The organism is Halomonas sp. B23F22_10 (assembly GCF_043496975.1).
In the GTDB taxonomy this organism is placed as follows: domain Bacteria; phylum Pseudomonadota; class Gammaproteobacteria; order Pseudomonadales; family Halomonadaceae; genus Halomonas; species Halomonas smyrnensis.
In genome coordinates this window covers 56290-111055 of the sequence record NZ_JBIEKF010000007.1, presented here as the reverse complement: position 1 = coordinate 111055, position 54766 = coordinate 56290, and the positions used below count along the sequence as shown (strand labels likewise).

At 67.3% G+C, this 54766-nt stretch carries 54 protein-coding genes (2 of these 54 running past the window's edge); 22 read left to right on the top strand and 32 right to left on the bottom strand.

Annotated elements, in window-relative coordinates; all coding sequences use genetic code 11:
* The 7 genes from ACGTNF_RS15020 to ACGTNF_RS14990 all read right to left on the bottom strand — a co-directional run.
* Positions 1 to 242 carry the 5' portion of a DsrE family protein gene (locus ACGTNF_RS15020; RefSeq protein WP_394602365.1) on the bottom strand. It extends 58 nt beyond the left edge of the window, so 242 of the gene's 300 nt are visible here — the first part of the coding sequence; the start codon lies at positions 240 to 242; its stop codon lies beyond the left edge, outside the window.
* A 14-nt stretch (positions 243 to 256) separates the two neighbouring features.
* Complete coding sequence (locus ACGTNF_RS15015) at positions 257 to 1048, bottom strand: ABC transporter ATP-binding protein (protein ID WP_394602364.1); 792 nt, start codon at positions 1046 to 1048, stop codon at positions 257 to 259.
* Positions 1045 to 1797: an ABC transporter permease gene (locus ACGTNF_RS15010; RefSeq protein WP_016854058.1), complete on the bottom strand. Its 753-nt coding sequence runs from the start codon at positions 1795 to 1797 to the stop codon at positions 1045 to 1047. Before ACGTNF_RS15010 ends, ACGTNF_RS15015 begins: the two co-directional genes overlap by 4 nt.
* The gene (locus ACGTNF_RS15005) at positions 1794 to 2822 is read right to left on the bottom strand and encodes an ABC transporter substrate-binding protein (protein ID WP_394602363.1); all 1029 of its coding nucleotides are present in this window, start codon (positions 2820 to 2822) and stop codon (positions 1794 to 1796) included. Before ACGTNF_RS15005 ends, ACGTNF_RS15010 begins: the two co-directional genes overlap by 4 nt.
* A gap of 201 nt (positions 2823 to 3023) precedes the next feature.
* Complete coding sequence (locus ACGTNF_RS15000) at positions 3024 to 3659, bottom strand: peroxiredoxin (protein ID WP_016854056.1); 636 nt, start codon at positions 3657 to 3659, stop codon at positions 3024 to 3026.
* Positions 3660 to 3757: 98 nt separating this feature from the next.
* The gene (locus ACGTNF_RS14995; protein ID WP_394602362.1) at positions 3758 to 4267 is read right to left on the bottom strand and encodes a C40 family peptidase; all 510 of its coding nucleotides are present in this window, start codon (positions 4265 to 4267) and stop codon (positions 3758 to 3760) included.
* Positions 4268 to 4340: 73 nt separating this feature from the next.
* The gene (locus ACGTNF_RS14990; protein ID WP_016854054.1) at positions 4341 to 4685 is read right to left on the bottom strand and encodes a hypothetical protein; all 345 of its coding nucleotides are present in this window, start codon (positions 4683 to 4685) and stop codon (positions 4341 to 4343) included.
* 267 nt (positions 4686 to 4952) lie between these two features.
* Here ACGTNF_RS14990 and gloA point away from each other — a divergent pair, with 267 nt between their 5' ends.
* Positions 4953 to 5486, top strand: a complete 534-nt coding sequence (gene gloA / locus ACGTNF_RS14985) for a lactoylglutathione lyase (RefSeq protein WP_394602361.1) — start codon at positions 4953 to 4955, stop codon at positions 5484 to 5486.
* 111 nt (positions 5487 to 5597) lie between these two features.
* Positions 5598 to 6554, top strand: a complete 957-nt coding sequence (locus ACGTNF_RS14980) for an ABC transporter substrate-binding protein (RefSeq protein ID WP_394602360.1) — start codon at positions 5598 to 5600, stop codon at positions 6552 to 6554.
* Between the two features lie 410 nt (positions 6555 to 6964).
* Here the strand turns inward: ACGTNF_RS14980 and ACGTNF_RS14975 are convergent, their stop codons facing one another.
* Genes ACGTNF_RS14975 through ACGTNF_RS14960 form a run of 4 tightly spaced genes read right to left on the bottom strand, consistent with a single transcriptional unit; the run spans position 6965 to position 9831 of the window.
* Entirely contained in the window at positions 6965 to 8032 is a 1068-nt protein-coding gene (locus ACGTNF_RS14975; protein WP_394602359.1) for a metal ABC transporter solute-binding protein, Zn/Mn family, read from the bottom strand.
* A gap of 38 nt (positions 8033 to 8070) precedes the next feature.
* Positions 8071 to 8964 (bottom strand): metal ABC transporter permease, encoded by an 894-nt coding sequence (locus ACGTNF_RS14970; RefSeq protein WP_394602358.1) that lies wholly within the window; start codon positions 8962 to 8964, stop codon positions 8071 to 8073.
* Complete coding sequence (locus ACGTNF_RS14965; protein ID WP_394602357.1) at positions 8948 to 9682, bottom strand: metal ABC transporter ATP-binding protein; 735 nt, start codon at positions 9680 to 9682, stop codon at positions 8948 to 8950. Before ACGTNF_RS14965 ends, ACGTNF_RS14970 begins: the two co-directional genes overlap by 17 nt.
* A complete protein-coding gene (locus tag ACGTNF_RS14960) occupies positions 9682 to 9831 on the bottom strand; it encodes a hypothetical protein (protein WP_016854046.1) in 150 nt (49 codons plus the stop codon). The genes ACGTNF_RS14965 and ACGTNF_RS14960 overlap by 1 nt, the downstream gene beginning before the upstream one ends.
* A gap of 244 nt (positions 9832 to 10075) precedes the next feature.
* On the opposite strand from ACGTNF_RS14960, the gene ACGTNF_RS14955 reads away from it, so the two are divergent.
* Complete coding sequence (locus tag ACGTNF_RS14955) at positions 10076 to 10627, top strand: outer membrane beta-barrel protein (RefSeq protein WP_394602356.1); 552 nt, start codon at positions 10076 to 10078, stop codon at positions 10625 to 10627.
* A gap of 87 nt (positions 10628 to 10714) precedes the next feature.
* Here the strand turns inward: ACGTNF_RS14955 and ACGTNF_RS14950 are convergent, their stop codons facing one another.
* Positions 10715 to 11719 (bottom strand): aldo/keto reductase, encoded by a 1005-nt coding sequence (locus tag ACGTNF_RS14950; protein WP_394602355.1) that lies wholly within the window; start codon positions 11717 to 11719, stop codon positions 10715 to 10717.
* Positions 11720 to 12140: 421 nt separating this feature from the next.
* On the opposite strand from ACGTNF_RS14950, the gene ACGTNF_RS14945 reads away from it, so the two are divergent.
* Positions 12141 to 12455, top strand: a complete 315-nt coding sequence (locus tag ACGTNF_RS14945) for a hypothetical protein (RefSeq protein ID WP_394602354.1) — start codon at positions 12141 to 12143, stop codon at positions 12453 to 12455.
* 129 nt (positions 12456 to 12584) lie between these two features.
* Positions 12585 to 13391 carry a hypothetical protein gene (locus ACGTNF_RS14940; RefSeq protein ID WP_394602353.1) on the top strand — a complete coding sequence of 269 codons (807 nt, stop codon included), beginning with the start codon at positions 12585 to 12587 and terminating at the stop codon, positions 13389 to 13391.
* Positions 13392 to 13972: 581 nt separating this feature from the next.
* On the opposite strand, the gene ACGTNF_RS14935 is transcribed toward ACGTNF_RS14940, so the two are convergent.
* Positions 13973 to 14899, bottom strand: a complete 927-nt coding sequence (locus tag ACGTNF_RS14935) for a glycerophosphodiester phosphodiesterase (protein WP_394602352.1) — start codon at positions 14897 to 14899, stop codon at positions 13973 to 13975.
* Between the two features lie 174 nt (positions 14900 to 15073).
* Here ACGTNF_RS14935 and ACGTNF_RS14930 point away from each other — a divergent pair, with 174 nt between their 5' ends.
* The gene (locus tag ACGTNF_RS14930) at positions 15074 to 15676 is read left to right on the top strand and encodes a DUF4202 domain-containing protein (protein ID WP_394602351.1); all 603 of its coding nucleotides are present in this window, start codon (positions 15074 to 15076) and stop codon (positions 15674 to 15676) included.
* A 65-nt stretch (positions 15677 to 15741) separates the two neighbouring features.
* Here the strand turns inward: ACGTNF_RS14930 and ACGTNF_RS14925 are convergent, their stop codons facing one another.
* Positions 15742 to 17283 carry an alkaline phosphatase D family protein gene (locus ACGTNF_RS14925; protein ID WP_394602350.1) on the bottom strand — a complete coding sequence of 514 codons (1542 nt, stop codon included), beginning with the start codon at positions 17281 to 17283 and terminating at the stop codon, positions 15742 to 15744.
* A gap of 192 nt (positions 17284 to 17475) precedes the next feature.
* On the opposite strand from ACGTNF_RS14925, the gene ACGTNF_RS14920 reads away from it, so the two are divergent.
* Complete coding sequence (locus ACGTNF_RS14920; RefSeq protein ID WP_394602349.1) at positions 17476 to 17727, top strand: hypothetical protein; 252 nt, start codon at positions 17476 to 17478, stop codon at positions 17725 to 17727.
* 20 nt (positions 17728 to 17747) lie between these two features.
* Here the strand turns inward: ACGTNF_RS14920 and ACGTNF_RS14915 are convergent, their stop codons facing one another.
* From ACGTNF_RS14915 to ACGTNF_RS14905, 3 genes are all read right to left on the bottom strand, one after another.
* The gene (locus ACGTNF_RS14915; RefSeq protein ID WP_394602348.1) at positions 17748 to 18800 is read right to left on the bottom strand and encodes a C45 family autoproteolytic acyltransferase/hydrolase; all 1053 of its coding nucleotides are present in this window, start codon (positions 18798 to 18800) and stop codon (positions 17748 to 17750) included.
* A 111-nt stretch (positions 18801 to 18911) separates the two neighbouring features.
* On the bottom strand, positions 18912 to 20168 hold the full coding sequence (locus tag ACGTNF_RS14910) for a dicarboxylate/amino acid:cation symporter (RefSeq protein WP_152477846.1): 1257 nt from the start codon (positions 20166 to 20168) through the stop codon (positions 18912 to 18914).
* A gap of 106 nt (positions 20169 to 20274) precedes the next feature.
* Positions 20275 to 21024: a dienelactone hydrolase family protein gene (locus ACGTNF_RS14905; protein ID WP_394602347.1), complete on the bottom strand. Its 750-nt coding sequence runs from the start codon at positions 21022 to 21024 to the stop codon at positions 20275 to 20277.
* A 240-nt stretch (positions 21025 to 21264) separates the two neighbouring features.
* Here ACGTNF_RS14905 and ACGTNF_RS14900 point away from each other — a divergent pair, with 240 nt between their 5' ends.
* Entirely contained in the window at positions 21265 to 22479 is a 1215-nt protein-coding gene (locus ACGTNF_RS14900; RefSeq protein ID WP_152480085.1) for an ABC transporter substrate-binding protein, read from the top strand.
* 147 nt (positions 22480 to 22626) lie between these two features.
* Here the strand turns inward: ACGTNF_RS14900 and ACGTNF_RS14895 are convergent, their stop codons facing one another.
* The 8 genes from ACGTNF_RS14895 to typA all read right to left on the bottom strand — a co-directional run bounded on the left by ACGTNF_RS14895 (position 22627) and on the right by typA (position 31606).
* Positions 22627 to 23469 carry an alpha/beta fold hydrolase gene (locus ACGTNF_RS14895; protein WP_394602346.1) on the bottom strand — a complete coding sequence of 281 codons (843 nt, stop codon included), beginning with the start codon at positions 23467 to 23469 and terminating at the stop codon, positions 22627 to 22629.
* 273 nt (positions 23470 to 23742) lie between these two features.
* Positions 23743 to 25044, bottom strand: coding sequence for a branched-chain amino acid ABC transporter permease (locus tag ACGTNF_RS14890; RefSeq protein WP_152477847.1), 1302 nt, complete (start codon positions 25042 to 25044; stop codon positions 23743 to 23745).
* A complete protein-coding gene (locus tag ACGTNF_RS14885) occupies positions 25044 to 26048 on the bottom strand; it encodes a branched-chain amino acid ABC transporter permease (protein WP_152477848.1) in 1005 nt (334 codons plus the stop codon). The genes ACGTNF_RS14890 and ACGTNF_RS14885 overlap by 1 nt, the downstream gene beginning before the upstream one ends.
* A 31-nt stretch (positions 26049 to 26079) precedes the next feature.
* Positions 26080 to 26784 (bottom strand): ABC transporter ATP-binding protein, encoded by a 705-nt coding sequence (locus tag ACGTNF_RS14880; protein WP_016856236.1) that lies wholly within the window; start codon positions 26782 to 26784, stop codon positions 26080 to 26082.
* Between the two features lie 78 nt (positions 26785 to 26862).
* Positions 26863 to 27633, bottom strand: coding sequence for an ABC transporter ATP-binding protein (locus ACGTNF_RS14875; RefSeq protein ID WP_394602345.1), 771 nt, complete (start codon positions 27631 to 27633; stop codon positions 26863 to 26865).
* Between the two features lie 48 nt (positions 27634 to 27681).
* Complete coding sequence (locus ACGTNF_RS14870) at positions 27682 to 29124, bottom strand: sodium-dependent transporter (protein ID WP_394602344.1); 1443 nt, start codon at positions 29122 to 29124, stop codon at positions 27682 to 27684.
* A 178-nt stretch (positions 29125 to 29302) separates the two neighbouring features.
* Positions 29303 to 29620 carry a hypothetical protein gene (locus ACGTNF_RS14865; RefSeq protein ID WP_152477850.1) on the bottom strand — a complete coding sequence of 106 codons (318 nt, stop codon included), beginning with the start codon at positions 29618 to 29620 and terminating at the stop codon, positions 29303 to 29305.
* 159 nt (positions 29621 to 29779) lie between these two features.
* Positions 29780 to 31606, bottom strand: a complete 1827-nt coding sequence (gene typA, locus ACGTNF_RS14860; protein ID WP_016856240.1) for a translational GTPase TypA — start codon at positions 31604 to 31606, stop codon at positions 29780 to 29782.
* Between the two features lie 519 nt (positions 31607 to 32125).
* Between typA and glnA the strand changes: the two genes are divergently transcribed.
* Complete coding sequence (gene glnA / locus ACGTNF_RS14855; protein ID WP_394602343.1) at positions 32126 to 33532, top strand: glutamate--ammonia ligase; 1407 nt, start codon at positions 32126 to 32128, stop codon at positions 33530 to 33532.
* 97 nt (positions 33533 to 33629) lie between these two features.
* Here the strand turns inward: glnA and ACGTNF_RS14850 are convergent, their stop codons facing one another.
* On the bottom strand, positions 33630 to 34343 hold the full coding sequence (locus tag ACGTNF_RS14850) for a ZIP family metal transporter (protein WP_016856242.1): 714 nt from the start codon (positions 34341 to 34343) through the stop codon (positions 33630 to 33632).
* Positions 34344 to 34508: 165 nt separating this feature from the next.
* Here ACGTNF_RS14850 and ACGTNF_RS14845 point away from each other — a divergent pair, with 165 nt between their 5' ends.
* From ACGTNF_RS14845 to glnG, 3 genes are all read left to right on the top strand, one after another.
* Complete coding sequence (locus ACGTNF_RS14845) at positions 34509 to 35090, top strand: DUF4124 domain-containing protein (RefSeq protein WP_394602342.1); 582 nt, start codon at positions 34509 to 34511, stop codon at positions 35088 to 35090.
* 424 nt (positions 35091 to 35514) lie between these two features.
* The gene (gene glnL, locus ACGTNF_RS14840; protein WP_394602341.1) at positions 35515 to 36561 is read left to right on the top strand and encodes a nitrogen regulation protein NR(II); all 1047 of its coding nucleotides are present in this window, start codon (positions 35515 to 35517) and stop codon (positions 36559 to 36561) included.
* Positions 36554 to 37960 (top strand): nitrogen regulation protein NR(I), encoded by a 1407-nt coding sequence (gene glnG / locus ACGTNF_RS14835; RefSeq protein WP_016856245.1) that lies wholly within the window; start codon positions 36554 to 36556, stop codon positions 37958 to 37960. Before glnL ends, glnG begins: the two co-directional genes overlap by 8 nt.
* Before the next feature lie 462 nt (positions 37961 to 38422).
* On the opposite strand, the gene ACGTNF_RS14830 is transcribed toward glnG, so the two are convergent.
* On the bottom strand, positions 38423 to 40240 hold the full coding sequence (locus tag ACGTNF_RS14830) for an aminopeptidase P family protein (protein WP_394602340.1): 1818 nt from the start codon (positions 40238 to 40240) through the stop codon (positions 38423 to 38425).
* A 2-nt stretch (positions 40241 to 40242) separates the two neighbouring features.
* A complete protein-coding gene (locus ACGTNF_RS14825) occupies positions 40243 to 41823 on the bottom strand; it encodes a peptide MFS transporter (protein WP_394602339.1) in 1581 nt (526 codons plus the stop codon).
* 268 nt (positions 41824 to 42091) lie between these two features.
* Here ACGTNF_RS14825 and ACGTNF_RS14820 point away from each other — a divergent pair, with 268 nt between their 5' ends.
* Positions 42092 to 43429 (top strand): deoxyguanosinetriphosphate triphosphohydrolase, encoded by a 1338-nt coding sequence (locus ACGTNF_RS14820; protein WP_394602338.1) that lies wholly within the window; start codon positions 42092 to 42094, stop codon positions 43427 to 43429.
* 21 nt (positions 43430 to 43450) lie between these two features.
* On the opposite strand, the gene ACGTNF_RS14815 is transcribed toward ACGTNF_RS14820, so the two are convergent.
* Positions 43451 to 44260, bottom strand: a complete 810-nt coding sequence (locus ACGTNF_RS14815) for an ATP-grasp domain-containing protein (RefSeq protein ID WP_394602337.1) — start codon at positions 44258 to 44260, stop codon at positions 43451 to 43453.
* Positions 44261 to 44381: 121 nt separating this feature from the next.
* Between ACGTNF_RS14815 and ACGTNF_RS14810 the strand changes: the two genes are divergently transcribed.
* On the top strand, positions 44382 to 45182 hold the full coding sequence (locus tag ACGTNF_RS14810) for a ribonuclease T2 family protein (protein WP_394602336.1): 801 nt from the start codon (positions 44382 to 44384) through the stop codon (positions 45180 to 45182).
* A gap of 21 nt (positions 45183 to 45203) precedes the next feature.
* Here the strand turns inward: ACGTNF_RS14810 and ACGTNF_RS14805 are convergent, their stop codons facing one another.
* Entirely contained in the window at positions 45204 to 46082 is an 879-nt protein-coding gene (locus ACGTNF_RS14805) for a nuclease-related domain-containing protein (protein ID WP_394602335.1), read from the bottom strand.
* Between the two features lie 95 nt (positions 46083 to 46177).
* Here ACGTNF_RS14805 and ACGTNF_RS14800 point away from each other — a divergent pair, with 95 nt between their 5' ends.
* Positions 46178 to 47044 (top strand): NAD-dependent protein deacetylase, encoded by an 867-nt coding sequence (locus ACGTNF_RS14800; protein WP_394602334.1) that lies wholly within the window; start codon positions 46178 to 46180, stop codon positions 47042 to 47044.
* On the opposite strand, the gene ACGTNF_RS14795 is transcribed toward ACGTNF_RS14800, so the two are convergent.
* The gene (locus ACGTNF_RS14795) at positions 47025 to 47399 is read right to left on the bottom strand and encodes a translation initiation factor Sui1 (protein ID WP_394602333.1); all 375 of its coding nucleotides are present in this window, start codon (positions 47397 to 47399) and stop codon (positions 47025 to 47027) included. The genes ACGTNF_RS14800 and ACGTNF_RS14795 overlap by 20 nt on opposite strands.
* 61 nt (positions 47400 to 47460) lie before the next feature.
* Positions 47461 to 48645: an alpha-hydroxy acid oxidase gene (locus tag ACGTNF_RS14790; RefSeq protein ID WP_394602332.1), complete on the bottom strand. Its 1185-nt coding sequence runs from the start codon at positions 48643 to 48645 to the stop codon at positions 47461 to 47463.
* Between the two features lie 133 nt (positions 48646 to 48778).
* Here ACGTNF_RS14790 and ACGTNF_RS14785 point away from each other — a divergent pair, with 133 nt between their 5' ends.
* The 7 genes from ACGTNF_RS14785 to ACGTNF_RS14755 all read left to right on the top strand — a co-directional run.
* Complete coding sequence (locus tag ACGTNF_RS14785) at positions 48779 to 49516, top strand: GntR family transcriptional regulator (RefSeq protein WP_394602331.1); 738 nt, start codon at positions 48779 to 48781, stop codon at positions 49514 to 49516.
* Entirely contained in the window at positions 49513 to 50724 is a 1212-nt protein-coding gene (gene manD, locus ACGTNF_RS14780) for a D-mannonate dehydratase ManD (RefSeq protein ID WP_394602330.1), read from the top strand. Before ACGTNF_RS14785 ends, manD begins: the two co-directional genes overlap by 4 nt.
* A gap of 12 nt (positions 50725 to 50736) precedes the next feature.
* Positions 50737 to 51759 (top strand): Zn-dependent oxidoreductase, encoded by a 1023-nt coding sequence (locus ACGTNF_RS14775; RefSeq protein WP_394602329.1) that lies wholly within the window; start codon positions 50737 to 50739, stop codon positions 51757 to 51759.
* Between the two features lie 60 nt (positions 51760 to 51819).
* The gene (locus ACGTNF_RS14770; protein WP_394602328.1) at positions 51820 to 52788 is read left to right on the top strand and encodes a TRAP transporter substrate-binding protein; all 969 of its coding nucleotides are present in this window, start codon (positions 51820 to 51822) and stop codon (positions 52786 to 52788) included.
* A gap of 81 nt (positions 52789 to 52869) precedes the next feature.
* Positions 52870 to 53442: a TRAP transporter small permease gene (locus ACGTNF_RS14765; protein WP_394602327.1), complete on the top strand. Its 573-nt coding sequence runs from the start codon at positions 52870 to 52872 to the stop codon at positions 53440 to 53442.
* On the top strand, positions 53442 to 54722 hold the full coding sequence (locus ACGTNF_RS14760) for a TRAP transporter large permease (RefSeq protein ID WP_394602326.1): 1281 nt from the start codon (positions 53442 to 53444) through the stop codon (positions 54720 to 54722). Before ACGTNF_RS14765 ends, ACGTNF_RS14760 begins: the two co-directional genes overlap by 1 nt.
* A gap of 28 nt (positions 54723 to 54750) precedes the next feature.
* Positions 54751 to 54766, top strand: the 5' end (the start) of a protein-coding gene (locus ACGTNF_RS14755) for a mannitol dehydrogenase family protein (protein WP_394602325.1). Its footprint extends 1457 nt past the window's final position; only the first 16 of its 1473 coding nucleotides appear in the window; it begins with the start codon at positions 54751 to 54753; its stop codon lies off the right edge, out of view.

Here is a 54766-nt window from a genome sequence, read left to right as displayed (position 1 = left end):
GCCTCGACCTCGGCGATGCCGTCGGGATTCTCGAGCCCCTGGGCCTTCAGCGAGTTGCGGCACAGCCGCAGCCGCGCGTCGGTGTCGTCGGGCTCGGCCAGGGCGGCGGCCACGGCGCCGCCGTTGGCGACGATCAGCACCTCGGCCCCGGGGCGGGCGTTCAGCAGGTTGCGGGCGTTGCGCCGGGCCCGGGCCAGGCCATCGGCGGTGGGGGCGTGGAGCAGGACGCGCAGGTCGCTCATCGGGGCTTCCTCGTTCAGTGCTCGCCGATGGCGGCCTCGACGGCCTGCACGGTGTCGGCGAAGTCGGGATGATCGCGGCGCTCGGTGGCGGGCAGCGTGATCTCGTGGCGCGCCACCACGCCGGCCGGGCGGTTCGCTGCCTCGCGGCCGAGCACCACCACCCGGTCGGCCAGCAGCACCGCTTCCTCGATGTCGTGGGTGACGAAGACGATCGCCGCCTCGGTGCGCTGGCGCAGGTCGATCAGCTCCTGCTGCAGGCGCCGGCGGGTGATAGCGTCCAGCGCCGAGAAGGGTTCGTCCATGAACAGCACCCGCGGGCGCACCGCCAGCGCGCGGGCGATGCCGACCCGCTGCTGCTGGCCGCCGGACAGCGTGTGCGGCCAGCGCTCGGCCATGTCCTCCAGCCCGACCAGGGCCAGCGGCTCCAGCGCGCGGCGGCGGCGCTCGTCGCGGGACAGCTCCAGCCCCTCGAGGCCCAGCTCCACGTTGGCACGCACCCGCCGCCAGGGGAACAGCCGCGGGGCCTGGAACACCATCGACCAGGCGCGGCTGTCGGCGTCGCGGCCGTGGGGGATGCTGACGCGGCCGGCCTGGGGCGTCAGCAGGCCGGTCAGGGCGCGCAGCAGGGTCGACTTGCCGACCCCGGAGGCGCCGACGATGGCGATGAACTCGCGCGGGCGCACGGCCAGGTCGACGCCGTCGAGCACCGTGGTGCCGGAAAAGCCGAGGCGGATGCCGCGGGCGGTCAGCACGGGGGCGTCATCGGTGCCGGCGTCGCGGCCCTGGGCGATATCGGGCTGGTTCATGGCTGCCACCTCAGCAGCCGACGCTGCAGCAGGACGAAGAGGAAGTCGAACAGCGCATAGAGGCCGGCGATGGTGAGCATGTAGACCACCACGATATCGGTGGCCAGCAGGCTCGAGGCCTCCATCATGCGCTGGCCGATGCCGGGGATGCCGAACAGCTCGGCGGCCACCACCGTCATCCAGCCCTGGCCGAGGCCGGCGCGCAGGCCGCTCAGGATGCCCGGCGCGGCGGCCGGCAGGCTGACCCGGGTCAGCCGCGACAGGAAACCGACATGGCCGAAGGCCCGGGCCACCTCGTCGTAGCCCGGGTCCACCGAGCGCACCGCGCTGTGGCTGGCGAAGTAATTGATCCAGAACACGCCGATGCTGATGATGAAGGCCGCCGCCGAGGGATTGATGCCGAACCAGATGATGGCGAAGGGAATCCAGGCCAGCGGCGGAATCGGGCGCAGCAGCCGCGCCAGCCAGGCGTGTACGGCGTTGAAGCGCGGCAGCAGCGCCGCCGCCACGCCCACGGCGATGCCCAAGAGCGAGCCGATCAGCACGCCCACGGCGTAGTGGGAGAGGCTGGCGGTGACCACCTCGAGCCAGATGCCGTCGGCGATCTCGGCCCACAGCACGCCGGGAATCACCGACGGCAGCGGCACCAGGCTGCCGGGCAGCAGGCCGCTGCGCAGCGCCAGCTCCCACAGCGCGATGAAGCCGGCCAGGCCGCCCAGGCTCAGCAGGGTGTGTCTGGAACGGCTCATGAGTCGTCGTTCTCGGCGACCACGGCGTCATACAGCGAGGTGTCGAACAGCGCGTCCAGGTCCACCGCCTGGCGCAGCGAGCCCTGCTCGAGCTGGAAGTCGTGCATGCGCCGGGTGCCCTCGCTGATGGCGTGCGGGTCGGCGACGTAGTTCGACGACGGCGAGGCCAGGGCCGTCTCGACGGTTTCCAGCGGAATCAGGCGCTTGCCGACGAACTCGCGCACCGACGGGGCGGCGCCCTCGGGATCCTCGGTGAGCATCTCGGTGGCGCGCAGGTGCAGGGCCATCAGCTGTTTCATCGCCTCGGGATGCTCGGCCAGCGTCTCCTCGCGGGCCGCCAGCACGGCGCCGGGCTGGCCGGGCAGCATCTCGTCGGCGCGGGCCACCACCTGGGCGCCGTCGTCGCGCTGCTGCACCGTGGTCAGGATCGGCTCGAGGATCGAGGCGGCGTCCACGGCGCCGGCCAGCAGCGCCTGCTGCACGCGGTCGGCGCCCATGGCGACGATGTTCACGTCGTCGGTGTCGATGCCCAGCTGCTCGGTCAGCCAGTAGCGCAGCACGGTGTCCGGCACCGAGCCCTGGGGGAAGGTGGCGATCTTAGGTGGGCGACCCTCGGCCTCGGTGAAGTCGGCGATGGCCCGGGCGGCGTCGTCGCTGTCGGCGAAACGCTCGGCCAGCGGGCCGCGGGCGACCACGCCGATCTGCTCGCGGATGCTCGAGGCCAGCACCTTGATCGGCACGCCGTTGGCGCGGGCGACCATGGCCGGGCCGATACCAAAGTACATGACGTCCAGCTCGCCGGAGGCCAGCGCCTGGACCATGGCCGGGCCGCTGGAGAAGCGGGTCAGCTCCAGGTCCAGGCCGGCGTCGTCGGTCCAGCCCTCGCCTTCCATCACGAACAGCTGGGCGACCGGCAGGATCGGCATGTAGCCGACCTCGAGGGTGGCGTCGTCGGCGTGGGACTGGCCGGCCATGCCCAGGGACAGGGCGGCCAGCAGGGCCAGGCGGCGGATGTGTCGGGACATGCGGGGCCTCTACCGGATGCGTAAAAGGATGATGCTACGCGGCATTAACTTATTCCATAAGCCTCTGTTAGGACGATTTGTTCATACTCATATGTTCTTTCTCCCATGTTCTTTCGGCACGGTTCGTCCGGCCGGACGCAGCGACGCCGGCCCTGGGGCCGGCGTCGAAGCGCTGAAGTGAGTGCTGGCTTACTGCCGGGCTTACTTGCCGGGCTGCTTGACCAGGCGCAGATAGGGTTTCTGCTCGTCCCAGCCCTCGGGGAACAGCTTGGCGGCTTCCTCGTTGCTGAGCGCCGGCACGATGATGCAGTCGTCACCCGGCTTCCAGTTCACCGGCGTGGCCAGCTTGTGCGAGTCGGTCAGCTGCAGGCTGTCGAGCACGCGCAGGATCTCGTCGAAGTGGCGGCCGGTGCTGGCCGGATAGGTCAGCATCAGGCGGACCTTCCTGTTCGGATCGATGATGAAGACGCTACGCACCGTCAGGGTGTCGTTGGCGTTGGGGTGGATCATGTCGTAGAGGTCGCTGACCTTGCGGTCGGCGTCGGCCAGCAGCGGGAAGTTCAGGGCGCAGCCCTGGGTCTCCTGGATGTCGCCGACCCAGGCCTTGTGGTCCTCCAGCGGGTCCACCGACAGGCCGATGGCCTTGGTGTTGCGCTTGTCGAACTCCGGCTTGAGCCGCGAGACCTCGCCGAGCTCGGTGGTGCACACCGGGGTGAAGTCCTTGGGGTGGGAGAACAGGATCACCCAGCTGTCGCCGGCCCACTCGTGGAAGTGGATCGGGCCTTCGGTGCTCTCCTGGGTGAAGTCCGGGGCGATATCGCCGAGTCGCAGTGCCATGGTGTCCTCCTGAATCGTGTTCGAAGTCCGCTGTGTCGGATGGCGTCAGCGGCATCGCGGCGCGATGCCGGCAATCGGAGAGGTCGGATGGACCCCGCTCAGGGCGCCGGTGCGGCGGCGCCCAGGAAACGCTCCTGCCAGTAGTCCAGCGACAGCGAGGTGACGCTGACCCGGCGGCCGCGCCCCGGGGCGTGGATCATCTCGCCGTCGCCCAGGTAGATGCCGACGTGGCTGGCATCGCCGCCGCCGGCGGTGTCGAAGAACAGCAGGTCGCCGGGGCGCGCCTCGTCGATCGGCGGCAGGCGCGCGAACTGGCGGCGCGAGGTGCGCGGCACCGAGATGCCGGCCCGGGAATAGACCCGCTGCACCAGGCCCGAGCAGTCCAGCCCGCTGGCGTCCGTGCCGCCGAAGCGGTAGGGCGTGCCCAGCGACTGGCGCGCCTCGGACAGGATCATCGCCCGGTCCATCGACAGCCCCTCGGCGTCGCGGGTGGCGAGCTGGGGGCCGGCGCAGCCGGCGAGCGTCAGCAGCATCGCCAGCGGCAGCAGCCGTGCGAGGCGCATCGCGGCGCAGGGCGCCGGGGCGGGTGAGGCTGGAGTCGTTGCCATGGGCATCTCGCGGGGCGTCCGTTTTTCCCTCTCATCGTTCCCAGCCTAGCCGTCCAGCCCGTGGCTGTGAACATCAGCGGAAGGCGATTCTGGTGCCGTGGGTCAGCATCTCGTCCGGGGTCATGGCATGGCCGGGCACGCCGATCATCTCGTCGCCGCACTGGTCCGCCCAGGTCAGCACGCCGTGGCTCAGGCCCAGGCCGCCCAGCAGGTCGCGGATCTCGCCGGTGCCGAGGTAGGTGCAGGTCTTGCCCTGCTTGTCGGAGAGGGTGGAGATGCCGTTGGCGTGGTGGAAGCGCACCGTGTAGATGCCGTCCATGGATTCCACTTCGACGATCGGCGAGAAGCCGTGGCCGAGGGCGTGGGAGAGTTCCTTGAGGGTGATGTGATCCCCCAGGCTCTGGTCGATGGTGGCCATCTCGTCCTCCTGATGCGTCGCGGGTTGTACAGAAAATGTAGAATCAGGTGGCGTCCCCCGCCAGTGACGAATGTGCATGACCTTGGGCGGCGTTCTCCGAAGCCTCCGCGGGGCGGGCGTCCGACGGGGTAACGGTGCTGTGTATAACCTGTGTATCGAAAATTCGCGAGGCACAAAAAACGCCGCGGGGTGGAAAAGTCGCCGGCGTGCCTCCATACCTGAGGCATCCCTCGGTTCGAGACCTCACCCATGGCATCAGGAGACACCATGAGCTTCAACGGCGAGCAACACCCCGGCGTGAAGACCGCGACCGGCGACACTGACGGCTTCCGCCTCAACCACACCATGCTGCGGGTCAAGGACCCGGAGGCCGCGCTGGCCTTCTACTCCCGGGTCTTCGGCATGAGCGTGCTGCGCCGCCTCGACTTCGAGGAAATGCAGTTCTCGCTCTACTTCCTCGCCAAGCTCGAGGACGGTGATCGGGTGCCGGAAGACACCGACGAGCGCACCGTCTGGACCTTCTCCCAGAAGGGCCTGCTGGAGCTGACCCACAACTGGGGCACCGAGGACCAGCCGGACTTCGCCTATCACGACGGCAACGCCGAGCCCCAGGGCTTCGGCCACATCTGCTTCACGGTGCCGGACCTGGACGCCGCGGTGGCCTGGTTCGACGCCAACGAGGTCGAATTCATCAAGCGCCCCGACCAGGGCAAGATGAAGGACGTGGTCTTCGTCAAGGACGTGGACGGCTACTGGATCGAGGTGGTCGAGGCCGCGAAGATGGTCGGCAAGGGCGACTGACTCGTGGCACGGGCCGTCGACGAGCGTTGACGGCCCGGCTTGTCGATATCGCCCGGGGCCACTAGGGTCTGTGACGTGTTACAGCACGGCGCAACCCGCCAAGGAGTCCCGATGTCCCTGTCCCGTCGTCCCCTCTCTCTCGTGCTGGCCGGCTCCCTGCTGGCCATGAGCGGCATGGCCCAGGCCGAGGAACCGGCCGAGGTTCGTTTCTCCTCACCGGCCTGGCCCGGTGTGACCGTCAAGACCGAGCTGGCCTCCACCCTGCTCGAGGCGCTGGGCTACGAGCCCCGTGCGGAAGAGCTCGGCTCCACCATCACCTACCAGGCATTGAATCAGGACGAGCTGGATGTCTTCCTCGCCGCCTGGCTGCCCGCCCAGCAAGGCATGTACGACACCGCCACCGACGAGGGCAGCCTGGTCGATCTTGGCAACAACGTCGAGGGGGCCCGCCTCGGCTTCGCGGTGCCGACCTATGTCTACGAAGCCGGCCTGACGTCGGCCGAGCAGCTGGACGATCCCGAGTTCGCCGACAAGCTCGAGCGCACCATCTACTCCATCGAGGTAGGCTCCGGGATGAGCGACACCCTCAATGGCGCGGTAGAGGCCGACACCTATGGCCTGGGCGACTGGACGCTCTCCGAGACCTCCACGCCGGGCATGCTCAGCGCGGTGGACAGCGCCATCGACCGCGAGGAATGGATCGTCTTCGCCGCCTGGACGCCGCACTGGATGAACATCGAGCATGACGTGCGCTACCTCGACGATACCCAGGACATGTGGGGCCCGGACGGTGGCCGCAGCGATGTGAAGACCCTGGTGACGACCCGGTTCGCCGAGGCGAACCCCAATGCCACCCGGCTGCTCGACCAGCTGAGCTTCACCGCCGACCAGCAGAGCGCGATGATTCGTGGCTTCAGCTTCGAGGAGCGCGAGCCCGACGCGGTCGCCCTGGAGTGGCTGCGTGAACACCCGGCGAAGGTCGAGGCCTTCCTCGAGGGCGTGACCACCCGCGACGGCGAGCCGGCCTGGCCGGCGGTGCAGCAGGCGCTGGAGATTCCCGACGCCTGAGGCACGATGCGCTAGCGCACGACGCGACGAGGCCGCCCTTCGGGGCGGCCTCGCTGCGTTCGGGGAGCCGATCGCCTCAGGCGAAGGCTAGAGGTCCATCGCCAGCACCTCGTGCTCGATGCTGTGGTGCAGCCGCTCTGCGGGCCCGCCGGTGCCCATGGCCAGCAGCAGCGGCTGGAAGTGCTCGGGCGAGGGAGGGGGCCAGCACCCGGGGCGCAGCCTGCCAGTCGAGCAGGTCCTCGCGGTCGCCGGCCTAGCTCGGCGACCCGCACGAAGGCGGTCATGGCATCCAGCAGGTTCATGGGGGCGCTCCCTGGCGTGGCCGAAGGGCTAACTTCGCACGGCCGCCCCCGAAACGACGACGGCGCCACCCGAGGGCGGCGCCGTGTGGAGCGAGCCTGGCAAGCGGCTCAGTGGTCGGCGTGGTCGTGATCGTGGTCGGCGTGGTCGTGGGCCGCGTCCTCGGTGGCCAGGGCGTCGTGCAGCAGCCAGGCGTCGTGGCGCACCATGCCCAGCCAGGTGCTGGCCTCGCCCTCGGACGCCAGGGCGCCGGAGTAGAGGGTGCCGGCGATCGGCAGGCCGGTCTCCTCGGCCAGCTGCTCGATGATCGCCGGGCTGGTCATGTTCTCCTGGAACAGCGCCTGAACGCCCTGGTCGTTGATCACCTCGATCAGCTCGGCCATGCGCGCGGCGCTGGGCTCGGCCTCGGTGGAGAGCCCGGCCGGCGACAGGAAGTCGACGCCGTAGGCGCGGGAGAAGTGGTTGAAGGACTGGTGGCCGGTGATCACCGCGGTGTGCTCGGGCAGCTCGTCCATCAGCGCGCGGACCTCGGCGTCCAGGGCGTCGATGCGCTGCTGGTAGTCCGCCGCGCGCTCGCGGTAGTCGGCCTCGTGGGCCGGGTCGACGGCGATCAGGCCGTCGCGGATGTTGTTCACGTAGAGCTCGCCGAGGCCCAGATCCAGCCAGACATGCGGGTTCATGCCCTCGTGAGCGTGGGCATGGCCGGCGTGGCCGGATGCTTCGTGGCTGGCTTCTTCGTGGCCGGATGCTTCGTGGCCATGCTCGTCGTGGCCATCTTCTTGGGCATGCGCGTCGTGGCCGTGCTCCGCCTCGTCCGCGTGGGCGGCCTCGCCGAGCGCCTGCTCGATGCCGTCGGTGGCCACCACGGTCGGCCCCGCGTAGTCGCTGGCCTCGACCAGACGCGACATCCAGCCCTCGAACTGCAGGCCGTTGAGCACCACCAGATCGGCCTCGGCCAGGGCGCGGGCGTCGGTGGGGCGCGGAGTGAAGACGTGGGCGTCGCTGTCGGCGCCGACCAGCGAGGTGACCTCGACGTGGTCGCCGCCGATCTGCTCGACCATGTCGGCGAGCACGCTGAAGCTGGCGAGCACCTGCACGCGCTCCTCGGCCTGGACGGCGGGCAGGGTCAGCAGGGCGGCGGCGCCGGCGGCGAGGGCAGAGGGCTTGGCGAAGGTCATCGGTAGGCTCCGTGGCAGGGAAAGAGACGGGCGAGGCGTCAGTGGTCGGCGGTCGGCGCGTTCAGCGGCGCGGCGCGCCGGCGGAAGCGGGCGGTGAGGCTATGCTGGCGGCCGAACAGGGCCGAGGCCACGTAGGCCACGCCGGCCATCAGGATGATCGCCGGGCCGGAGGGCAGGCTCAGGTGATACGACAGCAGCAGGCCGCCGGCGCTGGCCACCATGGCCACGCCGATGGCGATGACGATCAGGCCCTCCAGGCGATTGCTCCAGAAGCGCGCGGTGGTGGCCGGCAGCATCATCAGGCCCACCGCCATCAGGGTGCCCAGCGTCTGGAAGCCGGCGGTGAGGTTGAGCACCACCAGCCCCAGGAAGACGCCGTGCACCAGGCCGCCACGCACGCCCTGGCCGCGCAGGAACAGCGGGTCCAGGCATTCCACCACCAGGGCGCGGAAGATCACCGCCAGCGACACCACGATCAGGCTGGCGATGCCGGCGATCAGCAGCAGCGCGGTGGAGTCCACGGCCAGGATCGAGCCGAACAGCACGTGGGTCAGGTCGACGCTGCTGCCGCCCAGCGACACCATCATCACCCCCGCGGCCAGCGAGATCAGGAAGAAGCTGGCCATCGCCGAGTCCTCGCGGTGGCCGGTCATCTGCGACACGCTGCCGGCCATCACCGCCACCAGCAGCCCCGAGAGGATACCGCCGAGGCTCATCATCGGCAGCGAGAAGCCGGCGAACAAAAAGCCCAGCGCCACGCCGGGCAGGATGGCGTGGGACATGGCGTCGCCGATCAGGCTCATGCCCCGCAGCATCAGGAACACGCCCAGCGGCGGCGCGGCCAGCGACAGCGCCATGCCCGCCACCAGGGCGCGCTTCATGAAGCCGTAGTCGAAGGGAGCGGCGAGCCAGGCGTCAAGTAGAGCCAGCATGGGAGACCTCGGGGAAATCGAAGGGCAGGCGCGGGGCGCGGGCGGGCTGGCCGGCGTTGTACTCCAGCAGCGCCTCGGGGCTGACCCAGCGGCCGTGGCCGCCGGAGAGCATCAGCACGTCGTCGGCCAGGCGCGAGAGCTGTTCCATGTCGTGCAGCACCACGATCAGGGTGGCGCCCTTGGCCGCCATGTCGCGCAGCACGTCCATCAGCACCTCGACGGTCTCGGCGTCGACGTTGGCGAAGGGCTCGTCGAGCAGCAGCAGCTCGGCCTCCTGCATCAGGGTGCGGCCGATCAGCGCGCGCTGGCGCTGGCCGCCGGAGAGCTCGCCGAGCTGGCGGTGGGCCAGGTGCGAGATGCCCAGGCGGGCCATGATCTCGCGGCCGCGGCGATAGTGCGGGCCGCAGTAGCCCTTGAAGGCGCCGTGGCTGGGCCAGGTGCCGCTCATGATCAGTTCCTCCACGCTCATCGGGAAGGACAGATCGAGGGCCAGCTGCTGGGGCAGCCAGGCGCGGCGCTCCTTGGGCACCTGGCTCTCGACGCGGCCGGACACCGGCGTCAGCATGCCCATGATGGCGGCGATCAGGGTGCTCTTGCCGGCGCCGTTGGCGCCGATCAGCGCGGTCACCGCGCCGTCCTGGAAGCGGCCGTCGAGGTGCTCGAGCACCGTCTGGCCGCCGCGGGCGAGCTGAAGGTCGTGCAGTTGCAGGCGTGCCATCAGGCGAAGCCTCCCGTGGCCCAGGCCACCGCCAGCCACAGGAACGCCAGCGGGGCCGCGACCAGCAGCAGCCGGCGCGGGGCGGACAGCGACATCAGCGAGAAATGGCAGGGCCCTTCGGGGCGATGGCGATGGGAGCGATGCGCCATGGTGATACATCTCCGCGAAAGTGGCATGCGTTATAACATAACACTAGAGGGGCTCGCCAGCGCCGCATCCCGCGACTGGCGCGGCATCGACGCCTGCGCGGCGCCGGGCCCCTGAATCCTGGCAACCTGGCGCCGCCCCTGCCCCGCCATGGGCGGCGGACACCGCACCGCCCGCGACCTGACCCGCCGGCGGCCGGCGCGCTACACTACGCGCCCCATCCCGTGTCGAAAGGAATCGAGAGATATGTCCCGCAAGATGCCCCTGCGCTCCCTGCTCGCCGCCACCCTGGCCACCGGCCTGGCCGTGACCGCCGCGCCCGCCTTCGCCACCGGCGCCACCGGCCTCTACCTGGGCGGCGGCCTCGGCCAGATGCACGGCGATCACGACTTCGACGACGAAGCCGACATGGTCAAGCTGACCGCCGGCTACAACGTCGGCTGGCTGCCGTTCCTCGACCTGGGCGCCGAACTCGGCTACGTCAACGGCGACAGCCTGAACGGCGAGGTGGACGGCCGCTCCGGCACGCTGGACGTGGAGGCCTTCGAGGCCATGGGCGTGGCCGGGCTGAGCTTCGGCCCGCTGGGCGTCTACGCCAAGGCCGGCCTGGCCGACTGGGACGCCGAGCGTCGCGGCCGCGGCCTGACCCGCGACTATTCCGGCACCGACCCGGTCTACGGCCTGGGCGCGCGCTTCGAGCTGCTCGACCTCACCGGCCGCGTGGAGGTGGAACGCCTCGACGCCGACGAGATCGGCGATATCGACATGGTCACCGCCGGCGTCGTCTACACCTTCTGACCGCGCGCCGTTGCCGAATGACGCGGGGCACGCCGATGGCGTGCCCCGCGTCTTGGTGTCCGCTTGCTGTACCCGGGCCGGGCTCCGTCAGGCGCCGAATTCCTCGGTGTCGACGTCCGCCTGGGCGGCCTCGCCGTAGCGGCCGCCCTGCACTTGGTCGGGCGTCAGCAGGGTGTCCAGCCGGGCGACGGTCGCGGCGTCCAGGCGCAGCGATGCCGCCGCCAGGTTCTCGCGCATGTGCGCGACGGAGCGCGAGCCGGGAATGGGAAGGATGTCGTCGCCCTTGGCCAGCAGCCAGGCCAGGGCCAGCTGGCCGGAGGTGGTGTCCAGCTCCCGCGCCACGGCCTTGAGGTCGTCCAGCAGGCGCAGGTTGTGCGGAAAATGCTCGGCGCTGAAGCGCGGCATGCTGCGGCGCATGTCGCTCTCCTCCAGGCGGGTGGGGTCTTCCACCGCGCCGGACAGGAAGCCCCGGCCCAGCGGGCTGAACGCCACCATCGCGGTGTTCGACTCGCGGCACGCCGCGATCAGCCCGATCTCCGGGTTGCGCGTCCACAGCGAGTACTCCGACTGCACCGCGGCGATGGGATGCTCGGCCCGGGCCCGGCGCAGGGTCGCGGCGGACACCTCGGACAGGCCCACGCCGCCGATCTTGCCTTCCTCCACCAGGCGCCCCAGCTCGCCGACGCTCTCCTCGATCGGCACGCTCTTGTCCCAGCGATGCAGGTAGTAGAGGTCCAGATGGTCGGTGCCCAGTCGTCCCAGGCTCGCCTCGCACTGCCGGCGCAGCGTCGCCGGGCGGCCGTCGATCACCTTCTTGCCCTGCTCGGGATCGATGGCCATGCCGCACTTGCTGGCCAGCAGGATCTCGTCGCGCCGGCTCGCCAGCGCCTTGCCCACCAGCGACTCGTTGGCCGTGGCCCCGTAGAGGGTCGCGGTATCGACGTGGCGATAGCCCATGTCGACGGCCGCCTGCAGGGCGCGCACCGCCTCGGGCTCCGGCATCGGGCTGCCGTAACCGTGGGAGAGGTTCATGGCGCCCAGGCCGATGCGGGGCGAAGCGACGTCCTTGAGGCGAGCGAACACGGTCGACATGGAGACTCCTCGTGGGGGTATGGCTAAGAGAGAGGACAAAGCGGAAGAGGGCATCATGCCGGCTCAGGCCCGGTGGATCCAACCGGCGCGTCGGCGTCGGATCGCGTGAAGGCCCTGGAGCGTTGGCATCAAGGGGCGGGCGACGCTGGCGAAATTCGATTAAGTCTGCTTTGCTGGTTGCGTCGTTCCTTATGGGCTCGCCGGTATCCCGACAGGGAACGGTATCCTTGTTTTGAAGCCGACACGGTGGCGGGTGTCATGACGCCTAATGGTGGTTAATTTCATTGTTTTTCAATGGTTTGAGATGCAGGTGGTCGCGGTATAACCCGAATGAACGTGACGGCACGTTCAAGTGAACAAGCGAGCTGCCCACCTAATACCTGTTATGACGTGTATAGGCTGGCTTAGTGAGAAGAAATTTATGGCATATGTGATAGCTGATACTGGAACGGAAAAACAAAAGTTATATGCATTTGACTCTACGTCTAGCGATGGGAGTGTTCCTTGGGAATTGGTTAGAATTGAAAATACGAAATATGATCATGATGGCGCAATTCTGCTAAATGCTGAAATGTTAAGTGATCTTAAAGCTAAGAATGTAGCAGTATTTGAGTCTAAAAAGTCCGCCAAATCTGCATATCATAAGCTTGGGATATCTTCTTGTCGGTATGTTGAGCTGGTTTTGGAAATTTCTCATGAATATAAAGTGCGGAATCAATTTGGCTATTCTTCATGAGCAGGGTTTAATGAGGCGAAATAGTAATAATAAATAATTGTAGTCGCCCGCAAGCGGGCTGGAGCCTCCACTGCTACGCAGTCCCGGCCCCTAAGTTAGGTGTTGGTCATCAATTCGGAGTAAGTCTTAGTGCAGAGTTATAAAGAGGTTTTGGAACTTCTTGCAAAAGCAAAGAACATGCGGCTAAATATAGCCATATCAGTTGTTTCGCTAGCTATTTTGGCTTGTGCTTCTAAAGACTTAGTCACAATTGATTCAGTATCTGAAACTGTTCTAAGAGGTTTTGCGTTTATTACCTCCGTTCGCTTGGTCTATGGTGTCATAGGGCTCATATATTCTTACTTCCAGAGTCGGCAGGAAGAAAAAGAGAAACTGGCAAAGGCCGCAGAGGAAGCCAAGAACGCAGAGTCCAAGAGCCTAAAGAATCGAGAAAATATCCGCAGCGCATTTGAGACATTAGACATATTTCAGCTTCACATAATCCAAGAGCTAAAAAGGAAGAATCATGTTCAAGTAAAAAAAGGGGCTCCTTTATTCACCCTGAAGAACTTTAAAATTATTTATACTCCAGCCGTCGGTGAACGGTATGAATCTGCGTCTTTGACTGCTGTAGCAAAGGATGTTTTGGAGAATGAGTTATGGCGTCGATTCGATGAGCTTAAATTCAATGCACTAGTTAGATTTTTTGAAGGCATCCAGCCGGAAGATGCACGGCATTTTCAAGATTTTCTCTCCAAAGATTCTATAAATACAAAGAGATTCAATCGTTCTTCAACTGGTAGTCAATATTTTGACAATGAGCGGGTGTTCTCTAATTATTCAAGCAGTATAATATTTGCGCAGCCTCAAAGAAGTTGCGTCTATATAATTGATCCCATAGCTAAAGGTGCAATTGAAACGGTGTTTAAGGAAAAGGAAGAAGATGCGAATGGCTAACAAGGCGCTGCTGTCGGGAAAATTTTCCACTGCGCTCAAAATTTGCCGCAGAGCGCGGCGTTAAGTATTTGTCAAGCTAAGGATTTGATATGAGAAAAATGTGCGCTTACATTTTGCTTTTTCTTTTGGCGACTCCCGCTGTGGCTGAGGATTATCCGCTAGATGATACCGGGTTCTTGAGGGGCGCATACTGCTTTCATATGTCTAAGGCTCCGAGGCTTGGAGTCGATTTATCAAATGTAGAGAAGGAGGCAGGGCAGCAACGTTTTTTTGAATCCTTACGTTCCAGAGAGTTGGATTTCCCACAGGGTAGAGATTACGAGGCGATCCAAAGAAGGTTTATCGTCTGGGTGGTTTCTCGTTTTGAAAATGAATCTACAGAAGCTGCATTAACATGGTATGAGGAGAATTGCTTGTCCAATGGATAATGAATCGGAAAATGCCTAACAAGGCCGGGCGCGGCGACGTCTTTTACGTTTTGGCTTCGCCTACACTAAAAAGCCGCGCATGATGGCGGCGTTATACCGGAGAGAGCCATCACTTAAGGCCCTCTCCAGTCTTCCTCTTAAGCCTAGCCGTATTTACTCCACCACCTCACTCAACCGATCCGGGAAGTTGGTGAACATGCCGTCCACGCCCCAGTCGAGCAGCCGCTTCATCTGCTCGGGCTCGTTGATGGTGTAGGGGTGCACCAGCAGGCCGTTGTCGTGGGCCTGTTCGACGAAGCCGGCGTCGATCACGTCCTCGCCGTCGTAGACGACGTTGGGGCCGATGCCCACGGCGTAGTCGGCGATGGCCTGGAAGTCGGCGTCGGTGATCTCTGCGGGCGCCGGGGTCACGCCGGTCCATTCGGTCAGGCCGCCGCCGTCCTCGGCGGGGGAGTACCAAACGAGCTGCACCAGCGGGATGTCGGCGTTGAGCGCGTGGACCTGCTCGAGGCTGTCCTGGCTGAACGATTGGATCACCACCGAACCGGAGGCCACCAGCCCCTCGGCCTCGAGGGTCTCTACCAGGGCGCGCTGCAGTTCGGGGTAGCGCTCCGGCGACTTGGTCTCGATGTAGTAGCGCACGTCGCTGCCGTAGCGGTCGATCACCTCGTCGAGGGTCAGCAGCTCGGCGCCGGCGTAGGCGTCGTCGGCGCGCTCGGGATGGGCGGCATTGAACCAGCTGCCGGCGTCCAGCGCCTTGAGCTCGGCCAGGGTGTGGTCCTTCACCTTGCCGCTGCCGTCGGTGGTGCGGTCCAGGGTGTCGTCGTGGATCACCATCAGCTCGCCGTCGGCGCTCATGTGCAGGTCGAGCTCGAGGTAGTCGGCGCCCATCTCGAGGGCCGTCTCGTAGCTCGGCCAGGTGTGTTCCGGCGCGTACCCGCTGGCTCCGCGGTGGGCGATGATCTGGAAGCCATGCAGGTCGTCGAGCTGCTGCTGGAGGGCGTCGGCCTGGGCCGCGAGCGGGGCGGCGAGCCCGAGGGCCAGGGCGGTGGCGAGGGGAAGGCGGATGGCGATCGTCATGGGAGTCCTTTTGTTGAATGGTCGTGCAACAACCTAGCGTGCCCGGCGTCGGCGGGTAAACGGCCGTTCGAGGACGGGCTGTCAACGCGGCTCCAACATGCTTCCATGGGAAGATGACCGTTCGATGCCAGCCATCACGCTTTCATCCCCCTGCCATCACCACGAGGAGACACCATGAGCGATTCGTCCCCCTGTTCGTCGCCCTATGAGCGGACCCAGGCCGCGCTGGATGCCCTGCACGCCGAGGACCCGCGCCGGGTGGAGGTGGCGGGGGAAACGCTGCCGCTGGAGCTGTGGCACGCGGGGCGCATGAGCGACTGGCTGAACGTGCTCGACGAGGCGCCGGACGAGCTGGTGCGCCTGGCGGTGCACAACCAGCACCTGCAGCGCTGGCAGGTGCCGCGGGGCGACTATCCCGAGGGCCGGGTGGGCTACCTGACCTGGCGCCGCGACCAGGGCAAGCGCGCCGGCGAGACCACCGCCCGGGCGATGCGCGAGGCCGGCTACGCGGAGGAAGACGCCGAGCGGGTGGCGGCGATGATCCGAAAGCAGGGCCTGGGGCGCGACGCGGGCACCCAGGCGGTGGAGGACTGCGCCTGCCTGGTGTTCCTGGAGAACTACTTCGCCGATTTCTCGAAACAGGTCGATCACGACCACCTGATCCGCATCGTGCAGAAGACCTGGAAGAAGATGTCGCCCGGGGCCCACGAGCAGGCCCTGGCGCTGCCGATGAGCGACGAGGCGCGGCGGCTGGTGGAGGAGGCGCTGGCGGGCTGAGCGCCGGCCAGCCGACACGGGGGCGCCGCCGCCGGCATGTCGGCATGCCGGCGGCGGCGCAGGGCTCAGGCCCGCTGGGGCTCCAGCACCTGGCGATGCAGCGACTGGCCCGCCGCGTCCTTCAGGGTCACGGTCAGCGTCTCGCTCTCGCCGTCCAGGTCGACCTGGCCGAAGAACTGGTAGCCGTCGGAGGGCGGCAAGTTGGCCTGGCCTTCCGGCGGGGCCTTGTGGAACACCGCCTCGGGGCCGAAGGTGGCGTCGAGCTCGCCCGGCCCGAAGGTGCCGGCGTGCAGCGGGCCGCTGACGAACTCCCAGAACGGGGCGAAGTCCTGGAAGCTCGCGCGCTCGGGCGAGTAGTGGTGCGCCGCCGTGTAATGCACATCGGCGGTCAGCCACACCACGTTGTGGATATCTTCATCGCGGATCGCCTTGAGCAGCTTGGCGATCTCCTGCTCGCGGCCCAGCGGCTGGCCCGGCTCGTCGTTGGCCACGGCCTCGAAGCGATCGCCGTCGCGCACCACCAGGCCGATGGGCATGTCGGAGGCGATGATCTTCCAGGTGGCGGTGGAATCGCGCAGCGCATTCAGCAGCCAGCGTAGCTGCTCCGCGCCGAGCAGGTCGGCGCCGCGCGCCTGACGGTTGCGGTCGTTGGCGCCGCGGAAGGTGCGCATGTCGAGCATGAACACCTCCAGGCCCGGGCCGTAGGCGAAGCGGCGGTGGATGCGCCCGGGCGCCTCGGGGCGCTGGCGCAGCGGCATGTGCTCGAGGAAGGCCTGGCGGCCGCGGGCGGCCAGCAGCGAGGCGTTCTTCTCGGTGTAACGGTCGTCTTCCAGCAGCTCGCCGGGATACCAGTTGTTGGTGGTCTCGTGGTCGTCCCACTGGGCCAGCATCGGCACCTCGGCGTTGAAGCGCCGCACGTTGGCGTCCAGCAGGTTGTAGGCGTGCTGGCCGCGGAACTCCTGCAGGGTCTCGGCCACCTTGAGCTTCTCCGGCGTCACCCGGTTGCGCCACAGGCTGCCGTCGGCGAGCTCGACGCTCTCCTCGAGCGGGCCGTCGGCGTAGACGGTGTCGCCGGAGTGGATGAAGAAGTCGGGGCGCTGGTCGAGCATGGTGGCGTAGGTGGTCATGCCGCCGCGCGCCTCGTCGATGCCCCAGCCCTGGCCCACGGTGTCGCCGGACCACACGAAGCGCACGTCGCGGGGCGTCTGCGGCGGCAGGCGCAGGCGGCCGGTGACCGGCTCGCTGATCGCGCGGTGGTCGCCCAGGGCGGCGAAGCGCACCCGGTAGTGCACCTCGTCCATGCCGCCGAGCCCGGTGGCATCCAGCTTCGCGGTGAGGCCACCGGCCGGCAGCGCCTCGGGGCCGTGCAGCCGGCGGGCGGCGCGGAACTCGGGGTTGTCGGCGATCTCGAGCATCATCCGCGCCGGGCGGTCGACCCGCGACCACAGCATGGCGCGGTCGGCGAGCATGTCGCCGCTCATCACGCCACCATCGACCATCGGGCGCCGGCCCTCGGCCAGCACGATGCCGGGGGCGACCAGGCCGGTGCCCAGCGTGGCGCCACCGGCCAGGCCGAGCTTGAGTACGCCGCGTCGCGTCATGCGCATGATCCGTCTCTCCTCAGGGGGGGACCCCGAGGATGACGGCGGTCGATGACGCCGGCTTGGCAGTTGTGTGACACCGCGGCGACCCTGATCCGCGTCATGCCCTCGATGCCCACGCTTGACAGATCGCCCCCTCCTTCCTCATATTTGCATTTGATAATCATTATCATTAAATGGCTCTATCGGGAGGGTGACATGGCCTATCACATCCGAGCGGCGTCTCGCGGTACCACCCCCAGCCTGCAGATCTGCGATGTCAGCGCCTGCTCGGTGCGCATGGCCTGGCAGCCCTGCGTGTCGTCGGGCAAGGAAGAGGCCGAGCTGGACGCGCTGCGCCGCGATGAGGCCATCGCCGAACACCTGCGCCGTTTCCTGCGCACCACCGAGCGCTACCTCAAGGGCGAGTTGGATGGCATGCCTCGCCTGGGCGCCTGGCGGCGCGGCTGAGGGCGCGCTCGAGCCGGCGCTCAGGCGTCGCCGAGCGTCACCGTCAGCGTGTCCTTGCTCTCGCAGGGCTTGCCGTGGCGCAGCACCAGGCGCCGCTGGCGCAGGTTCATGACCACCGCGAACAGCGTCTCCATGCGCTCCTCGGCCGGCTGGTCGGGGTTGAAGTGGCGGCAGATCGAGAGCGGGGCGTTGTCGTGGTCGGCGAGCATGGCGAACAGCGCCTCGGCGTCGACCGCCGCGCCCAGCGGCAGCCGTTCGCGCAGTAGCTGGTCGATGCGGCTGAGCCGGGTGCCGGAGTCCGGCCGCGGGAAGTCCTCCACCTGGCAGGTGGCGGTCTCGGCGTAGAGGTGGTTGGTGTGGGTGACCGCGCCGCCGCGGGGCTCCAGCACGCCGGGCAGGCCGGGATGCACCTCGAAGCCGGCGGAGCGGCCGTCGCCGCTGGCGATCAGGAAGTGGGCCGGCGAGCAGACCCGGTCGTGGGTGACCACCCGGGTCGCCGCGTCGAACGACTCGGCCTCGAGGACCTTGCGCAGCGCCACGTGGATCGGCAGCCCCTCGCCCAGGGTCCGCGAGCGAATGGCGTTGAGGCACACGCCGACCCCGTGCTCGTTCAGGCCGATCTTGGCCACCATCCCCGCCTCGCCGACGCTGACCAGCCTCGGCGCGCCCGTCGGGCGCAGCTCCATCGCCACCACGTTGTGCAGCTGGTCGCTGCGCCAGTCCCAGTTCTGGGCCAGCCACTGGGTGCCGTCGCGGTTGATCGAGAGCGCGGTGCAGCCGCCGCTGGCCTGGGTCAGCGAGATCTCGCTGCGGCAGTTGAGGGTGAGGATGTCCTCGACATCGAGCCCGGCGCCGCGGGCGATGCCGGCCATCTCGTCGAGCATCTCGGGGAAGCCGCGTTCGATCATCGGCACGAAGCGCTCGGCGACGCGGCGGGCCTCGGCCCAGCGCAGGCCGACGAAGTCGTGGAACAGCCGGTCGTAGACCTCGAGGCTCGAGGTGATCAGGGCGGCATGGGTGCGGCCGTGGGCCTCGCCGATCTCGGCGCGGGAGCCGGAAAAGACGCTGAGCATGATGACCTCCAGAGCGAGAGAGGGAATGCGCTCAGCCTAGCAGGGACGAGAGGGGCGCCGGGCGGAAGCCTCGCCCGGCCGCCCCGTTTCATGATGGGCAGCGGGGCGGTATCAGCTCTTGCGCGTGGCGTTGTAGACGCTTTCGTCCAGCTCGCCTTCGCTCTTGCCGACCAGGGTGGTGACCATCAGGTCGCCGGCCACGTTGACGCTGGTGCGCGCCATGTCGAGCAGGCGGTCGATGCCGGCGATCACCGCGATGGCCTCCAGCGGCAGGCCGATCTGGGCCATGACGATGGACAGCATCACCAGGCCCGCGCCGGGCACGCCGGCGGTGCCGATCGAGGCCAGGGTGCCGGTGACGATGATCATGCCGTAGTCGGCCAGGCTCAGGTCGACACCGATCAGCTGGGCGATGAACACCGCGACCACGCCCTGATAGATGGCGGTGCCGTCCATGTTGATGGTGGCGCCCACCGGCAGCACGAAGCCGGACACGCCCTCGGAGACGCCGAGGTTGTTGCGCGCGCAGCGCAGCGAGACCGGCAGGGTGCCGGACGACGAGGCCGAGGAGTAGGCCACCACCAGGGCGTCGAGGATGCCCTGCAGGTAGCGCAGGGGGTTCAGCCGGCCGAGCAGCGCCAGGAGCCCGGAGTAGACCAGCAGCACGTGCAGGGCGCTGGCCAGGTAGGCCACGCCGATCACCTTGGCCAGGGGCAGCAGCACCTCGAGGCCGTAGCTGCCCGCGACGTGGGCGATCAGGCCGAACACGCCGATCGGCGCGAAGGCCATGACGATGTTGGTCAGCTTGACCATGGCCTCGGCGAAGCTCTCGAACACGCGCACCACCGGCTCGCCCTTGTCACCGATCAGGGTCAGCGAGATGCCGAGCCCGATGGCGAACACGATGATCTGCAGGATGTTGCCGCTGGCCAGCGCATCGATCGGGTTCTGGGGGACCAGGTTGACCAGGATCTCGCGCAGGCTGGGCGCTTCCTTGGCCTCGACGGCCGAGTCGAAGCTCATCTCCAGGCCGGTGCCGGGCTGGAACAGCCACGAGGCGAACAGGCCGATGGCGATGGCGAAGGCCGTGGTCAGCAGGTAGAGGGCGATGGTGCGGGCGCCGATGCGGCCCATCTTCTGCGGGTCGCGCATGGCGGTGATGCCGACCACCAGGGTCGAGAACACCAGCGGCACGATCAGCATCTTGATGGCGTTGATGAAGATATCTCCGAGCGGCTTGAACACGCTGGCGTCCTCGCCGAGCAGGGCGCCGGTGAGCACGCCGAGCGCCAGGCCGGCGAGGATCTTCTGCCACAGCGGGATGCGCCGCCAGAGGCCGCCGCCGGCGGACGTCGTGGAATCGGACAAGGGGATGGCTCCTTTCTGTTATATCGGCTCTTGGTAGCAGGAAATCATGCCGGAGCGCGATTCTACAGAAAGGAGAGATTAAAAACTTGCGTAAGTGCGGCAGTGACTACTGCCGTGGCAGCACCTCGTCGAGCAGCGACAGGAAGGCCGACCAGGAGCGCTCGTCGGCGCGCTGCTGGTAGCGGTCGCTGTCGAAGACGGTGAAGGCGTGGGGCGCGCCGGAGTAGATCTCGATCTCGTAGTCGACCCCGGCGTCCTCCAGCTGGCGCGACAGCGCGGTCACGTCTTCCAGCGGAATCGACGCATCGGCGCCGCCGTGGGCGACGAGGATCGGCGCGGTGTCGTCGGCATAGCCCTGCCCCTCGGGGGTGGCCAGGCCGCCGTGGAAGGTGGCGTAGCCGTGCACGTCCTCGGCCGCGGCGCTGCGTGCCAGTTCCAGCACCACGGCGCCGCCGAAGCAGTAGCCCATCACCACGGTCGGCACCGCCGCGCCCCGGTCGCGGGCCTCGGCCAGCCCGGCCAGGGTCAGCGCGCGCATGCGCTCGCGGTCCTGATAGAGCTTCGCCGTCTCGGCCTTCTTGGCCTCGGTTTCCACCGGGCGGTTGCCCTGGCCGTAGAGGTCGAGGGCGAAGGCGTCATAGCCCCGCTCGGCCAGCATCTCGGCGCGGCGGCGCTCGTAGTCGGTCAGGCCGTCCCAGTCGTGGATGATCAGCACCGTGCCGCGGGGTTCGTCGTCGGCCGGCGCGAAGTAGCCGGTGAAGGCCTCGTCGTTGATGCGATAGTCGATCTCGCGGCCGTCGGCCTGGGCGGTGCCGGCCAGCGCGGCCAGGGTGAGAAGCGTCAGCGGTCGTATCATGCGGTCCTCGGCGATGGTGGTGTGAGGGCCCTCAGTATAGGCGGCCGAGCGAGGTCAGCGTTGAAGCGCCCGTTCGAACGCCGATGTACCCGAAACGGCGCTTTGACATCAAAGGTTTGGAAGCCGCTCGGGGCCGCCCAGCGTTGGCAGCCGCGGGTTGTGTTTTGGGCGTCGGCCTTCCAGATTGGAAGGGTGTGATTCGCGCAGTGGATGATTCGAGCAACCAGAGCGAGACCAACAATCATGAAGAAACGCGTTCTAGCATCGGCGGTGGCCGCGACCACCCTGGCCCTCTCCGGCATGGCACAGGCCGAGGTCAAGATCGGCTTCCTCGGCGGCTTCACCGGCGGCATCGAGAGCCTGACGCCGCCGATCTTCGACGGCGCCAACCTGGCGGTGGAGCAGATCAACGCCCAGGGCGGGCTGCTGGACGGCGAGGACATCGTCATGCCGACCGGCGACACCACCTGCTCCGACGCCTCGGCGGCCTCCAACGCGGCCGACCGCATGGTCAACACCGAGCAGGTCACCGCCATCGTCGGCGCCCTGTGCACCGGCGCCACCGTGGCCGCGGCCAACAATGCCGCCATCCCGGGCGGCGTGACCATGGTCTCGCCGGCCTCCACCGCGCCGGCGGTCACGGAACTGGACGACAACGACCTGGTCTTCCGCACCGTGCCCTCCGACGCCTTCCAGGGCGAGATGCTGGCCAAGCTGCTGCTCGACAAGGGCATCCAGGAAGTGGCAGTCACCTACGTCAACAACGACTACGGCCGTGGCCTGGCGGACGCCTTCGTGGCCGGCTACGAGAACGGCGGCGGCATGGTGCTGGAGAACCTCGCCCACGAGGACAACCGCGCCGACTATCGCTCCGAGCTCGGCTCGCTGGCCGCCACCGGCGCCCAGACCCTGGTGGTGCTGGCCTACGCCGATACCTCCGGCCAGACCGTGGTCCGCCAGGCCTACGAGAGCGGCATGTTCACCCAGTACGTGGGCGGCGACGGCATGGTCGGCGACAGCCTGGTCGAGGCCATCGGCGCCGACGTGCTCAACGGCATGATCGCCACCCGTCCGGGCAGCCCGGAGCTGCCGGGCACGGCGATGTTCACCCAGCAGGCCAACGAGGCCGGCATCGACCCCAGTGCGGTGTTCGCCGCCCAGGCCTACGACGCCGCCTTCCTGCTCGGCCTGGCCATCGAGCAGAACGGCAGCGCCGACCGCGAGGGCCTGAACGAGGCGCTGCGCAGCGTCGCCAGCGCCCCGGGCGAGGTGGTCCTGCCCGGCGAGTGGGAGAAGGCCAAGGAGCTGATCGCCGCCGGCACCGAGATCAACTACGAGGGCGCCTCCGGCACCCACGAGTTCGACGACAACGGCGACGTGCCGGGCGTGGTGCAGGAGATGCTGGTCGAGGACGGCACCTTCACCATCCAGGGCTACGTCGACGCCGAGGAGTAGGCGCCTCGTAGACGGCGATAAAGAAGCCCCCGGCGGTGACCCGCCGGGGGCTTTTCATTGCGGCGATGCGGATGGCCGTTCAGGCCGGGCAGGGCGCCGCGGCGGCCGGCCCTCCGTGTTGGCTTCGCCGCTACGCGAGGCGGCGTCTCACGCGGCCAGGAACGCCAGGATCTGGCGCGAGGTCTCTTCGGGCTGCTCGTCGGTCACCCAGTGGCCGGCATCCTTGACCCAGACCAGCTCCGCACCGGGGATGGCATCCGCCAGCATCGGCGCATAGTCCGGCTTCTGGAAGTTGTCCTGATCGCCCCACAGCACCAGGGTCCGGTGCGGGATATGCTTGAGCTCACCGGCGATCGCTTCGGTATATTCCTTGTTGAGGCGGCGCATGTTGCGGAAGAAGGCCGCCTTGCCTTCGGCGCTGTTCCACGGCTTGACGTAGATCTCGCGCAGCTCCTCGGTCATCACCTCGGGGTCGTGCACGCCCTTGGGCATGAAGTCGCGCATGGTGCCGATGAAGGACTCGACGCTGGTCGCTTCCTCCACCCCCGGTTCCAGCAGGCGCTTGAACTCCGGAATCGGCCAGGAATCGAAGCACACGCTGTCGATCAGCACCTGGCGGCGCACCCGCTCCGGGTGGTTGACGGCGAGCAGCTGGCCGATGCCGCCGCCGATGTCATGCGACACGATGTCGGCGCTCGACACGCCGAGGGCATCCATCAGCTTGACGATGATGCGTGCCTGGGCGTTGATGGACACATCGGCATCCGGCGGCATGTCGGATTCGCCATAGTTGAGCATGTCCGGCGCGATGACGCGGTACTGCTCGGCGAGCCTGGGCATGACGTCGCGCCACATCAGCTTGTTGGTCGGAATGCCGTGAATCAGGATCAGGGGGCTGCCCTCGCCCATTTCCCGATACGCAATACGGTGGCCCTCGATCCTGGCGTGGCGAGTCTCGACGTTTTCCATTCGGGTGGTCACGTGGCTCATCTCAACCTCATTTTCTGCGCGATGGCATCGCTTTTCGGCAAGCCTTGTCACGGCTTGCGGCGTGTGACGACGGTCACCCTAAAAGTTTTTGAGTGATCGCTCAATATGTTTTTGAGCGATCACTCAAAATCGGCCTTGGCATTGGCGAGGAGGTAAGAAGATTAGAAGGTAAGGGAGTAGGGAAGTCAGGAGGTAAGGAGGTAAGGAGGTAAGGAGGTAAGGAGGCAAGTAGGCGAGGGGCGGAATTTATGCCCCTCACCCTTCACCGCCCCATCAATCCACGTGCTTGGTCTTCTCGGGCAGCAGGCCCTTGGGCGCGAAGCGCAGCACCAGGGTGATCAGCAGGCCGATCACGAACACCCGGGCCTGCAGCGCGCGGCTGTCGAGGCTGGCCGGGGCGTCCCAGCCGAAGGTGCTCTCGCCGAAGTTCACCGCCAGCTCCATCAAGAACAGCGCCAGCGGCTCCGACATCAGCCAGATGATGTACACCGCCACGGCGCCGAAGATGGTGCCCAGGTTGTTGCCGGGGCCGCCGAGGATGACCATCACCAGCACCAGGAAGGTGTGGTTCAGCGGCAGGTAGCCCTGGGGGTCGAACAGGCTGTTGAAGCTCGCCAGCACGGCGCCGCCGATGCCCATCAGGATGCAGCCCAGCACGAAGATCTCCAGCCGGCGCCGGTTGATGTTCTTGCCCATGGCCGCGGACGAGATCTCGTTGTCGCGGATGGCGCGGATCATCCGCCCCCAGGGGGCATGGTAGGCGCGGTGCAGCAGGAAGAAGATCGCCGCGATCAGCACCGCCGTCACCGACAGGTACAGCGCGCGGGCCAGGGTGAAGCCGACCTCGGCGGGGCCGGGCACCGGCCAGGGCAGCGGCGAGACGGTGGCGGTGCCGCGGGTCAGCCAGTCGGAGTTCTTGAGGAACGCCTTGATGATCTCGGCGATGCCGATGGTGGCGATGGCCAGGTAGTCGCTGCGCAGGCCCAGGCAGACGTGGCCGATGAAGTAGCCCACGCCGCCGGCCAGCACGCCGCCGACGATCCAGCCGACCCAGGACGGCAGGCCCAGGCCGCCGACGAAGCCGGCCTGGGACTCGATCTGCCCGGCCACGCCGCGGAAGGCGCTGATCACCACCAGGTAGAGCACCACGGCCAGCGCCACGGTGATGACGGTGCGCAGCTTCTTCGGCACGCCGAGGCGGTCGAGCCGCGAGGCGCCGAACACCACCAGCGCGGCGCCGACGATGTAGCCCAGCACCACGGCGAGCTCGCCGGGCAGCTCGGAGTCCCAGAAGGCCTCGTTGACCGGCACGCTGAAGAACATGGCGCAGAAGCCGCCCAGGGCGACGAAGCCCATGACGCCGGCGTTGAACTGGCCGGCGTAGCCCCACTGGATGGTCAGGCCCAGGGCCAGGATGGCGTAGCAGGCAGCCTCGACCAGCATGCGGGTGCTGTAGGCGGCGCCCATGATCCCGTAGACGCCGAGCACGGCGACCAGCAGGGCCACGAAGATGACCACCTCGCGCAGCGGGAAGCGGCGCGGGGCGGCGACGGTATCGGTGCGTGTCGTGCTCATCAGATCACCTTGCCCTTGAAGATGCCGGTGGGGCGCCACACCAGGATGGCGACGAGGATGAAGAAGGGCACCACGATCTTGTACTCGGTGCCGACGAAGGCCAGGTTGCCGGGCAGCGACAGCCACTCGGGCAGGCTGTCACGGAAGGGGCGGAGCAGGATGCCCCAGTTGAACACCGCCAGCGTCTCGGCGAAGCCGACCACGAAGCCGCCGGCGATGGCGCCGTAGGGGTGGCCCACGCCGCCGACGATGGCCGCGGCGAAGATCGGCAGCAGCAGGAAGAAGCTGAGGTCCGGCTTGAAGGTCACGTCCAGCGACAGCAGGGTCCCGGCGATGGCGGCCAGGCCCCCGGCGAGTACCCAGGTCACGGCGACGATGGTGTTGGTGTTGATGCCCGAGGCCCGCGCCAGGTCCGGGTTGTCGGACATGGCGCGCATGGCCTTGCCCAGCCGCGAGCGCGACAGGAAGAAGTGCAGCGCCACCACGCTGATCAGCGTCAGCGCGAACAGGTAGAGCTGCGGCTCGGTGATCACCACTGGCACCCGCACGCCCTCGATGGGCAGCGGGATGCGGAAGATCTCCTTGCGGTCGTCGACGTAGAGGCTCTCGCCGCCGGTGCCGGCGAACAGCCGGATCAGCCCCTGCAGCATCAGGGTCACGCCCAGCGAGGCGATGACCATGACGATCGGCTTCACGCCGTGGGCGCGCAGCGGCTTGTAGAAGGTGCGGTCGATGCCCACCGCCAGCAGGGCGGTCAGCGCCATCGCCAGCGGCAGCATGATCAGCGGCGTGGGCACGCCGAGGGCGGCGCCGGCCTGCGGGAAGAGGGTGGTCAGCAGCAGCACCATGAAGGCGCCGAAGGTCATCATGTCGCCGTGGGCGAAGTGGGCGAAGCGCATGATGCTGAAGATCAGCGTCACGCCCACCGCGCCGATGGCGTAGATCGAGCCGGCCACGCTGCCGGCGATCACCACGTTGTTGATGAAGAAGACGAGTTCGTTCACGGGGTCTCTCCGATGTGCCGTCGGGGCGGGCTCAGCCGCCGAGGAAGCTCTTGGCGACGTCCGGGTCGGCCAGCAGGGCCGCGCCGGTGTCGGTGAAGCGGTTCTGGCCGGCGGCCAGCACGAAGCCCTTGTCGGCGATGGCCAGCGCCTGCTTGGCGTTCTGCTCGACCATCAGGATGCCGACGCCGGCGGCGTTGACCTCCTTCACTCGCTCGAAGATCTCGTTCATGTACCGCGGCGAGAGCCCGGCGGTGGGCTCGTCGAGCAGCAGCACCTCGGGTTCGGCCATCAGCGCGCGGCCCATGGCGACCATCTGCCGCTGGCCGCCGGAGAGCTCGCCGGCGGGCTGGTGGCGCTTGTCCTTGAGCGGCGGAAAGAACTCGTAGACCCGGGACAGCATGCGCTTGACGTTGCCGGGCTTGAGGTAGGCGCCCATCTGCAGGTTTTCCTTCACCGAGAGGCTGGGGAAGACGTTGTACTCCTGGGGCACGAAGCCCATGCCCTTCTGCACGAGCCGGTTGGGCGGCAGGTTGTGGATGGGTTCGCCGCGCAGCAGGATCTCGCCCTGGCTGACGCGGAGCAGGCCGAAAACGGCCTTGAGCATGGTCGACTTGCCGGCCCCGTTGGGGCCGACGATGACGCCGATCTCATCTGCTTCGATGGCCATGTCCACCCCGTTGAGGATGTTCATGCCGCCGTAGCCGCCGTGCACGTCGCGTGCGTCGAGTAGTGGCATAGCTGGCTCTCTGCGTTGTCGTTATCGGGCGGGATCCGGCCGCCCATCGTTGTTGTCGTGTGCCGCTGCCGGCGACCCCTAGGCCGCCGGTGAACCGAAATAGGCCTCGATGACCTCGGGGTTGTTCTGGATCTCCTCGATGCTGCCCTCGACCATCACGCTGCCCTGGGCGAGCACGATCACCGGGTCGCAGAGCCGCGCGATCATGTCCATGTCGTGCTCGATGACCAGGAAGGTGTAGCCCATCTCGCGGTTGAGGCGCTCGATGTTGCCGATCAGATCGCCGAGCAGGGTGCGGTTGACCCCGGCGGCGATCTCGTCGAGCAGCACCACCTTGGCGTCGGTCATCATGGTGCGGCCGAGCTCTAGCAGCTTCTTCTGGCCGCCGGAGAGGTTGCCGGCCAGCTCGTTGCGCACGTGGTGCAGGCCGACGAAGTCGATCACCTCCAGCGCGCGGCGCCGCACCTCGGCCTCCTCGCGGTGCACCTGGCCCGGCTTGAACCAGGTGGCGAACAGGTTCTCGCCGGCCTGGGCGGGCGGCACCATCATCAGGTTCTCCAGCGCCGTCATGTTCGAGAACTCGTGGGCGATCTGGAAGGTGCGCAGCAGGCCCTGGTGGAACAGCGCGTCGGCGGGGCGGTTGGTGATGTCCTCGCCGTCGAAGACGATCTGGCCGGTGTCCAGCGGCAGGGCGCCGGCGATGATGTTGAACAGCGTCGACTTGCCGGCCCCGTTGGGGCCGATCAGGCCGGTGATCGAGCCCTCCTCGACCTGGAGGGAGCAGTCGTTGATGACCTGCAGGCCGCCGAAGGCCTTGTTGACGTGTCGGACGTCGATGATGGCTGACATGTCACACCTGTGAGCATTGGGTTGTTGTTATGGGTCGGGCGACGACGCTCATGAGGCGTGTCGCTCGCTCAGGAAGCTGCGACCGGCGGCGAAGGCGCCGACGATCACCACCGCTCCGATGGTGGGTATCCAGTAGCCCTGCACCTGAGGAAGGCTGCGCAGGAACACGAAGGCGACGGCGGCCGGGGCCACGAAGCGCACCAGCAGGCGCCAGACCCGGAACCAGCCCTCGCCGGTGCGCATTTCCTTCATCACCTCGCCGTGGGTCAGCACCCAGCCGGCGAACAGCGCGATCAGCAGGCCGCCCAGCGGCATGAAGATGTTGGTGGCCAGCTCCAGCAGCTCGAAGGGGCTGCGGCCGAACCAGCCGTGGAAGGGCGAGTTGCTGGCCCAGGCGTTGAAGCTGAACACCGTCAGCAGGCCCAGCGCCCAGCTGGCCACCACCATGGCGGAGACCGCCTGGGGGCGGCTGAGCGAGAAGCGCTCGACCAGGTAGGCGGCCACCGGCTCGATCAGCGAGATCGCCGAGCTCAGCGCCGCGCCCAGCACCAGCAGGAAGAAGATGGCGCCGAGCAGCGTGCCGCCCGGCATCTCGCCGAAGGCCAGCGGTAGGGTGACGAACATCAGCCCCGGGCCCTCGGCGGGATCCAGCCCGGCGCCGAACACCAGGGCGAAGATCGCCAGGCCGGCGATCAGCGCCACGGCGGTGTCGACGAGGGCCACGGTGAAGGCGGTGCCGGTCAGCGAGGCGTCGCCGGACATGTAGGCGCCGTAGGCCATGATCGCGCCCATGCCGAGGCTCAGGGTGAAGAACGACTGGCCCATGGCCTCCAGCCAGCCCTCGAGGCTCAGGTCGGCGACGTTGAAGGTGAACAGGAAGTCCGCGGCGCCGGCCAGGTCGCCGATCATGGCCGCGTAGGCCAGCACCACCATCAGGATCACGAACAGTGCCGGCATCAGGATGCGCAGGCCGTTCTCGATGCCGCGGTGGACGCCGAGCCCGACCATCAGCGCCGAGGCGCCGATGAACAGGCTGTGGTAGAGCGCCAGCAGCGGCGGCGAGGCCAGCAGGGCATCGAAGCTCGCGGCCACGGCCTCGGCGCCGGCGTGGCTGAGCCTTCCGGTGAGCATCAGCCCGGTGTAGTGGATCGCCCAGCCGGCGATCACCGAATAGAAGCTCAAGATGATGAAGGCCGAGGCGGCGCCCAGCCAGCCGATCGACTCCCAGCCGCGGGATGCCCGGTGGGTGCGGGTCAGGAAACGCATGCCCATGATCGGGCTGCGCCGGCTGTTGCGGCCGAGCATGGTCTCGGCGATCAGGATCGGGATGCCGACGGCGACGATGGTCAGGGCGTAGACCAGCAGGAAGGCGCCGCCGCCGTTCTCGCCGGCCAGGTAGGGAAAACGCCACAGGTTGCCGAGCCCCACCGCCGAGCCGACGGCGGCAAGCAGGAAGGTGCCCTTGTGCGTCCAGACGTTGTTCGTGCTCATCGTTACCCGGCGTTGGCGACCTGGTGACTCGGACCCAGGCCTCGCGAGCGGGCCATGGGTTGCTGCGCTGGGCGGTATGCCCCCATGGCCGTCACTGTGCGCCAGACGCGGGTCCCTTGACCAGATGGCTAGCGTTTAGGAGCCGTTGGCGATGGCGGATGGTAATCCGGGCGCCGGCTCAGTCCCGGTCGTCGTCCGCCTCGGGGTGACGCGGCTCGAGAGCACGCAGGGCATCGGGCAGGCGCACGGTGTCGCCGAGCGCCAGGTCGCCGACGTGCTGCTCGCGGCGGCCGTTGTCATCGGCGATCAGCGCTACCACCTCGCCGATGCTGGTGTCCTCGACGTGGGCGTCGACCCGCACCCGCACGGTGAAGCCGCGGAAATGGGCGCTGATGATGCTGCCCTCGTGAGGCTCCGGGTAGTCCTGGGGATGGTCCTGATAGTAGCGCAGCACGCTGGCGCTGCCGGGATCGTCCCATTCGACGTGCTTGTGCATCGGGCGGTCTCCTTGGTGAACGGAGGTCTCAGCATAGCCCCCGGCCGGGGCGCGAGGCCAACGTCGCAGTGGCCGACACGGATGCAGGGGGCGGAAACGAAAGAGCCCGCCATGATGGCGGGCTCTGGGGCGCAACGATTCGCGGTGCGTCGAAGCGGCTTACTTCTTCTTGGAACGCTTGCGCTCGTTCTCGGACAGCAGCTTCTTGCGCAGACGGATGTGGTTCGGGGTGATCTCGACCAGCTCGTCGTCGTCGAGGAACTCGATCGCCTGCTCCAGGGTGAAGCGGATCGGCGGCGTCAGCACCAGGTTCTCGTCGTTGCCGGACGCGCGCATGTTGTCGAGTTTCTTGGCCTTGGTCGGGTTGACGACCATGTCCTCGGCACGGCTGTTGATGCCGATCAGCATGCCTTCGTAGACCTCGGTGCCGTGCTCGATGATCAGCTTGCCGCGATCCTGCAGCGCGAACAGCGCGTAGGCCAGGGCCTTGCCGGAGACCATGGACACCAGCACGCCGTTGCGACGCTCGACCGAGGCGTCCGGCTTGAGGTCGCCGTAGTGGTCGAAGCGGCTGGTCAGGATGCCGGTGCCGGAGGTCAGGGTCAGGAACTGACCGCGGAAGCCGATCAGGCCGCGCGCCGGGATGATGAAGTCGAGACGCACCCGGCCCTTGCCGTCGGGATTCATGTTCTTGAGCTCGCCCTTGCGGTAGCCGAGCTCTTCCATGATGGCGCCCTGGTGCTGCTCCTCGCAGTCGATGATGACTTCTTCGTAGGGCTCCTGCTCCTGGCCGTCGATCTCGCGGATAATGACCTCGGGGCGGCCCACGGCCAGCTCGAAGCCTTCACGACGCATGCTCTCGATCAGCACCGAGAGGTGCAGCTCGCCGCGGCCGGAGACGATGAACTTCTCCGGGGAGTCGCCCTGCTCGACGCGCAGCGCCACGTTGTGGATCAGCTCCTGGTCGAGGCGATCCTTGATGTTGCGGCTGGTGACGAACTTGCCGTCCTTGCCGGCGAACGGCGAGTCGTTGACCTGGAAGGTCATGGACACGGTCGGCTCGTCGACGGTCAGCGCCGGCAGCGCCTCGACGGCGGCCGGGTCGCACAGCGTATCGGAGATCGCCAGATCCTCGATGCCGGTGATGCAGATGATGTCGCCGGCGGTGGCTTCGTCGGTCTGCACGCGCTCGAGGCCGAGGTGGGTCATCACCTGGCCGATCTTGCCGCGGCGGGTGTTGCCTTCCTTGGAGACGACGGTGACCTGCTGGTTCGGCTTGACGCTGCCGCGGGTGATGCGGCCCAGGCCGATGACGCCGACGTAGCTGTTGTAGTCCAGCGCGGAGACCTGCATCTGGAACGGGGCTTCCAGCTCGACCTTGGGCGGCTCGACGATGTCGACGATGGCCTCGAACATCGGGCGCATGTCGTCGCTCAGCTCTTCCGGCTCGGTGCCGGCGATGCCGTTGAGCGCGGAGCAGTAGACGATCGGGAAGTCGAGCTGCTCGTCGGAGGCGCCGAGGTTGTCGAACAGGTCGAAGATCTGGTCGATGACCCAGTCGGGGCGGGCGCCCGGGCGGTCGATCTTGTTGACCACGACGATCGGCTTGAGGCCCTGGTCGAAGGCCTTCTGGGTCACGAAGCGGGTCTGCGGCATCGGGCCGTCGACGGCGTCGACCATCAGCAGCACGGAGTCGACCATGGACATCACGCGCTCGACTTCGCCACCGAAGTCGGCGTGTCCCGGGGTGTCCACGATGTTGATGTGGTAGTCGCGGCCGTTGCCGTCATCCCAGCGGATCGCCGTGTTCTTGGCCAGGATGGTGATGCCGCGTTCCTTCTCCTGGTCGTTGGAGTCCATGATGCGCTCCTGGCCTTCGGCCTTGCGGTCCAGGGTGCCGGACTGCTGGAGGAGCTTGTCGACCAGGGTGGTCTTGCCGTGGTCGACGTGAGCGATGATGGCGATGTTGCGAAGATTCTCGATCACGACGGGATCCTGCTGGGAAAATTGGGGTGGCATTATAGGGTCAGGACCTCGACGCTACCAGCCTTGTGGCGTCCGGAATCCGGATCGTCGCGGTGTTTTTCGCCCGCGCGTCGCCGCGGGGCGCCTGACGCGGCGGCTGGGCGGCGGAAGCGTCGGGCTGGTGCGCAAGAAAAGAGGGCTGCACATATTTGGTGCATCAAGGGCGTGCGAGCGTCATCTTGGGGCGCATTACGGCGGACGAGACGGTGCCATGAGCGGGCATGATGCAGATTGGTGACTCTGCACTCTCATGAAGCAGGTTTTTTTCTTCTTTCTTCTCAGTCGTTTATGGAAATTATTTCGGCGAATTTCGCCATTTTGGCACGCCATCTGCATTATTTGGGGCAATGCCATGGTCGTGCATGGCGGCGTGGGCATCGCACCGACGTCATGCTACAACGTCGACTGGACACACCCGCGACCGACGACAGACAGATTCAGCGGAATATCATAACCAGCCACTGTACCCTGGAGGACCTCATGTCCGAGAAGACTCTCGCCCTGATCGAAGAACACGACGTGAAGTGGATCGACCTGCGCTTCACCGACACCAAAGGCAAGGAACAGCACGTCACCATTCCGGCCCGTGACGTCGATGAAGAGTTCTTCGAGAACGGCCAGATGTTCGATGGCTCCTCCATCTCCGGCTGGAAGGGCATCAACGAGTCCGACATGATTCTGCGCCCGGAAGACGGCACCGGCTTCCTCGACCCCTTCACCGAAGACGCCACCCTGATCCTGCGCTGCGACATCATCGAGCCGGCCACCATGCAGGGCTACGAGCGTGATCCGCGCTCCATCGCCAAGCGCGCCGAGGCCTACCTGCAGTCCACCGGCCTGGGCGACACCGCCTTCTTCGGTCCGGAGCCCGAGTTCTTCATCTTCGACGAGGTGCACTGGAAGGCCGACATCGAAGGCGCCATGTACAAGATCACCTCCGAGGAAGGCGCCTGGGCCACCGACCGTCAGGTCGAGGGCGGCAACCTGGCGCACCGTCCGCGCGTCAAGGGCGGCTACTTCCCGGTGCCCCCGGTCGACAGCTTCCACGACATCCGTGGCGCCATGTGCAACACCCTCGAGGCCATCGGCCAGTCCGTCGAGGTGCACCACCACGAGGTCGCCAACGCCGGCCAGAACGAGATTGGCGTCAAGTTCAACACCTTGGTGAAGAAGGCCGACGAACTTCAGGAAATGAAGTACGTGGTGCACAACGTCGCCCACGCCTACGGCAAGACCGCCACCTTCATGCCCAAGCCGCTGGTCGGTGACAACGGTTCCGGCATGCACGTCCACCAGTCCTTCTGGAAGGGCGGCGAGAACCAGTTCGCCGGTGACGAGTACGCCGGCCTGTCCGAAATGGCGCTCTACTACATCGGCGGCATCATCAAGCACGCCCGTGCCCTGAACGCCTTCACCAACGCCTCCACCAACTCCTACAAGCGTCTTGTGCCGGGCTTCGAGGCGCCGGTCATGCTGGCCTACAGCGCCCGCAACCGCTCCGCGTCCATCCGCATCCCCTACACCGCGAGCCCCAAGGGCAAGCGCGTCGAGGCTCGTTTCCCCGACCCGACCGCCAACCCGTACCTGTGCTTCGCGGCGATGCTGATGGCCGGTATCGATGGCATCAAGAACAAGATCCATCCCGGCGACGCCATGGACAAGAACCTCTATGACCTGCCGCCGGAAGAAGGCAAGTCCATCCCGACCGTCGCCGAGAGCCTGGACCAGGCCCTCGAGGCGCTGGCCGAGGACCGCGCCTTCCTGACCGAGGGTGGCGTGTTCACCGACGATATGATCGATGCCTACATCGAGCTGCTCGAGGAAGACGTGGAGCGCCTGCGCATGACCACGCATCCGGTCGAGTTCGACATGTACTACAGCTGCTGATGCCGCGCGGCGCCCGGCGCCGCGCTCCAGCACGCGAAAGGCACGCCCGTGGGCGTGCCTTTTTTGTGCGTCTTTCTCCCGGGGCCTCCGCCCGGGATCAGTAGATCAGCATATGGCCGCCGATGCCCATGGCGAAGCCGAACACCGCCCCCAGCGGCGGGCCCCAGTGGCGCTCGAGCCGGGCCTGGGGCGCCAGGTCCTGGAACACCGAGTAGAGGATGCCGCCGGCGGCGAACAGCATGATCGCGGCCACCGCGGACGGGTAGGCGGCCAGCCACCAGTAGCCGCTCAGGCCGGCTAGCGGCCCCAGCCAGGCCATGGCGAAGAACATCGTCAGCAGGCGTCGGGTCGAGTAGTGGGTGTTCTCGCGCAGCTCGCGATAGGCGTTGAAGCCCTCCGGCAGGTTCTGCAGCGTCATCAGCAGCGCCAGCAGCACGCCGCTGCCGCCGCCGTAGGCGAAGGCCGCGCCCAGGGCCAGGGCCTCGGGCAGGAAGTCGGCGAGCATGGCGGTGAGCTGGCTGGCGGGGGTGCCGTTGCGGTAGAGGGCGATATCGAGCGCCATGAAGGTCAGGCCGCCGGCGAGGAACCAGGCCATGGCCGGCGCCAGGTCCAGGGCCTCGAAGCTGTTCGGCACCAGCACCAGGGCCACCGCCGAGAGCAGCGCGCCGCCGCCGAAGGCGATGATGCCGTGGCGCAGCTCGTTCTCCAGCCAGTTCGGCCGGATGCGCTCCTCCTTGGCCACCCAGCCGCCCAGCGGCATCGCCATGCCGGCCATCAGGGTCAACGCTATCACCTTCTCCCACGCGTCCATGCCGCTCGCTCCTTGGCTTGTCGTGTCGCAGGATCATCCTACTCGCATTCGCCCGGCCCGCGAACGTGGATTCCGTTCCGGGGCCGGCCTGGTCTAGGCTTGGAGCATGATGACGGCAGGCGCAAGGCGCGCCATGGACGGCCGTCACGGACCCGGGAGAGACACATGCACAAGGTTGTCATGACACTGGCGCTGAGCCTGGCGCTGAGCCTGCCGGCGGCGGCACAGACCATCTATCGCACCACCGACGCCCAGGGCAACGTCGTCTTCACCGACGATCCAAAGCGCGGCGGCGAGGCGATGGAGCTCGATCCGCTCACCGTGGTGCCGTCGCGGCCGGTGCAGCCGCTGTCGAGTGCCTCGCCCGGGCGGGCCGACGGCACCACGCGCTATGGCGAGCCCGGCCAGCCCTTCATGCCCTACGACGTCTTCGCGATCGCCTCCCCCGAGCAGGAGACGACCCTGCCCACCGGCGCCGCGGGCAACGCCCAGGTGCGGCTCGCCATCCGCCCCGACCTGCGCGACGACCATCGCGTGCGGCTGCTGGTGGACGGCCAGGTCAGCCAGTCCGCCATGCACACCGACACCTTCCTGCTCTCCAACCTCAACCGCGGCGAGCACCGGGTGCAGGCCGAGCTGCTCGACGCCTCCGGCGCGGTGCGCCACCGCACCTCGCCGCTGACGCTCTTCGTCCAGCGGGCCAGCGTCAATCTGCCGAGCAATCCCAACAACCCCGCCAACAATTAGCTGCCCCCTCGCCGGCCACATCGACCGCTGTGTCCGGACGGCTCCCCGAGGCCCTGTGACCCGCCCCCGGCGCGTGACGACGGGCGCTTCGATGCCTTCGATCACGCCGACCGGGTGAGCGAGGGCAGCGCCTTCCGCCATGCCGAGGCGTTGCGCGGCGATCGTCCGCCCCGGGACGATCGCCGCCGGCGCGACCATGAGGCATGGCGAGCGCATCACGACCCGCGCGCGCCCCTTCGGAAGGCGCCCGAGCGGGAGTGAGCGCGACCTCGCAGTGCGTGCACCAGCTTGGTGCACTACCATGGTGCATGATCCCCATGTCGGATCAGCCGGTAGGCGACGCCATGTCGTCTTCCCCAAAGTGGCGCGCTTCTTGCAGAACTTGAGGGAGGCGCCTCTCCACTCCGCTGCCGGGAATGCACCCATGTATCAACGCCTGATGGAACACCTCACCACCGCCGTGCTGCTGCTGGACGGCCAGCTGCGGCTGCGCTGGATGAATCCGGCGGCGGAGGCCTTGCTGGCGTTGAGCCGCTCGCGGGTGATCGGCCAGCCGCTGCCGGGGCTGGTGAACTCGGAGGACGACATCGGCGCGCTGCTGGCCAAGGCCCGCGACGAGTTTCATCCCTATACCCAGCGCGAGGCGCGCCTGACCCTGCCCACCGGCGACGCGCTGACGGTGGACTACACCGTCACCCCGCTGTCGGCGGACGAGCTGCTGATGGAGCTGGAGCCCCGCGACCGGCTGCTGCGCATCTCCCGCGAGGAGGCGCTGCAGACCCGCCAGGAGACGATCAAGGTGCTGGCGCGCGGGCTCGCCCATGAGGTCAAGAATCCGCTGGGCGGGATCCGCGGCGCCGCCCAGCTGCTGGAGCGTGACCTGGGCGACTCCCGGCTCACCGAGTTCACCCATATCATCGTCGAGGAGGCCGACCGGCTGCGCGACCTGGTGGACGCCATGCTCGGCCCGCATCGCCTCAATCGACACGAGCCGCTCAACATCCACAAGGTGCTGGAGCGGGTCCGCGCCCTGGTGGCGGTGGAGCATCCCGAGGTGACGTTCACCCGCGACTACGACCCCAGCCTGCCCGATCTGATGGGCGACGAGTCCCAGCTGATCCAGGCCATCCTCAACGTGGCGCGCAACGCCGTGCAGGCGATGACCGAGGCCGGGATCGAGGGGCCCACCCTGGTGCTCAAGACCCGCGCGCGTCGCCAGTTCACCCTGGGCGCCGAGCGCCATCGCCTGGTCTGCCAGGTGAGCCTCATCGACAACGGTCCCGGCATCCCCGAGGAGCTCAAGGAGACGCTGTTCTACCCCATGGTGTCCGGCCGCGCCGAGGGCAGCGGCCTGGGGCTGTCGATCGCCCAGTCGGTCCTGCACCGTCACCAGGGGCTGATCGAGTGCGACTCCCGGCCGGGCCAGACCGAATTCCGACTGCTGATACCGCTGGAGACATCCCATGACTGAAGCCGCACGCGTCATGATCGTCGATGACGATCGCGCCATTCGCTGGGTGCTGGAGCGCGCTCTGGCCCAGCCCGACCTCGAGGTCGAGAGCGTCGAGCGTGCCGACCGGATCCTCGAGCGGCTGCTCGAGGATCCGCCCGACGTGCTGGTCACCGACATCCGCATGCCGGGCCTGGACGGCCTGGACCTGATGGCGAAGGTACGCGAGGCGCATCCGGAGCTGCCGGTGATCGTGATGACCGCCCACTCCGACCTCGACAGCGCGGTGGCCTCCTACCAGGGCGGCGCCTTCGAGTACCTGCCCAAGCCGTTCGACGTCGACGAGGCCCTGGCGCTGGTGCGCCGCGCCGTGGCCCACGCCCGCGAGCGCCAGCGCCCGGTCAGTGCGCCCGAGGGGCTGGACACCGAGATCATCGGCGAGGCGCCGGCCATGCAGGAGGTGTTCCGCGCCATCGGCCGGCTGTCGCAGTCGCACATCACGGTGCTGATCAACGGCGAGTCCGGCACCGGCAAGGAGCGCGTCGCCCAGGCGCTGCATCAGCACAGCCCGCGCGGCGGCAAGCCGTTCATTGCCCTGAACATGGCGGCGATTCCCCGCGACCTGATCGAATCCGAGCTCTTCGGCCACGAGAAGGGCGCCTTCACCGGCGCCACGGCCCAGCGCCAGGGCCGCTTCGAGCAGGCCGACGGCGGCACCCTGTTCCTCGACGAGATCGGCGACATGCCGGCCGAGACCCAGACCCGCCTGCTGCGGGTGCTGGCCGACGGCGAGTTCTACCGCGTCGGCGGCCACACCTCGGTGAAGGTCGACGTGCGCATCATCGCCGCCACCCACCAGAACCTGGAGGGCCTGGTCGAGGACGGCCGCTTCCGCGAGGACCTGTTCCACCGCCTCAACGTGATCCGCGTCCACCTGCCCAAGCTCGCCGACCGCCGCGAGGACATCCCGCGCCTGGCGCGCCACTTCCTGGCCGAGGCCGCCAAGGAGCTCGCCACCGACGTCAAGGTGCTGACGCCGGAGGCCGAGGCCCACCTGACGCGGCTGGCCTGGCCGGGCAACGTCCGCCAGCTGGAGAACACCTGCCGCTGGCTGACGGTGATGGCCTCGGGCCGTGAGGTGCTGGTCGAGGACCTGCCGCCGGAGCTGCGCGAGGCCGACGAGGGCGGCGCCGCCGGCGACTGGCGCCTGGCCTTCCGCGACTGGGCCGACCGGGCGCTCGCCGCCGGCCACACCCACCTGCTGGAAGAAGCCGTGCCGGACTTCGAGAAGATCCTGATCGAGACCGCGCTCAAGCACACCGGGGGGCGCAAGGGCGAGGCCGCCGAGCTCTTGGGCTGGGGGCGCAACACCCTGACCCGCAAGCTCAAGACGCTGCTGCCGGAGATGGCGGAGGACTGAGCCGCCGAGCCGCTGGGCTGGGGGCGCAATACGCGCTCTCTCGAGCGCCGGCAAGCTCAAGACGCTGCTGCCGGAGATGGCGGAGGACTGAGCCGCCGAGCCGCTGGGCTGGGGGCGCAATACGCGCTCTCTCAAGGGCCGGCAAGCTCAAGACGCTGCTGCCGGAGATGGCGGAGGACTGAGCCGCCGAGCCGCTGGGCTGGGGGCGCAATACGCGCTCTCTCGAGCGCCGGCAAGCTCAAGACGCTGCTGCCGGAGATGGTGTGGAGGACTGAGCCGCCGAGCCCTTGGGCTGGGGGCGCAATACGCGCTCTCTCGAGCGCCGACAAGCTCATGACGCTGCTGCCGGAGATGGCGGAGGATTAGGTGCGAGGAGTCAGAGGTAAAGAGTGAGGAATCACGAAGAAGGGCGCCCCGCGGGGCGCCCTTCTCCTGTTTCGGCTTCGGGAAAGCCGCTTCCGCTCAGCCGCGCTCGAGCGGTTGGGTGCGTTGCTCGAGCCAGGCCAGGGCCTCGCCCTCGAGCTTCGGCGCGAGCCGGCTGCGGACCTCGGCGTGATAGGCGTCGAGCCAATCGGCCTCGGCGGGGTCGAGCAGGCCGACGTCGATCGGCCGGGCGTCGATGGGGCACAGGGTCAGCGTCTCGAAGCGCAGGAAATCGCCGAACTCGCTCGCCTCGGCGGGGCGGTTGGCGGCCAGGTTCTCGATGCGGATGCCCCATTGGCCCGGGCGGTACACGCCGGGCTCGATGGAGGTGATCATCCCGGGCTGCATGGCGGTGTGCGGTGCGGCCGGAGCGTACCAGGCGATCACCTGCGGGCCCTCGTGGACGTTGAGGAAGTAGCCCACGCCGTGGCCGGTGCCGTGGCCGTAGTCGCGGCCGCTGGCCCACAGCGGGGCGCGGGCGATGGCGTCCAGGTGCGGCGAGGGGATGCCGCGCGGGAAGTGCGCCCGGGACAGGGCGATGGTGCCCTTGAGCACCCGGGTGTAGTCCTCGCGGTGGGCATCGGTGATGTTGCCCACCGGCACCACCCGGGTGATGTCGGTGGTGCCGCCGTGGTACTGCCCGCCGGAGTCGATCAGCAGCAGGCCGTCGCCTTCGATGGTGGCGTGGGCCTCCGGCGTGGCGTGGTAGTGCGGCAGCGCACCGTTGGCGTTGTAGGCGGCGATGGTGCCGAAGCTGCGGCTGACGAAGCCGGGGCGGCGGGCGCGGGCGGCGGTGAGCTTCTCGTCCACGGTCAGCTCGGTGACCGTCTCGCCGCGCTCGAGCGCGGCCTCGAGCCAGGCGAAGAACTCGCACAGGGCCGCGCCGTCTTCCTCCATGGCCTCGCGCACGTGGGCCAGGTCGGCGTCGCTCTTGCGGCCCTTGGCCAGGGTGCTGGGCTGGTAGGCCTCGGCCAGCGCCACGCCTTCCGGCAGCGCCTCGCGGGTGCCTAGGGTCAGCTTGGCCGGGTCGATCAGCACCCGGGCGTCGGCCGGCAGTTCGCCGAGCCGGCGTGGCCAGTCGGCGTAGTTGGCCACCGCGATGCCGTCCTCGGCCAGCGCCGCCGTGAGCTCGTCGTCGAGCTTGCCCGGGGCGACGAACAGCGTGGCGCTGTCGCGGCCCACCAGCAGGTGGGCGAGGAACACCGGGTTGAACTCGACGTCGGCGCCGCGCAGCTGGGTCAGCCAGGCGATGTCGTCCAGGGTCGAGACGGGATGCCAGTCGGCGTCGTGCTCGGCCATGGCCTCGCGTACCCGGGCCAGGCGCTGGCCGCGGGTCTCGTCGAGATAGGCCGCCGGATGGGCGTAGAGCGGCGCCTCGGGCAGCGCCGGACGCTCGGGCCAGATGGCGTCGAGCAGGTCGATGTCGCCGCGCAGGCGAACGCCCGCCGGGGTCAGATGATCCTCGAGCCGGCGCACGCTGGCCAGCGACATCACGTCGGCGTCGAAGCCGAGGGTGGCGCCCTCGTCGAGCCGCTCGGCCAGCCAGCGCATCGGCGCGTCGGCCTGGCCGGGGGTGAGCTTCATCAGCGCGATGCCGCTGCCGGCCAGCTGCTCCTCGGCCTGCACCCAGTAGCGGCTGTCGACCCACACGCCGGCGGCGTGCTGGGTCACCACCAGGGTGCCCACCGAGCCGTCGAAGCCGGACAGCCAGGCGCGGCCGGCCCAGTGCTCGGGCAGGTATTCGGAGTTGTGCGGGTCGGAGGAGGGCAGCCACCAGGCATCGATGGCGTGCTCGCGCATGACCTCGCGCAGGGCGTCGAGACGTTGGCGTGCGGTGGCGGCACTGGAAGAGGTCATGCTCAGGCTCCTTGCGGGTCGGTGGCGTCCGCGCGATGGGCGGCGGTCGGGTCGATGAGGCGGTGGTGTCCGAGCATGCGCTTGAACACCGGCACGAGCAACAGCAGCACCGCGGCGAAGATCACCAGGGCGATGGCCGAGCGGCCGAACAGCTCGGGCAGCTGCTGGACCTCCTCGGGATTGACGTGGCCGCCGATCAGGCCGGCCACCAGGTTGCCGAGCGCCGAGCCGGTGAACCACAGCCCCATCAGCTGGCCCTGGGTGCGCCGCGGCGACAGGCCGGACATGGTGGAGAGGCCCACCGGGCTCAGGCACAGCTCGCCCAGCGTCAGCATCAGCATGCTGGCGATGATCCACAGCGGCGAGACCAGCCCGGGGCCGCTCAGTACCCGCTGGGCGGCCAGCACCATCAGGCCGAAGCCGGCGGCGGCCAGCAGCAGGCCGAGCACGAACTTCATCGGGCTGCCGGGCTCCAGGCGGCGGCGCCCCAGCGCCGGCCACAGCCAGCCGAACAGCGGGCCGAGCAGCACGATGAAGATGGGGTTCAGCGACTGGAACCAGACGGTGGGAATCTCCCAGCCGAACAGCCCGCGGTCGGTGTAGTTCTGGGCGAACAGGTTGTAGGAGGTGGGCTGCTGCTCGAAGGCGGCCCAGAAGAAGGCCGCGGCCACGATCAGCACGAAGCACACCGTGACCCGGGCGCGTTCGTCGCCGTTCAGGCCGTTGAACAGCATCAGGTAGGCATAGAAGCCGATCGCCACCACGATCAGCACCGAGGTCATGGCCTCGGCCAGGGCGCGGGCGTCGATGTGGATGACGCCGGTGGCGCTCAGGGCCACCAGCCCGGCGATCAGCGCCATGAAGCCGGCGACCCAGCTGCCGACGTGGCGGCGGCTTTGGGCCGGGGCGTCCCAGCTCGCCTCGCGGCCGCGCTCGCGGTCGGCGCGCCGCATGGACGGCACCGCCCACAGGCGGAAGATCAGCAGCGCCGCCAGCATGCCGAGCCCGCCGATGCCGAAGCCCCAGTGCCAGCCCCCGTGTTCCAGCATCACGCCGCTGATCAGCGGCGCCAGCAGCGCCCCCAGGTTGATGCCCATGTAGAAGATGGCGAAGCCGCCGTCGCGGCGCACGTCGCCGTCGTCATAGAGGCCGCCGACCATCACCGAGATGCAGGTCTTGAACAGCCCCGAGCCGAGCACGATCAGGATCAGGCCGACGAAGAAGGCCGGCGCCCCGAGCAGCGCCGACAGCGCGATGGCCAGGTGGCCCAGGGCGATCAGCACCGAGCCGTACCACACCGCCCGGCGCTGGCCGAGCCAGTTGTCGGCCAGCCAGCCGCCGGGCAGGGCGGCCAGATAGATGGCACCGGCGTAGAGGCCGACGATGGCCGAGGCGGTCTTCTCGTCGAAGCCCAGACCGCCGTCGAGCAGGCTGGCGGCCATGAACAGCACCAGCAGCGGGCGGATGCCGTAGTAGGAGAAGCGCTCCCACATCTCGGTGAAGAACAGCGGCCCCAGCGGGCGCGGATGGCCGAAGAAGCCGCGATCCCGTCGGGAGGTCGTGGCGTCGGAGGTGGAGGTCATGAAGCGTCTGCCTTATTGCTTGTGCATTGCCGACCGCGCCCGGCGGGAGTCCACGACGCCATATGCTGGCGTTTACTGCTGAATGAGAGGCGGCGTGGGTGGTCTTTTTTCTGTCTGACGCGGTTCAGGCGGGGGATTCTATGGTGTTTTGTTAGCCAACGAAATACGACGGAAGCGGTAGGGCGCGGTGCCAGGCCTCCCGCATCGCCCCGCGATGGCAAAGCGGCGCGCGGCGGTGCCAGAATGGAACCCTCAAGGAGGAACGCCCATGACGCAGATGACCTGGGAGCGGCTGCTCGACCCCGCCCGGCTCCACGACCGGCGCGGCACGCCCCGCGACGAGATCGGCCGCAGCCCCTTCCACAAGGACCACGACCGCATCGTCTTCGCCGGCTCCTTCCGCCGCCTGGGGCGCAAGACCCAGGTGCACCCGCTGACCGACAACGATCATATCCACACCCGCCTGACCCACTCGCTGGAGGTCGGCTGCGTCGGCCGCTCGCTGGGCATGAGCGTCGGCGAGGGGCTGCGCCACCGGCTGCCCGAGGACATCACGCCGGCCGATCTCGGGGTGATCGTCCAGGCCGCCTGCCTGGGCCACGACATCGGCAACCCGCCCTTCGGTCACGCCGGCGAGTACGCCATCCGCGACTGGTTCAAGCGCGCCGAGAGCGACGGCAGCGGCCTGCTGGAGGGGCTGTCCGACGCCGAACGCGCCGACCTGCTGACCTACGAAGGCAATGCCCAGGGCTTCCGCATCGTCACCCAGATCGAATACAACCAGTTCCGCGGCGGCATGCGCCTGACCGCGGCGACGCTGGGCACCCTGCTCAAGTACCCCTGGACCGTCGAACACGGCGGCAGTGCCGGCAAGTTCGGCTGCTACCAGAGCGAGGCGCATCTGCTGACCGAGGTGGCCGATCGGCTGGGGCTCCTGCCCCAGGGCGAGAACCGCTGGAGCCGGCATCCGCTGGCCTGGCTGGTCGAGGCCGCCGATGACATCTGCTACGCGCTGCTCGACCTGGAGGATGGCCTGGAGATGGGCATCCTCGGCTTCGACGAGGTGGCCGGCATCCTGACCCAGATCGCCGGCGGTGAGCCCGGCGACTTCGCGACCATGCGCGAGGAGGGCGTGTCCCAGCGGCGGCGGATCGCCGCGCTGCGCGGGGCGGCCATGGAGCGCGCGGTGACCGAGGTGGCCGGGGCGTTCGTCCAGCACGAGGCCGAGCTGCTCGGCGGCCGGCTGCGCCACGATCTGCTCGAGCTGTGTCACCCGGACCTGGACTGGGGCGTGAAGACGGCCAAGCAGCTGGCGCGGGAGCGCATCTTCCGCAACGAGCGCAAGGCCAAGCTGGAGATCGGCGCGTATACGACCCTGGGGATTCTTTTGGAGGCCTTTATCGGCGCCGCCCACGAGCTGCATCACACCGGTTCCTCGACCTTCAAGCACCAGCGGGTGCTGGCGCTGATCGGCGAGAACACCCCGCGGCCTTCCTGGTCGCTCTACGACAGCTACCGGCGCATGCTCGACTTCATCGGCGGCATGACCGACCACTACGCGGTGGATCTGGCCCAGGAGATGGGCGGGCGGCTGAGGGGCGACTGAGCGGCGCCTGGTCGTGGCCGACTAGGCCGTCAGCTGCAGCGGCGGCTCGCCGTCCGGGTCGCGATCATCGTCGTCGAGGCCGATGACCCGGCGGATGGCGGCGCCGATGCGCCGGCTGCTGTCGGCGATGCCCTGGTTGCCGAACAGGCGGTTGAACTCGAAGACGTAGGGTTGGCCGTCGACCATGGCGATGTCGAAGCCGGCGTGGTCGATGTCGAGCTCGCGGGCCAGGCGGCGGGCCAGGTCGATGGCCGCCTCGGGAATCGCCGCGTGGTCGATGCGCCCGCCCTGGCTGACGTTGGCGCGGTAGCCCTCGAGCGGGGTGACCCGCCAGTAGGCGTCGATCACCTCGCCGCCGACCAGCACGATGCGCAGATCGCGGTCGATCGGCAGCCGCGCCTGGGCATACAGCACCGGCTCCTCGGCGACGTGGTCGTCGAGATCCCGGCGGGAGGCGATCAGCCGCACGCCCTCGCCCATGGCGCTCTTGATGCGCTTGGCGATGAAGGGGTAGCCGAAGCGCGCCTCGACCCGGTCCAGGACGGCGCGGGAGGTGCCGCGGATCTCGGTGGGCGGCACGTGCTCCGGGCACAGCGCCAGGAAGGCCCGGGTCTGCTGGACCTTGTCGTGGCCCAGGTGATAGCTGGCGAGACTCGGGAAGATGCGCGCGCCGAGGCCGTAGACCAGGGCATTGACCTGCCAGTACTCGGGAAACAGCAGCCAGTCCGCCTGGCGGATCTCCTCCAGGTGGTCGTACATGCGTTCCGGCTTGATATAGCGCACGCCGGGAATGCCCAGGGTGCGAAAAACATCGAACGTGATGATTTTCATGGTGGTGAAAAGGGTATCTCCTGCGAAGGCGGCGAATTATTATCCGCCTTCATGGTTCTGGCAAGCGTTATTGGCCCCCGGGCGTCCCCGAGGGAGGCATGACGATGAGGAGCGCGCGACGGTGAAGCGATCGAGATCGTATTGGCGCCCGAAGAGGGCGCTGCTGCTGGGGCTGGTGGGCGGCTGGCTGGCCGTGGCCTCGGCCCTGCCGGCCTTGGCGTCATCGCCACTGGCGCGGGAAGGGGTCGAACATTACACCCTGGCGCTGACCTGGCACCCCGGCTTCTGCGCCAGCCGTTCGCGGCCGCCGCGGGAGTGCCGGGAGGCCCGGCTGCGACGCGGGGCCGAGGACGGCTTCGTGCTGCACGGGCTGTGGGCCTCGCTGCCCGATGATCTCCGCGAGCGCGGCGTGACGCGCCGCGACTGGTGGCGGCAGGGCTGCTTCCTGGAAACGCCGCGGCCGGAAGGCGGCTTCTGCCGCGCCCACGCGCCGCTGGCGCTGCCCGAGCCCCTGGCGAGCCGGCTGGACCGCGCCATGCCGGGGCGCGCGAGCTGCCTGGATCGCTACCAGTACGCCAAGCACGCGGCCTGTCTGGCGCTGCCCGCCGAGGCGCTGTTTTCCACTTCCCTCGAGCTGCTCGAGGCGGTCAACGACAGCGCCTTCGGCGACTTCGTGGCGCTGCATCGCGGCGGCGTGGTGGGGCGCAACGCCCTGATCGACGCCTTCGAGGCGGCCTTCGGCGAGGGCACGGGGCGGGCGCTGCGGCTGGAGTGCCGCGGACGCGGCAACCGGCTGCTGACCGAGGTGAGGATCGGCATCGACGCCGAGGCGCTCGAGCGCTTTCCGGCCGCCGACAGCCTGGTGCGGCTCGGCCGCGGGCGCTGTGCGACGCGGGTCAGCATCGCCGACGTCGACGGATAGCCCGGAAGCCTCGGCCGGCGATCAGTGCGGGGCGCGGCGATGGATGGCGGCGATCACCGCCTCGTGGGCGGCCTCGTCGAGTGCGTCCAGGCGCCGCTCGGGCAGTCGGTCGGCCAGGGCGTCACCGCTGACCACCAGCAGGTCGTCGGCGGCCTCGGGATGCTCGATCCGCCAGCCGGGCAGGGCCAGCACGCCCTGCACCGGCACCGGATGGCCCAGTTCGCCCTCCAGCCAGTCGGACAGCCAGCGTGCCGCGCGGCGGGTGTCGCGCAGCGGGCGCCGCTCGATCCAGCCCGGGAAGCGCAGGCGGGCGCGCTCGACCGTGACGCGGTTGTCCTCCTCGCCGGAGGGCTTCACCGCCGGGCTGCGCGCCCAGGTCTCGATGGCGAACACGCCGTGAGGCGTGACCGCCACGTGATCGAGGGTATCGCCCTCGCCGGGCACGTCGTGGAACACGAAGTAGGGATGCGACTCGGGGCGGATCAGCCGCTCGAGCTCCTGGCCCACCGCCAGCTCGCAGGCCAGCCCCAGCTTGAGGCGGCGGATGCGCTGGAAGTCGCGGATCAGCCGGAAGCAGAACACCAGCACCAGCAGCGTGGAGAGGGCGCCATAGAGGGTCCACTCGAGCCAGTTCTGCTCGCTCGCCAGCAGCATGCGGCCCATGCCGTAGACCAGCGGCGCCATGATCACGATCGGCCCCAGCGCGCCGTTGAGGAACAGCCCGGCGAAGGCGCGGTCGAGGCGGTCGCGCAGCGACTGGCCCGGTTCGCGCAGCGGATGGGCGTCGAACGGCGAGCTGACCCGGGCGTCATGCAGGTTGCGCAGCCCGACCACGATCACCGCGGTCGCCGCCAGGGGAAACAGGAAGATGAGGGGAATCAGGTATTCCAGCCAGGCCATCGGGATTCCTTGCCCGTGGGAGATCCTGGCCATTGTAGACAGCGTGACGCCCGGGGGCCATGCTCGGCGCGATACGCCGAGAAGCGAGGAGTGACATGAGCGATCATCCGGCGCCGTCGGGGGCCGATCTCGATGCCCTGGCGGCCTTCGTGGCGAACACGCCGCGCCTGGCGGTGCTGACCGGCGCCGGGATCAGCACCGCCAGCGGCATCCCCGACTACCGTGACGACAGCGGCGACTGGAAGCGCTCGCCGCCGATGCAGCACGGCGTGTTCATGGGCAGCCGGGCGGCGCGCCAGCGCTACTGGGCGCGGGCGCTGATCGGCTTTCGCACCCTGCAGGAGGCGCGCCCCAACGAGGCCCATCGCGCCCTGGCCCGGCTCGAGGCCGAGGGGCGGGTGGCCGGCATCATCACCCAGAACGTCGACGGCCTGCATCGCCGCGCCGGATCGCGGCGGGTGATCGAGCTGCACGGTCGCGCCAACCTGGTGCGCTGCATGGGCTGCGGGGCGACGCGCATGCGCCATGACCTGCACGCCGAGCTGGCCAGCCGCAATCCCGACTGGCTAGACACCGGCGCCAGGGCCGGCCCGGACGGCGACGCCGATCTGGAGGCGGATTTCACGGATTTCCGGGTGCCGGACTGCACGCGCTGCGGTGACGGCATCTGGAAGCCGGACGTGGTGTTCTTCGGCGATAGCGTGCCGCGCGCCCGGGTCGACGAGGCCTTCGCGCTGCTGGACGACGCCGACGGGCTGCTGGTGGTGGGCTCGTCGCTGATGGTCTATTCGGGCTTTCGCTTCGCCCGAGAGGCCGCTCGGGCCGGCAAGCCGCTGGCCTGCCTCAACCTCGGGCGGACTCGCGCCGACGACCTCTACACGCTCAAGGTGGCGGCCGGCGCCGAAGCCGGGCTGAGCGCGCTGATCGAGCGGCTGGACGACGCTAGCCGCCGGCCAGCTTGACCTTGAAGCCTCTCTTTTCCAGCTCGCCCTTGAGCACGTCGCGCTGGTCGCCCTGGATCTCGATCACGCCGTCCTTCAATGCGCCGCCGGTGCCGCAGCGCTTCTTGAGCTCCTTGGCCAGGGTCTTGAGCTCGTCGGCCTTGAGCGGCACGCCCTCGATCAGGGTCACGCCCTTGCCCTTGCGGCCCTTGGTTTCGCGCCGCAGGCGCACGATGCCATCCAGGCCGGCGAGGCGCGCGTCCTCGGCGAGTTCGTCGCAGCGGCAGTCGTCGACGGGCTGGCGGCACTCGGGGCAGGTGTCGCCGTGTTCGGTGGAGTAGACCAGGCCACGCAGCTGGTCCTGAAGGGATGCCATGGGGCCTCCTCGGCAATGCAAGCGGGCCTCAGATGATACGAGGCCCGGCGGCGGCGGTCGATCATGCCTGCCGATGGCTGAGTCTGAGAATGTCCGGGCTCAGTTCGGAGACGTGGTCGAATCCCAGCAGGCCCATGGCTCTGTCCATTTCTCCTCGCAGTAGTTTTAGAGCGTGTTCGACGCCAGCCTGACCACCTGCGGCCAGGCCATACAGGGTCGTGCGCCCCAGCCAGACTGCATCGGCTCCCATCGCGAGTGCTTTGACGATATCGGTGCCGCGCCGGAAGCCGCTGTCGATGAACAGCTGACAACGGTCTCCGACGGCTTCTCTGGCTTCGGGTAGCACATCGAGTGGCGAGCAGGCGTTATCCAGCTGGCGCCCCCCGTGATTGGAGAGCACCACGCCGTCGACACCCAGTTCAGCAGCCTGTTTGGCCTCTTTAGGAGCCAGGACGCCTTTGATGATCAGCTTGCCCGGCCAGCGGTCGCGCAGCCAGGCGATGTCGTCCCAGTTCAGGGTCGGATCCAACTGCTGCCCGATCACCGCCGAGGCGCCCTGCACGCTCTGCTTGCCGGGCGGCAGCAAGTCGCCCAGGTTCTTGAAGGTCGGCATGCCGTCGGGAATCAGTACATCGGCGATCCAGCGCGGGCGCACCAGCAGGTGGGTGAGGTTGCGCAGGGTCGGCCGCATGGGCTTGCGGAAGTTGCGCAGATCCCACTCCCGGTTGCCGTAGATGGCGCTGTCGGTGGTGACTACCAGGGTCTCGTATCGCGCCGCTCGGCAGCGCTCTACCAGTTTCCTGACGTAGTCGCGGTCGCGATAGAAGTAGATCTGCATCCAGGCCCTGAGCCCCTCGACGTCGGCGATATCTTCCAGCGATGTGGTAGCCACGTTGCTGAGCACGAAGGGGATGTTCGCAGCGGATGCCGCCTCGGCCAGCTTCAGGTCGCCGTTCTTCGTCAGCATGCCGTTGTAGCCGGTCGGTCCGATCACTAGGGGCAATGCTTGGCGTTTTCCCAGCAGTGTGGTCGAGAGATTCCTCGGACCGACGCGCGTCAGAGTGCGTGGCTCGAACAAGACATCGTCGAATGCCTTGCGGTTGCGGTGAAGCGTGCGTTCATCGTCGGCACCGCCTTCGAGATATTCATAGACGAAATGGGGAAGTCTGCGGCGAGCAATGTGCGCTAGATCATGGATGTTGAGCGCCTTTCGGTAGTCTTTTCCTGAATAACTCGCGCGTTTCATGATGGGTATCCTTTGCTTCTTGTGTGGTACCAAAGTCTAAGCCGAAGGCGCTTTTCGTTTCTTTGCCATACTACCATACTAGTCATAACAGGCACGCAGTGCTTCGGTCACGCCGATACAACAGGATGAGTTAATGAAAGTGACACTGCAGGCGCTTTGGCGTGAGACGCGTGAAGAAGATCCGGTACGGCATCGGCTCTATCAGGTGCTGCGCCAGTCGATCATCCGGATGGTGCTGGCTCCAGGGCAGGCGCTGTCAGAGAAGGAACTGGCCGACACCTTTTCGGTGAGTCGTCAACCGGTTCGCGAGGCCTTTATTCGGCTGTCCGAGGCTGGGCTGGTCGAAGTGCGACCACAGCGCGGCACCTTTGTGGTCAAGATTTCGCAGCAGGCGGTGTTAGAGGCCCGTTTCGTACGCGAGGTGGTTGAGGTCGCCGTGGCACGTGAAGCGGCTAGTAAGGGGCTGAGTGTTCGTACTCTTTCGGATCTTCACGAATTGATCGATCGCCAGCGTCGCTGTATTGATCCGGCCGACTACGATCGCTTCTTTCTACTCGATGAGGATTTCCACCGGACCCTGTCTCTGGGGATAGGGCATAACACTGCCTGGAAAGTGACCGAAGAGGTCAAGGCACAACTCGATCGTGTTCGCTATCTCAGCGTTCCCGAGAGTACGCCGCTCGACAAGTTGATTGCACAGCACGCGGATATCGTCGCGGCGATCGAGAAGCGCGATGCCGAGGCAGCCGCCGAGGCAATGCGCGTTCACCAGTGCGAGATTCTGCAGTCGCTGCCAGATCTCGTGGGCCGTTTCCCTGACATGTTCCAGTCTGCCCAGATACCAACGGTTGCCGAGGAGAATCGGGCATGAAGATCGAAAGGGCCTATACCATTGTCACCGCGCCGGGCCGCAACTTCGTCACCCTCAAGATCGTCACCGACGAGGGGGTATACGGTATCGGTGATGCCACACTCAACGGCCGTGAGCAGGCGGTGGTTGCTTACCTCGAGGAGCACGTGATTCCGGCCTTGATAGGTCGTGACCCGCAGCGTATCGAGGACATCTGGCACTACCTATACCGCGGTGCCTATTGGCGTCGGGGGCCTGTGACGATGACGGCCATCGCCGCTGTCGACATGGCGCTGTGGGACATCAAGGCCAAGGTCGCCGGCATGCCGCTGTACCAGCTGCTGGGCGGCAAGAGCCGTGAACGGGTGATGGTCTATGGCCATGCCACGGGCAAGGACATCGAGGCCTGCCTCGATGAAGTCGCGCGCCACGTCGAGCAGGGCTACCGCGCGGTACGGGTGCAGGCTGGCGTACCGGGAATTGCCAGCATCTACGGCGTGGCCAAGCGCCCTGGCGAGCGCTACGAGCCCGCCGATGCCGAGTTGCCGGCCGAGCATGTCTGGAATACCGCCAAGTACCTCAACCACGCCCCCAAGCTGTTCGCCGCAGTCCGGGAACGCTTCGGTGATGATCTGTATGTGCTGCACGATGTTCATCATCGCTTGACGCCCATCGAGGCGGCGAGGCTGGGCAAGGAAGTCGAGCCCTATAACCTGTTCTGGCTGGAAGACTGCGTGCCGGCAGAGAACCAGGAGAGCTTCGGCCTGATTCGCCAGCACACTACCACGCCTCTGGCAGTGGGCGAGGTCTTCAATAGTCTCTTTGATGCTAAGGCGCTGATCGAGAATCAGTGGATCGACTACATCCGCGCCACGTTGACTCATGCCGGCGGTATCACCCACATGCGGCGGCTGGCCGACCTCGCCGGACTCTATCACGTGCGTACCGGCTTCCACGGTCCGACCGATCTGTCTCCGGTGTGTCTGGGCGCGGCGATCCACTTCGACACCTGGGTGCCTAACTTTGGCATTCAGGAATATATGCCACACGAAGACGTCACCAACGAGGTCTTCCCTCATGACTATCGTTTCGAAGATGGCCATTTCCTGGTCGGCGAGTCGCCGGGACACGGCGTCGATATCGACGAAACAGCGGCGGCAAGATATCCCTATCGTCGTGCCAGCCTGCCGGTCAATCGGCTCGAAGATGGCACCCTGTGGCACTGGTAAAGAGGTAAATCAATGAAAGCTTTTCAGGTAAATGCACCTCAGGATTACCGAATCGTCGAGGCCGAGTCACCAGCTGTTGCTCAGGGTGAAGTTAAGGTGAAGGTGGCCTTCGCCGGGATCTGCGGCTCCGATATGCACATCATCCATGGCGATAATGCCTTCGTGCGCTTTCCGCGGATCACTGGCCATGAATTTGCCGGGCTGGTCGAGGCGGTGGGGGACGGTGTTGCGGACGTTTCCGTCGGTGATCGGGTGTGCATCGATCCGGTGATCAGCTGCGGCGAGTGCTACCCCTGCCGCATCGGCCGTCCCAACGTGTGTACCGCACTGGAAGTGATCGGCGTGCACCGCAACGGCGGCTTCGAGGAAAGCGTCAACGTGCCGGCCGGCAATGTACACCGCCTGCCCGAGGGACTCGGGCTGGATGCCGCGGCTCTGGTCGAGCCCTACACCATCGCCGCCAACGTGCTGAGTCGGATGCAGCCTCATGCTGGTGATCGCCTCCTGATTCTGGGCGCCGGCGTGATCGGTCTGACGATTCTGCAGGTGGCTCGTGCACAGGGCATCGAAGACATCACCGTCAGCGACGTCATCGATGCCCGGTTGGAGACGGCGCTCGAGCTGGGCGCGACCCGTGTCCTCAACGGCGCCGAGCAGGACGTCGAGGCCGAGGTCGAGACGCTGACCGGCGGTGAAGGCATACCGCTGATCGCCGATGCGGCCTGCGTACCCGCCCTGTTGCCACAGATGCTGCGCATGGCCTCGCCGGCTGGCCGCATCGGACTGCTCGGGTTCAATCCGACGCCCAGCGACCTGGTGCAGCTGGAAGTGATCAAGAAAGAGCTGACCCTGGTCGGCTCGCGGCTCAACAATCGCAAGTTTCCGGAAGTGATCGAGCTGATGGCATCCGGGCGACTCGACCCGCTGGCATTGGTGAGCCATCGCCTGCCCTTCGACGACATGCCCGGGGCCATCGAGATGATCGATCATCATCCCGAAAGCGCCCGCAAGGTACTGATCGAGATCGGTGCCTGAGGGCTTCACTCGCGCTATCCAGCCAACAACACACAACAGCAAGTGCCAGGAGAACACGCCATGTTCAAGCGACTCGTCACCAGCGCCGTCCTCGGTGCCGCCCTGCTCGGCAGCCAGGCCAGCCTCGCCGCCGACTACACCCTGAAGTTCGGCCATCTGGCCAACGAGCAGCACATCTGGAACCAGGCCGCCCTGAAGTTCAAGGAGCTGGTCGAAGAGAACTCCGACGGGCAGGTCGAGGTGCAGGTCTATCCCAACGAGCAGCTCGGCGCCGAGATGGATGTGATCAACAGCATCCAGCTAGGGACGGCCGACATGACCATCACCGGCGAGAGCCTGCAGAACTGGGCGCCCAAGGCGGCGATGATGGCGGTCCCCTATGCCTTCCGCGATTCCGAGCATCTTGAGCAGGCCGTGGAGGGAGACGTCGGCGATCAGATTGAAGCGCAAATCACAGAACGTGCCAATCTGGTGCCTCTGGCCTGGTTCGAGCGCGGTCCCCGCGAGCTTACCAGCAACCGACCGGTCACCTCTCCTGAGGATCTGGACGGTATCCGTCTGCGAGTGCCCAACGTGCCATTGTTCGTCGATACCTGGGAAGCCTTGGGAGCACGCCCCACGCCGATGGCTTTCAGTGAAGTCTTTACCTCACTCCAACAGAGCACTATCCAAGCCCAGGAGAATCCGCTCAGCTTAATCGAGAGTGCCAGTTTCTACGAGGTGCAGGACCACGTGAACCTCACTGGTCATGTGCGCAGCTGGATCTACGTGGTGATCGGCAAGAATCAGCTCGAGGCCATGCCTGAAGACCTTCAGGAGATTGTTCGCGATGCCGCTCAGGAGATGCAGTCCTACGAAGCCGAGCTCTTTGCATCGGACCAGGAACGTCTGCGCCAGAGTCTGGAGGAGCGCGGCATGGAGTTTGTCGATGTCGACACCGAAGCCTTCGCCGACAAGGCGCGTCCGGCGGTGCTTGAGGCGCTGACCGACGAGCAGCGTGCACTCTACGACGCCATTCAGGACCTCTAACGATCGTGGCGGGTGCTCGCGGTGCCCGCCGCTTCTTTCTGCTGCCATCGGGGTGGTCAATCACCCCCGTGAGGTGTACCCATGGATGCTTCTGAGCAGCGGGCCGTCGAGGAGTTCGACACCCTCCCGGCGGTGCCACGTCTGCCGGGGCTGGCCGGTCGCATGATCGGCAGGCTCGATACCCTGTTTACCTTCCTTGCGACGCTGGCCTTGGTGGGCATCGCTGCCACCGTACTGCTGCAGGTCGTCGGGCGCTTGGCGCTGCCTTCCTCGCCGGCCTGGACCGAAGAGCTGTCGCGCTATCTCTTCATCTACATGGTCGCGCTTTCCTCGGGCGTAGTGATACGCCGGCGCCGTAATGTCAACGTGGAGCTGTTCCATCACTGGATGGGCGTGCGAGGCCGGGCGATCTATCAGGTGCTGGTATGCCTGATGGTGGGAGCCTTTGCGCTGATCGTACTGCCTTACGCCTGGTTATATGCCGAGAATGGCGCCTGGCAGACCTCGCCGACACTCCAGGTCCCCATGCTATATATCTTCTTCTCCACCGTGGTGCTGTTTGGCTTGGTCCTGTTGTACAGCGCAGTTGGAGTCATCGAGGGCCTTTGGGGCGCTTGGCGTCCGGCCTCTCAAGCCGATCCGGAGACCCCGTGATGGAAGTGATCGCACTGTTTGTCGTCTTCCTGGTGCTGCTGTTGATCGGAATACCGATCGCCTTCTCGCTGGGCATTGCCTCGCTGAGCTATCTGCTGCTGGAGGGAATTCCGCTGACCATCGTGCCGCAGCGCCTCTACTCGGGTATCGACACCTTCGTGCTGCTATGCATTCCCGGCTTCGTGCTGGCTGGGAACCTGATGAACGTCGGTAACATCACCGAACACATCGTGCGTTTCTCCAATGCTCTCGTCGGGCACATCCGTGGCGGCCTGGGCCTGGCCAACGTGGGCGGCTCGATGATCTTCGGTGGCATCTCGGGTACCGCCGTGGCGGATGCCGCGAGCATCGGTTCGGTGATGATTCCCGGTATGGCCAAGTCCGGCTATGACAAGCCATTCTCGGCTGCCGTCACCGCCGCCTCCTCGACGATTGGGCCGATCATTCCCCCCAGCGTGCCGATGATCATCGCCGGCTCGCTGACCGGCGTATCGGTGGGCAGGATGTTCTTGGCCGGTGCCATCCCCGGCCTCTTGCTGGGCCTGGCAATGATGGTCACCGTTTATCTTCTGGCCATTCGCCGCGGCTATCCCAAGGAGCAGCGGGTGTCGTTCCTTCAGCTGGTGAAAGAGGGGCGTACCGCCTTCTGGGCGCTGCTGATGACCGCGATCATCCTCTACGGCATCATCGGTGGCTTCTTCACGCCTACCGAGGCCTCCATCGTCGCCAGCCTCTATGCGTTGGTCGTCGGCATGTACGTCTACAAGGGGCTTTCCTGGCGCAAGTTGCCGGCCATCCTGACCGACACTGTGCTGACATCTTCCGCTCTGCTGCTGCTGGTGGGGCTGGCCAACCTGTTCGGCTGGATCCTGACCAGCGAGCAGATTCCTCAGATGGTCGCGGCCGGCATCCTGTCGATCAGTGAGAACCCGCTGGTGGTGATCCTGATCCTGAACCTGATCATGCTGTGCGTCGGCGCCTTCATGGAGACCATCGCCGCCTTGATCATTCTCTTCCCGGCACTGCTGGGAGTGGCGACCGGGGTGGGCATGGACCCGGTGCACTTCGCGGTGATGGCGGTGCTCAATCTGATGATCGGTCTCACCACCCCGCCGGTGGGTGTCTGTCTGTTCGTGGTCTCGGGTATCGGCAACCTGCAGGTGCTTACCGTGGCCCGGGCGATCCTTCCGTTCCTGATCTGCAACCTGGTCGTGCTGCTGTTGGTGGCCTATGTGCCGGCCATCTCGATGTGGTTGCCCAACCTGATCCTCGGCCAGTGAGGCCGTCCCCCCTGACATGGAGAGCATGATGCAGAGTGTCAAAC

Excerpts from the sequence above, each read along its gene's own strand:
- ACGTNF_RS15015 (WP_394602364.1), bottom strand. The coding sequence starts at position 1,048 with ATGAACCAGCCCGATATCGCCCAGGGCCGCGACGCCGGCACCGATGAC.
- ACGTNF_RS15010 (WP_016854058.1), bottom strand. The coding sequence starts at position 1,797 with ATGAGCCGTTCCAGACACACCCTGCTGAGCCTGGGCGGCCTGGCCGGC.
- ACGTNF_RS15005 (WP_394602363.1), bottom strand. The coding sequence starts at position 2,822 with ATGTCCCGACACATCCGCCGCCTGGCCCTGCTGGCCGCCCTGTCCCTG.
- ACGTNF_RS15000 (WP_016854056.1), bottom strand. The coding sequence starts at position 3,659 with ATGGCACTGCGACTCGGCGATATCGCCCCGGACTTCACCCAGGAGAGC.
- ACGTNF_RS14995 (WP_394602362.1), bottom strand. The coding sequence starts at position 4,267 with ATGGCAACGACTCCAGCCTCACCCGCCCCGGCGCCCTGCGCCGCGATG.
- ACGTNF_RS14990 (WP_016854054.1), bottom strand. The coding sequence starts at position 4,685 with ATGGCCACCATCGACCAGAGCCTGGGGGATCACATCACCCTCAAGGAA.
- gloA (WP_394602361.1), top strand. The coding sequence starts at position 4,953 with ATGAGCTTCAACGGCGAGCAACACCCCGGCGTGAAGACCGCGACCGGC.
- ACGTNF_RS14980 (WP_394602360.1), top strand. The coding sequence starts at position 5,598 with ATGTCCCTGTCCCGTCGTCCCCTCTCTCTCGTGCTGGCCGGCTCCCTG.
- ACGTNF_RS14975 (WP_394602359.1), bottom strand. The coding sequence starts at position 8,032 with ATGACCTTCGCCAAGCCCTCTGCCCTCGCCGCCGGCGCCGCCGCCCTG.
- ACGTNF_RS14970 (WP_394602358.1), bottom strand. The coding sequence starts at position 8,964 with ATGCTGGCTCTACTTGACGCCTGGCTCGCCGCTCCCTTCGACTACGGC.
- ACGTNF_RS14965 (WP_394602357.1), bottom strand. The coding sequence starts at position 9,682 with ATGGCACGCCTGCAACTGCACGACCTTCAGCTCGCCCGCGGCGGCCAG.
- ACGTNF_RS14960 (WP_016854046.1), bottom strand. The coding sequence starts at position 9,831 with ATGGCGCATCGCTCCCATCGCCATCGCCCCGAAGGGCCCTGCCATTTC.
- ACGTNF_RS14955 (WP_394602356.1), top strand. The coding sequence starts at position 10,076 with ATGTCCCGCAAGATGCCCCTGCGCTCCCTGCTCGCCGCCACCCTGGCC.
- ACGTNF_RS14950 (WP_394602355.1), bottom strand. The coding sequence starts at position 11,719 with ATGTCGACCGTGTTCGCTCGCCTCAAGGACGTCGCTTCGCCCCGCATC.
- ACGTNF_RS14945 (WP_394602354.1), top strand. The coding sequence starts at position 12,141 with ATGGCATATGTGATAGCTGATACTGGAACGGAAAAACAAAAGTTATAT.
- ACGTNF_RS14935 (WP_394602352.1), bottom strand. The coding sequence starts at position 14,899 with ATGACGATCGCCATCCGCCTTCCCCTCGCCACCGCCCTGGCCCTCGGG.
- ACGTNF_RS14930 (WP_394602351.1), top strand. The coding sequence starts at position 15,074 with ATGAGCGATTCGTCCCCCTGTTCGTCGCCCTATGAGCGGACCCAGGCC.
- ACGTNF_RS14925 (WP_394602350.1), bottom strand. The coding sequence starts at position 17,283 with ATGCGCATGACGCGACGCGGCGTACTCAAGCTCGGCCTGGCCGGTGGC.
- ACGTNF_RS14920 (WP_394602349.1), top strand. The coding sequence starts at position 17,476 with ATGGCCTATCACATCCGAGCGGCGTCTCGCGGTACCACCCCCAGCCTG.
- ACGTNF_RS14915 (WP_394602348.1), bottom strand. The coding sequence starts at position 18,800 with ATGCTCAGCGTCTTTTCCGGCTCCCGCGCCGAGATCGGCGAGGCCCAC.
- ACGTNF_RS14905 (WP_394602347.1), bottom strand. The coding sequence starts at position 21,024 with ATGATACGACCGCTGACGCTTCTCACCCTGGCCGCGCTGGCCGGCACC.
- ACGTNF_RS14895 (WP_394602346.1), bottom strand. The coding sequence starts at position 23,469 with ATGAGCCACGTGACCACCCGAATGGAAAACGTCGAGACTCGCCACGCC.
- ACGTNF_RS14890 (WP_152477847.1), bottom strand. The coding sequence starts at position 25,044 with ATGAGCACGACACGCACCGATACCGTCGCCGCCCCGCGCCGCTTCCCG.
- ACGTNF_RS14880 (WP_016856236.1), bottom strand. The coding sequence starts at position 26,784 with ATGCCACTACTCGACGCACGCGACGTGCACGGCGGCTACGGCGGCATG.
- ACGTNF_RS14875 (WP_394602345.1), bottom strand. The coding sequence starts at position 27,633 with ATGTCAGCCATCATCGACGTCCGACACGTCAACAAGGCCTTCGGCGGC.
- ACGTNF_RS14870 (WP_394602344.1), bottom strand. The coding sequence starts at position 29,124 with ATGAGCACGAACAACGTCTGGACGCACAAGGGCACCTTCCTGCTTGCC.
- ACGTNF_RS14865 (WP_152477850.1), bottom strand. The coding sequence starts at position 29,620 with ATGCACAAGCACGTCGAATGGGACGATCCCGGCAGCGCCAGCGTGCTG.
- glnA (WP_394602343.1), top strand. The coding sequence starts at position 32,126 with ATGTCCGAGAAGACTCTCGCCCTGATCGAAGAACACGACGTGAAGTGG.
- ACGTNF_RS14850 (WP_016856242.1), bottom strand. The coding sequence starts at position 34,343 with ATGGACGCGTGGGAGAAGGTGATAGCGTTGACCCTGATGGCCGGCATG.
- ACGTNF_RS14845 (WP_394602342.1), top strand. The coding sequence starts at position 34,509 with ATGCACAAGGTTGTCATGACACTGGCGCTGAGCCTGGCGCTGAGCCTG.
- glnL (WP_394602341.1), top strand. The coding sequence starts at position 35,515 with ATGTATCAACGCCTGATGGAACACCTCACCACCGCCGTGCTGCTGCTG.
- glnG (WP_016856245.1), top strand. The coding sequence starts at position 36,554 with ATGACTGAAGCCGCACGCGTCATGATCGTCGATGACGATCGCGCCATT.
- ACGTNF_RS14830 (WP_394602340.1), bottom strand. The coding sequence starts at position 40,240 with ATGACCTCTTCCAGTGCCGCCACCGCACGCCAACGTCTCGACGCCCTG.
- ACGTNF_RS14825 (WP_394602339.1), bottom strand. The coding sequence starts at position 41,823 with ATGACCTCCACCTCCGACGCCACGACCTCCCGACGGGATCGCGGCTTC.
- ACGTNF_RS14820 (WP_394602338.1), top strand. The coding sequence starts at position 42,092 with ATGACGCAGATGACCTGGGAGCGGCTGCTCGACCCCGCCCGGCTCCAC.
- ACGTNF_RS14815 (WP_394602337.1), bottom strand. The coding sequence starts at position 44,260 with ATGAAAATCATCACGTTCGATGTTTTTCGCACCCTGGGCATTCCCGGC.
- ACGTNF_RS14805 (WP_394602335.1), bottom strand. The coding sequence starts at position 46,082 with ATGGCCTGGCTGGAATACCTGATTCCCCTCATCTTCCTGTTTCCCCTG.
- ACGTNF_RS14800 (WP_394602334.1), top strand. The coding sequence starts at position 46,178 with ATGAGCGATCATCCGGCGCCGTCGGGGGCCGATCTCGATGCCCTGGCG.
- ACGTNF_RS14795 (WP_394602333.1), bottom strand. The coding sequence starts at position 47,399 with ATGGCATCCCTTCAGGACCAGCTGCGTGGCCTGGTCTACTCCACCGAA.
- ACGTNF_RS14790 (WP_394602332.1), bottom strand. The coding sequence starts at position 48,645 with ATGAAACGCGCGAGTTATTCAGGAAAAGACTACCGAAAGGCGCTCAAC.
- ACGTNF_RS14785 (WP_394602331.1), top strand. The coding sequence starts at position 48,779 with ATGAAAGTGACACTGCAGGCGCTTTGGCGTGAGACGCGTGAAGAAGAT.
- manD (WP_394602330.1), top strand. The coding sequence starts at position 49,513 with ATGAAGATCGAAAGGGCCTATACCATTGTCACCGCGCCGGGCCGCAAC.
- ACGTNF_RS14775 (WP_394602329.1), top strand. The coding sequence starts at position 50,737 with ATGAAAGCTTTTCAGGTAAATGCACCTCAGGATTACCGAATCGTCGAG.
- ACGTNF_RS14770 (WP_394602328.1), top strand. The coding sequence starts at position 51,820 with ATGTTCAAGCGACTCGTCACCAGCGCCGTCCTCGGTGCCGCCCTGCTC.
- ACGTNF_RS14765 (WP_394602327.1), top strand. The coding sequence starts at position 52,870 with ATGGATGCTTCTGAGCAGCGGGCCGTCGAGGAGTTCGACACCCTCCCG.
- ACGTNF_RS14760 (WP_394602326.1), top strand. The coding sequence starts at position 53,442 with ATGGAAGTGATCGCACTGTTTGTCGTCTTCCTGGTGCTGCTGTTGATC.